Annotated in this window: 49 protein-coding genes (2 of these 49 only partly in view); 21 read left to right on the top strand and 28 right to left on the bottom strand. The window is 72.0% G+C overall.

The genetic code is table 11. The features are described 5' to 3' along the window. The 3 genes from ACF09C_RS14960 to ACF09C_RS14950 form a co-directional block, all read left to right on the top strand. Positions 1 to 430, top strand: the end of a protein-coding gene (locus tag ACF09C_RS14960; RefSeq protein WP_392091881.1) for an ABC transporter ATP-binding protein. The gene continues 509 nt to the left of window position 1, outside the view; the window shows 430 of its 939 coding nt (coding positions 510-939); its start codon lies off the left edge, out of view; the stop codon is at positions 428 to 430. A gap of 88 nt (positions 431 to 518) precedes the next feature. Continuing rightward, positions 519 to 1,286, top strand: coding sequence for an ABC transporter permease (locus tag ACF09C_RS14955; RefSeq protein ID WP_392091880.1), 768 nt, complete (start codon positions 519 to 521; stop codon positions 1,284 to 1,286). Positions 1,287 to 1,340: 54 nt separating this feature from the next. Beyond that, on the top strand, positions 1,341 to 2,330 hold the full coding sequence (locus tag ACF09C_RS14950; RefSeq protein ID WP_392091879.1) for a heme A synthase: 990 nt from the start codon (positions 1,341 to 1,343) through the stop codon (positions 2,328 to 2,330). 6 nt (positions 2,331 to 2,336) lie between these two features. Here the strand turns inward: ACF09C_RS14950 and ACF09C_RS14945 are convergent, their stop codons facing one another. The 3 genes from ACF09C_RS14945 to ACF09C_RS14935 form a co-directional block, all read right to left on the bottom strand. Further along, positions 2,337 to 3,416 (bottom strand): amidohydrolase family protein, encoded by a 1,080-nt coding sequence (locus tag ACF09C_RS14945; RefSeq protein WP_392091878.1) that lies wholly within the window; start codon positions 3,414 to 3,416, stop codon positions 2,337 to 2,339. Between the two features lie 102 nt (positions 3,417 to 3,518). Further along, positions 3,519 to 3,839 (bottom strand): hypothetical protein, encoded by a 321-nt coding sequence (locus tag ACF09C_RS14940; protein ID WP_392091877.1) that lies wholly within the window; start codon positions 3,837 to 3,839, stop codon positions 3,519 to 3,521. A gap of 94 nt (positions 3,840 to 3,933) precedes the next feature. After that, a complete protein-coding gene (locus tag ACF09C_RS14935) occupies positions 3,934 to 4,881 on the bottom strand; it encodes a heme o synthase (protein WP_392091876.1) in 948 nt (315 codons plus the stop codon). A 327-nt stretch (positions 4,882 to 5,208) separates the two neighbouring features. Here ACF09C_RS14935 and tkt point away from each other — a divergent pair, with 327 nt between their 5' ends. From tkt to pgl, 5 genes are read left to right on the top strand one after another with little or no spacing between them, the layout of a single operon-like run. Beyond that, a complete protein-coding gene (gene tkt, locus ACF09C_RS14930) occupies positions 5,209 to 7,296 on the top strand; it encodes a transketolase (RefSeq protein WP_392091875.1) in 2,088 nt (695 codons plus the stop codon). Between the two features lie 31 nt (positions 7,297 to 7,327). After that, positions 7,328 to 8,446 carry a transaldolase gene (gene tal / locus ACF09C_RS14925; RefSeq protein WP_392091874.1) on the top strand — a complete coding sequence of 373 codons (1,119 nt, stop codon included), beginning with the start codon at positions 7,328 to 7,330 and terminating at the stop codon, positions 8,444 to 8,446. 5 nt (positions 8,447 to 8,451) lie between these two features. Then, positions 8,452 to 9,984: a glucose-6-phosphate dehydrogenase gene (gene zwf, locus ACF09C_RS14920; RefSeq protein WP_392091873.1), complete on the top strand. Its 1,533-nt coding sequence runs from the start codon at positions 8,452 to 8,454 to the stop codon at positions 9,982 to 9,984. After that, positions 9,981 to 11,018: a glucose-6-phosphate dehydrogenase assembly protein OpcA gene (opcA, locus tag ACF09C_RS14915; RefSeq protein WP_392091872.1), complete on the top strand. Its 1,038-nt coding sequence runs from the start codon at positions 9,981 to 9,983 to the stop codon at positions 11,016 to 11,018. The genes zwf and opcA overlap by 4 nt, the downstream gene beginning before the upstream one ends. Beyond that, complete coding sequence (gene pgl / locus ACF09C_RS14910; RefSeq protein WP_392091871.1) at positions 11,015 to 11,797, top strand: 6-phosphogluconolactonase; 783 nt, start codon at positions 11,015 to 11,017, stop codon at positions 11,795 to 11,797. Before opcA ends, pgl begins: the two co-directional genes overlap by 4 nt. 24 nt (positions 11,798 to 11,821) lie before the next feature. On the opposite strand, the gene ACF09C_RS14905 is transcribed toward pgl, so the two are convergent. The 5 genes from ACF09C_RS14905 to ACF09C_RS14885 form a co-directional block, all read right to left on the bottom strand. After that, positions 11,822 to 13,372, bottom strand: coding sequence for a PH domain-containing protein (locus ACF09C_RS14905; RefSeq protein ID WP_392091870.1), 1,551 nt, complete (start codon positions 13,370 to 13,372; stop codon positions 11,822 to 11,824). Continuing rightward, positions 13,369 to 13,881, bottom strand: a complete 513-nt coding sequence (locus ACF09C_RS14900) for a PH domain-containing protein (protein ID WP_392091869.1) — start codon at positions 13,879 to 13,881, stop codon at positions 13,369 to 13,371. Before ACF09C_RS14900 ends, ACF09C_RS14905 begins: the two co-directional genes overlap by 4 nt. A gap of 5 nt (positions 13,882 to 13,886) precedes the next feature. Beyond that, on the bottom strand, positions 13,887 to 15,539 hold the full coding sequence (gene pgi, locus ACF09C_RS14895; protein WP_392092012.1) for a glucose-6-phosphate isomerase: 1,653 nt from the start codon (positions 15,537 to 15,539) through the stop codon (positions 13,887 to 13,889). Positions 15,540 to 15,630: 91 nt separating this feature from the next. Then, entirely contained in the window at positions 15,631 to 16,395 is a 765-nt protein-coding gene (locus ACF09C_RS14890) for a sugar isomerase domain-containing protein (protein WP_392091868.1), read from the bottom strand. Between the two features lie 345 nt (positions 16,396 to 16,740). Continuing rightward, on the bottom strand, positions 16,741 to 17,664 hold the full coding sequence (locus ACF09C_RS14885) for an N-acetylglucosamine kinase (protein ID WP_392091867.1): 924 nt from the start codon (positions 17,662 to 17,664) through the stop codon (positions 16,741 to 16,743). A gap of 78 nt (positions 17,665 to 17,742) precedes the next feature. Between ACF09C_RS14885 and ACF09C_RS14880 the strand changes: the two genes are divergently transcribed. Next, on the top strand, positions 17,743 to 18,591 hold the full coding sequence (locus tag ACF09C_RS14880) for a MurR/RpiR family transcriptional regulator (protein ID WP_392091866.1): 849 nt from the start codon (positions 17,743 to 17,745) through the stop codon (positions 18,589 to 18,591). Positions 18,592 to 18,695: 104 nt separating this feature from the next. Here ACF09C_RS14880 and ACF09C_RS14875 read toward each other — a convergent pair whose 3' ends face one another. The 10 genes from ACF09C_RS14875 to uvrC form a co-directional block, all read right to left on the bottom strand. Then, positions 18,696 to 19,031 carry an RNA polymerase-binding protein RbpA gene (locus tag ACF09C_RS14875; protein ID WP_003976875.1) on the bottom strand — a complete coding sequence of 112 codons (336 nt, stop codon included), beginning with the start codon at positions 19,029 to 19,031 and terminating at the stop codon, positions 18,696 to 18,698. 77 nt (positions 19,032 to 19,108) lie between these two features. Beyond that, positions 19,109 to 19,339, bottom strand: coding sequence for a preprotein translocase subunit SecG (gene secG, locus ACF09C_RS14870; protein ID WP_361958470.1), 231 nt, complete (start codon positions 19,337 to 19,339; stop codon positions 19,109 to 19,111). A 112-nt stretch (positions 19,340 to 19,451) separates the two neighbouring features. Then, on the bottom strand, positions 19,452 to 20,207 hold the full coding sequence (tpiA, locus tag ACF09C_RS14865; protein WP_392092011.1) for a triose-phosphate isomerase: 756 nt from the start codon (positions 20,205 to 20,207) through the stop codon (positions 19,452 to 19,454). Between the two features lie 30 nt (positions 20,208 to 20,237). After that, positions 20,238 to 21,449, bottom strand: coding sequence for a phosphoglycerate kinase (locus ACF09C_RS14860; protein WP_392091865.1), 1,212 nt, complete (start codon positions 21,447 to 21,449; stop codon positions 20,238 to 20,240). A gap of 111 nt (positions 21,450 to 21,560) precedes the next feature. After that, positions 21,561 to 22,571, bottom strand: coding sequence for a type I glyceraldehyde-3-phosphate dehydrogenase (gene gap, locus ACF09C_RS14855; protein WP_362420137.1), 1,011 nt, complete (start codon positions 22,569 to 22,571; stop codon positions 21,561 to 21,563). A 227-nt stretch (positions 22,572 to 22,798) separates the two neighbouring features. Beyond that, a complete protein-coding gene (locus ACF09C_RS14850; protein ID WP_392091864.1) occupies positions 22,799 to 25,753 on the bottom strand; it encodes a M14 family zinc carboxypeptidase in 2,955 nt (984 codons plus the stop codon). A 152-nt stretch (positions 25,754 to 25,905) separates the two neighbouring features. Continuing rightward, positions 25,906 to 26,895 carry a DNA-binding protein WhiA gene (gene whiA / locus ACF09C_RS14845; protein ID WP_392091863.1) on the bottom strand — a complete coding sequence of 330 codons (990 nt, stop codon included), beginning with the start codon at positions 26,893 to 26,895 and terminating at the stop codon, positions 25,906 to 25,908. Further along, positions 26,886 to 27,908 (bottom strand): uridine diphosphate-N-acetylglucosamine-binding protein YvcK, encoded by a 1,023-nt coding sequence (gene yvcK / locus ACF09C_RS14840; protein ID WP_392091862.1) that lies wholly within the window; start codon positions 27,906 to 27,908, stop codon positions 26,886 to 26,888. Before yvcK ends, whiA begins: the two co-directional genes overlap by 10 nt. Next, positions 27,905 to 28,879, bottom strand: coding sequence for an RNase adapter RapZ (rapZ, locus tag ACF09C_RS14835; RefSeq protein ID WP_392091861.1), 975 nt, complete (start codon positions 28,877 to 28,879; stop codon positions 27,905 to 27,907). Before rapZ ends, yvcK begins: the two co-directional genes overlap by 4 nt. After that, on the bottom strand, positions 28,876 to 30,951 hold the full coding sequence (uvrC, locus tag ACF09C_RS14830) for an excinuclease ABC subunit UvrC (protein ID WP_392091860.1): 2,076 nt from the start codon (positions 30,949 to 30,951) through the stop codon (positions 28,876 to 28,878). Before uvrC ends, rapZ begins: the two co-directional genes overlap by 4 nt. On the opposite strand from uvrC, the gene ACF09C_RS14825 reads away from it, so the two are divergent. Beyond that, a complete protein-coding gene (locus ACF09C_RS14825; protein WP_392091859.1) occupies positions 30,950 to 31,813 on the top strand; it encodes an SDR family NAD(P)-dependent oxidoreductase in 864 nt (287 codons plus the stop codon). The two genes, uvrC and ACF09C_RS14825, sit on opposite strands and share 2 nt — an antisense overlap. Before the next feature lie 148 nt (positions 31,814 to 31,961). Here ACF09C_RS14825 and ACF09C_RS14820 read toward each other — a convergent pair whose 3' ends face one another. Further along, complete coding sequence (locus tag ACF09C_RS14820) at positions 31,962 to 32,738, bottom strand: hypothetical protein (protein WP_392091858.1); 777 nt, start codon at positions 32,736 to 32,738, stop codon at positions 31,962 to 31,964. Positions 32,739 to 32,743: 5 nt separating this feature from the next. Beyond that, a complete protein-coding gene (locus tag ACF09C_RS14815) occupies positions 32,744 to 33,331 on the bottom strand; it encodes a papain-like cysteine protease family protein (RefSeq protein WP_392091857.1) in 588 nt (195 codons plus the stop codon). A 236-nt stretch (positions 33,332 to 33,567) separates the two neighbouring features. Here ACF09C_RS14815 and ACF09C_RS14810 point away from each other — a divergent pair, with 236 nt between their 5' ends. Continuing rightward, on the top strand, positions 33,568 to 34,497 hold the full coding sequence (locus ACF09C_RS14810; protein ID WP_392091856.1) for a hypothetical protein: 930 nt from the start codon (positions 33,568 to 33,570) through the stop codon (positions 34,495 to 34,497). 22 nt (positions 34,498 to 34,519) lie between these two features. Here the strand turns inward: ACF09C_RS14810 and ACF09C_RS14805 are convergent, their stop codons facing one another. After that, the gene (locus ACF09C_RS14805) at positions 34,520 to 34,945 is read right to left on the bottom strand and encodes a Rieske (2Fe-2S) protein (RefSeq protein ID WP_392091855.1); all 426 of its coding nucleotides are present in this window, start codon (positions 34,943 to 34,945) and stop codon (positions 34,520 to 34,522) included. A 115-nt stretch (positions 34,946 to 35,060) separates the two neighbouring features. Here ACF09C_RS14805 and ACF09C_RS14800 point away from each other — a divergent pair, with 115 nt between their 5' ends. Next, the gene (locus tag ACF09C_RS14800; RefSeq protein WP_392091854.1) at positions 35,061 to 35,951 is read left to right on the top strand and encodes a carbohydrate kinase; all 891 of its coding nucleotides are present in this window, start codon (positions 35,061 to 35,063) and stop codon (positions 35,949 to 35,951) included. A 385-nt stretch (positions 35,952 to 36,336) separates the two neighbouring features. Here the strand turns inward: ACF09C_RS14800 and uvrA are convergent, their stop codons facing one another. Continuing rightward, positions 36,337 to 39,321, bottom strand: coding sequence for an excinuclease ABC subunit UvrA (gene uvrA / locus ACF09C_RS14795; RefSeq protein ID WP_392091853.1), 2,985 nt, complete (start codon positions 39,319 to 39,321; stop codon positions 36,337 to 36,339). A gap of 199 nt (positions 39,322 to 39,520) precedes the next feature. On the opposite strand from uvrA, the gene ACF09C_RS14790 reads away from it, so the two are divergent. From ACF09C_RS14790 to ACF09C_RS14780, 3 genes are all read left to right on the top strand, one after another. Continuing rightward, positions 39,521 to 40,222, top strand: coding sequence for a maleylpyruvate isomerase family mycothiol-dependent enzyme (locus ACF09C_RS14790; protein WP_392091852.1), 702 nt, complete (start codon positions 39,521 to 39,523; stop codon positions 40,220 to 40,222). Positions 40,223 to 40,271: 49 nt separating this feature from the next. Next, a complete protein-coding gene (locus ACF09C_RS14785; RefSeq protein WP_392091851.1) occupies positions 40,272 to 40,928 on the top strand; it encodes an MBL fold metallo-hydrolase in 657 nt (218 codons plus the stop codon). A gap of 289 nt (positions 40,929 to 41,217) precedes the next feature. Next, positions 41,218 to 42,501, top strand: coding sequence for an MFS transporter (locus ACF09C_RS14780; RefSeq protein ID WP_392092010.1), 1,284 nt, complete (start codon positions 41,218 to 41,220; stop codon positions 42,499 to 42,501). An 82-nt stretch (positions 42,502 to 42,583) separates the two neighbouring features. On the opposite strand, the gene ACF09C_RS14775 is transcribed toward ACF09C_RS14780, so the two are convergent. From ACF09C_RS14775 to ACF09C_RS14755, 5 genes are all read right to left on the bottom strand, one after another. Continuing rightward, positions 42,584 to 43,621, bottom strand: coding sequence for a TerC family protein (locus ACF09C_RS14775; protein ID WP_392091850.1), 1,038 nt, complete (start codon positions 43,619 to 43,621; stop codon positions 42,584 to 42,586). A gap of 249 nt (positions 43,622 to 43,870) precedes the next feature. Further along, the gene (locus ACF09C_RS14770) at positions 43,871 to 45,811 is read right to left on the bottom strand and encodes a TerD family protein (RefSeq protein ID WP_392091849.1); all 1,941 of its coding nucleotides are present in this window, start codon (positions 45,809 to 45,811) and stop codon (positions 43,871 to 43,873) included. Positions 45,812 to 45,940: 129 nt separating this feature from the next. Further along, entirely contained in the window at positions 45,941 to 46,519 is a 579-nt protein-coding gene (locus ACF09C_RS14765; protein WP_361958413.1) for a TerD family protein, read from the bottom strand. Positions 46,520 to 46,670: 151 nt separating this feature from the next. Beyond that, the gene (uvrB, locus tag ACF09C_RS14760) at positions 46,671 to 48,809 is read right to left on the bottom strand and encodes an excinuclease ABC subunit UvrB (protein WP_392091848.1); all 2,139 of its coding nucleotides are present in this window, start codon (positions 48,807 to 48,809) and stop codon (positions 46,671 to 46,673) included. Between the two features lie 71 nt (positions 48,810 to 48,880). Next, positions 48,881 to 49,813: an MHYT domain-containing protein gene (locus tag ACF09C_RS14755; RefSeq protein WP_392091847.1), complete on the bottom strand. Its 933-nt coding sequence runs from the start codon at positions 49,811 to 49,813 to the stop codon at positions 48,881 to 48,883. Between the two features lie 208 nt (positions 49,814 to 50,021). Between ACF09C_RS14755 and ACF09C_RS14750 the strand changes: the two genes are divergently transcribed. Together ACF09C_RS14750 and ACF09C_RS14745 are read left to right on the top strand one after the other, a co-directional pair. Beyond that, positions 50,022 to 50,555, top strand: a complete 534-nt coding sequence (locus tag ACF09C_RS14750; protein WP_392091846.1) for a methylated-DNA--[protein]-cysteine S-methyltransferase — start codon at positions 50,022 to 50,024, stop codon at positions 50,553 to 50,555. A gap of 143 nt (positions 50,556 to 50,698) precedes the next feature. Continuing rightward, entirely contained in the window at positions 50,699 to 52,066 is a 1,368-nt protein-coding gene (locus ACF09C_RS14745; RefSeq protein ID WP_392091845.1) for an MFS transporter, read from the top strand. 150 nt (positions 52,067 to 52,216) lie between these two features. On the opposite strand, the gene ACF09C_RS14740 is transcribed toward ACF09C_RS14745, so the two are convergent. After that, a complete protein-coding gene (locus ACF09C_RS14740; protein WP_362422928.1) occupies positions 52,217 to 52,573 on the bottom strand; it encodes a cupin domain-containing protein in 357 nt (118 codons plus the stop codon). A gap of 558 nt (positions 52,574 to 53,131) precedes the next feature. Here ACF09C_RS14740 and ACF09C_RS14735 point away from each other — a divergent pair. The 4 genes in view from ACF09C_RS14735 to ACF09C_RS14720 are tightly spaced (at most 48 nt apart) and all read left to right on the top strand, a layout consistent with a single transcriptional unit that may run on beyond the window. Next, positions 53,132 to 54,049 (top strand): hypothetical protein, encoded by a 918-nt coding sequence (locus ACF09C_RS14735; protein ID WP_392091844.1) that lies wholly within the window; start codon positions 53,132 to 53,134, stop codon positions 54,047 to 54,049. Beyond that, on the top strand, positions 54,033 to 55,217 hold the full coding sequence (locus ACF09C_RS14730) for a hypothetical protein (protein WP_392091843.1): 1,185 nt from the start codon (positions 54,033 to 54,035) through the stop codon (positions 55,215 to 55,217). The genes ACF09C_RS14735 and ACF09C_RS14730 overlap by 17 nt, the downstream gene beginning before the upstream one ends. A gap of 48 nt (positions 55,218 to 55,265) precedes the next feature. Next, positions 55,266 to 56,180, top strand: a complete 915-nt coding sequence (locus ACF09C_RS14725) for a pseudouridine-5'-phosphate glycosidase (RefSeq protein WP_392091842.1) — start codon at positions 55,266 to 55,268, stop codon at positions 56,178 to 56,180. Next, positions 56,177 to 57,060, top strand: the 5' portion of a protein-coding gene (locus ACF09C_RS14720) for a carbohydrate kinase family protein (protein WP_392091841.1). Its footprint extends 13 nt past the window's final position; 884 of the gene's 897 nt are visible here — the first part of the coding sequence; it begins with the start codon at positions 56,177 to 56,179; its stop codon lies beyond the right edge, outside the window. The genes ACF09C_RS14725 and ACF09C_RS14720 overlap by 4 nt, the downstream gene beginning before the upstream one ends.

Here is a 57,060-nt window from a genome sequence, read left to right as displayed (position 1 = left end):
GGCCCGGCACGCCACCTGGGACCTCGTCCGCGAGCTGCGGACCGACGGCGCCACCGTCGTCCTCACCACGCACTTCATGCAGGAGGCCGAGGAGCTGGCGGACGACGTCGCCATCGTCGACGCCGGCCGGGTCGCCGCCCAGGGCAGCCCCGAGGCGCTCTGCCGCGGCGGCGCCGAGAACACCCTCCGCTTCACCGGCCGCCCCGGGCTCGACCTCGGCTCGCTGCTCAAGGCGCTGCCCGACGGCACCCAGGCCGCCGAGCCGCTCCCGGGGACGTACCGCATCACCGGCGAGGTCGGCCCGCAGCTGCTCGCCACCGTGACCACCTGGTGCGCGCAGCACGGCGTGATGCCGGACGGCATCTCGGTCGAGCGCCACACCCTCGAAGACGTCTTTCTCGAACTGACCGGCAAGGAGCTGCGCTCGTGATGCGCGTCGACACCAAGACCTGCCGGGGGTCCGGGGGTTGTCCCCCGGGACAGCACAGCCTCGAACTGACCGGCAAGGAGCTGCGCTCATGAGCACGGGAACGTACTCCCCGAAGCCCGGAGCCGCGCCCGTCGGGCGCATGATCGTGGCGCAGACGGCCCTGGAGACCAGGATGCTGCTGCGCAACGGCGAGCAGCTGCTGCTCACGGTGATCATCCCGTCCCTGCTGCTGGTGCTCTTCTCGACCGTCGACATCGTCGACACCGGCTCCGAGAAGGCCGTCGACTTCCTCGCCCCCGGCGTCCTCGCGCTCGCCGTGATGTCCACCGCCTTCACCGGCCAGGCCATCGCGACCGGCTTCGAGCGCCGCTACGGCGTCCTCAAGCGGCTCGGCGCCTCGCCGCTCCCCCGTTGGGCGCTGATGACCGCCAAGACGCTCTCCGTCCTGGTCACGGAGATCCTCCAGGTGGCGCTGCTCACTTCGATCGCGCTCGGGCTCGGCTGGTCGCCCGAGGGCGACCCCTTCTCGGTCGTGGTCCTGCTCGTCCTCGGTACGGCCGCCTTCTCCGGCCTCGGCCTGCTGATGGCCGGCACGTTGCGCGCCGAGGCGACGCTGGCCGCCGCGAACCTGGTCTTCCTGCTGCTCCTGGTGGGCGGCGGGGTGATCGTGCCGCTCGACCGGTTCCCCGCCGCCGCCCGCTCCGTCCTGGAGCTGCTGCCGATCTCGGCGCTCTCGGACGGGCTGCGGGACGTGCTCCAGGGCGGCGCCGCGCTCCCCTGGGGCCAGGCGCTGGTCCTGGCCGTCTGGGCGGTCCTCGGCCTCGGAGCGGCGGCAAAGTTCTTCCGCTGGGAGTAGCGGCAGGGTGACGTTCCGGGGTGACTTCACCCGTAACGCACCCCTCGTGAACGCATGCACAAGCCCCGCCCTACGATAGGGCCCGTGCTGACCCCCCTCGCCTACATCGCCAAGCGCTGGACGCCGTCCCCCGCGACGCTCCGGCGCGCCGCGCTCTCCGCCGTCGTGATGAGCGTCCTCATCATCGTCACGGGAGGCGCGGTCCGGCTGACCGGTTCCGGTCTCGGCTGCGACACCTGGCCCAAGTGCACGGACGACAGCCTGATCGTCACGCCCGAGCAGGGCTACCGCGGCATGATCGAGTTCGGCAACCGGATGCTGACGTACGTCCTGTCGGCCGCCGTCGGCTGGGCGATCATCGCGGCGCGCTCCACCAAGCCGTGGCGGCGCGGGCTGACCCGGCTCGGCTGGGCGCAGTTCTGGATCGTCGCCAGCAACGCGGTCATCGGCGGCATCACGGTGTGGATGGGCCTCAACCCGTGGACCGTCGCCGGTCACTTCCTCGCCGCGAACGCGCTCCTGACGGTCGCCGTGATCACCTGGCACCGCGCCGGCGAGGGCGACACGCCCCCCAGGCGCCGGGTGCCGGGACCGGTCCGCAAGCTCTCCTGGGCGATCGTCGCGGCCTCGGTCCTGCTGATCGTCCTCGGCACCGGCGTCACCGGCTCGGGCAAGCACGCGGGTGACAGCAGCGACGTCCCGCGCATGCCGTGGGACTGGACCGCCGCCGCCCATCTGCACGCCATCGCCGCCTGGGTCGTGTGCGCGCTCGCGCTCGCGATGTGGCTGGTGCTGCGGGTGGTCGACGCCCCGGACGACACCCGGGCGCGCGCCCGTGACCTGCTGATCGTGCTGCTCGCCCAGGGCGGGATCGGGTACGTCCAGTACTTCACCGGTGTCCCCGAGATCCTCGTCGGCGCCCATATGCTCGGCTCCGCGCTGATGTGGATCGCGGTCCTGCGCCTGGCCCTGAGCCTGCGCGAGCGCCCGCTCTCCGCCCCGGAGATCCCGGCCCCGTCGGACGCGGTCCTCACCAAGGCGTAGAGCCTGTCAGCGCAGGCCGTAGATCCTGCGTGCGTTGCCAGAGGCGATCATCGTGGCCACCCGCTGGGCGTCGGTGAAGGACCAGGAGCCGTCGGCGACCCATTCGCCGAGGACCCGGCCGAGCGCGCCCCGGAAGACGTTCGCCGCGACGACGTGCAGCTCGGGCAGTGCCTGGGCGCCGCTGGAGAAGAGCAGCTTGCCGAAGGGCGCCTGCTCCAGTAGCTCGGCGAGGACGGCCGCCGCCCGGGCCCCGGTCCTGGCGAGGACGGAGCCCAGGTCCGCGTAGACGTGCGGGAAGAGGGCGGTCAGCTCGGCCGCCTGACGGTGGTACGGGTATCCGTGCAGCAGCACGAGGTCCGCGCCCAGGCCGCCGGTGGCGGCGGCGAACTCCGCGAGCCCGGCCGGGTCCTCGTTCCCCACGTGCAGCTGGAGCGGCCGGCCCGCGCCGACGGCGACCCAGAGCAGATGGCGCAGCAGCACCGGGTCGGTGATCCGGCCACCGGCCGCGCGGCCGGCCAGCCAGCGCCCGGCCGCCCCCCGTACCTCGCCGGGCCCCGGCGGCTCGGCGGCCCGGGCGAGCCCCCGGCTCGCGCCGGCCACCGAGGTGAAGGCGACGGCCGTCGTGGCGGCGCCGTGGACGGCCTCGGCGAGGTTGGCGAGGAGCGACTCGACGGATCCCGAGGTGTCGGCGACCTGCTCGGCGAGGAGTTCGAGGCGGACGATCTCGTGCGCGTCGGCGGCCCCCGCGGAGGCGAGTTCGGCGGGATCGGTCAGATCGCCGGGCAGGCCCGTGTCGACCAGGTACGTGGAGATCCCGGAGGCGCGCAGCAGTCTGCGCCCGGACTCCAGGACGCCCAGCTCGCGGCGGCGGGCGAGGTAGCGGGCCGGTGGGCAGTGCGGCTCAAGGCCCAGCAGCGGCGGGCACCAGCGACGGACCGCGAATCCGGTCTGGGTGTCGAAGAAGGTGGTGCCGGGCGCGGCAGGGCCGCCGGTCCTGCCGAGGTGGGTCTCGAAGGTGCCGAGGCCGAGCTCCGTACGGAGCACCCCGTGGCAGTACTGGTCCACCAGGCTCGGGGTCTCGATCATTCGGGGGGCTCCCTGCGTGGACGTTCTTCCACACGTCCTAACGGGTGAGCCCCACCCGAGGTTGTCGCCTTCCGCGTCGAACGGATACGCGGGGGAGGCGGGTTACGCGTTCGACGGGCCACCGAGCTGGATCCCGGCCATCCGGGACCACTCGTACGGGCCGGTGACGACCTTCGCGGCGAACTCGCCGTCGAACTCGTCGTGGAGGGTGAGGCCGGCCTTCTCGGCCGCCTGCTCGGCGATCGCGTACGTGGGGGCCACCAGGTCGCCCCAGCCGCCGTCCTCGCCGACGAGGACGATCCGGGTGCCGGCCTGGCCGATGTGGGCGAGCTGCCCCTCGGCGCCGCCGTGCTCCTTGGAGAACGTCCCGATCTGCTTGGCGAGCCTGGCCGCCCTGCGCTCCGCCTGCTTCGTGTCTGCCATGACAAGGATGCTACCGACGGGTAGATCAATTGGCGACGGCCGGTGCACGTGGTCTTGCCCACGTGCACCGGCCGTAGCTGGGGGTCCTGCGGTCCTACCTCAGGAAGGGGTCGACCGCGACCGCCACGAAGAGCAGCGAGACATAGGTGATCGACCAGTGGAAGAGGCGCATCTCCTTGAGCTTCGCGCCGGTCGCGCCGTTCTTCGCGCGGTTCAGCAGCGCGTGCGCCTCCCAGAGCCACCAGCCGCCGGTGAGCAGCGCCACCGCCGTGTAGAACCAGCCGGTGTAGCCGAGCGGGGTGAGCAGCAGCGAGACCGCGACCATCACCCAGCTGTAGGCGACGATCTGCTTGGCCACGACCTTGTTGGAGGCGAGCACCGGGAGCATCGGGACGCCGGCGCGCGCGTAGTCGTCCTTCACCTTCATCGACAGCGGCCAGTAGTGCGGCGGCGTCCAGAAGAAGATGACGAGGAAGAGGATGATCGCGGCCCACGACATCGAGTTGGTCACGGCCGACCAGCCGATGAGCACCGGCAGGCAGCCGGCGATGCCGCCCCAGACGATGTTCTGGGAGGTGCGCCGCTTCAGGATCATCGTGTAGATCACGACGTAGAACAGCAGCGCGCCGAGCGAGAGCGCGGCCGAGAGCCAGTTGACCAGGAGGCCGAACCAGAGCGTGGAGACCACCGCGAGGGTCAGGCCGAAGACGAGGCCCTCCCGCGGGGTCAGGACGCCGGTGACCAGCGGGCGCTGCGAGGTGCGGTCCATCAACGCGTCGATGTCGCGGTCGATGTACATGTTCAGCGCGTTGGCGCCGCCCGCCGACAGATAGCCGCCGAAACAGGTGGCCAGGACCAGCCACAGGTTCGGCACGCCCTGCTCGGCGAGGAACATCACCGGAACGGTCGTGATGAGCAGCAGCTCGATGATCCGCGGCTTGGTCAGCGCCACGTATGCCTTGACGCGGGCCCCGAACGGCCGATGGCCCCCCGGGCTGGGAGTCAAGACGACCCCTGCGGGTCGGGACTCGACGGCCGTCACGCACACCCCTGACAGAGAATTCCCAGCAAGCTCCCCGGATGAAGACGGGGTGAAGACTTGCGCGTACCACGCCACTCTAGACGTTGCCCATACGCCGATCTTCGCGGGGGTGGGGTCGTGTTGAGGGGGCTCGTCCCAAGGGGTGGACAGCGCTGCGCCCGGCGCCCGGGAGGCGAAGTGACGGAGTCGCCCGCAGTCTTGACGTGTCTGCTCATCTGAGGGCCCCAGACCCGAAATGATGGCGTTCTGACGGGGGTAGGCTCGGCAGCGCCGGTACACCCTCAGTCACCGGTTTCCCGTACATGTGGAGAGGAGCCCTGACTCAGGGTGAGCACTCAGCCGACCACCTCAGAGCTCGACTGGACCGAGCTGGATCAGCGGGCCGTGGACACCGCCCGCATCCTGGCAGCGGACGCCGTACAGAAGGTCGGCAACGGCCATCCCGGTACGGCCATGAGCCTGGCGCCCGCCGCGTACACCCTCTTCCAGAAGGTGATGCGGCACGACCCGGCGGACCCGGAGTGGGTGGGGCGCGACCGTTTCGTGCTCTCCGCCGGCCACTCGTCCCTGACCCTCTACACCCAGCTGTACCTGGGTGGCTTCGGTCTCGAGCTGGACGACCTGAAGGCGTTCCGCACCTGGGGCTCGAAGACCCCGGGCCACCCGGAGTACGGGCACACCGCGGGCGTCGAGACGACGACGGGCCCGCTGGGCCAGGGTGTCGCCAACGCCGTGGGCATGGCGATGGCCGCCCGCTTCGAGCGCGGCCTGTTCGACCCGGAGGCGGCCCCCGGCACCTCCCCGTTCGACCACCGGATCTACGCGATCGCCGGTGACGGCTGCCTCCAGGAGGGCATCTCCGCCGAGGCGTCCTCGCTGGCCGGTCACCAGAAGCTCGGCAACCTGATCCTGCTGTGGGACGACAACCACATCTCGATCGAGGGCGACACCGAGACGGCCGTGTCCGAGGACACGATGAAGCGGTACGAGGCGTACGGCTGGCACGTCCAGCGCGTCGAGCCGCAGGCCAACGGCGACCTGGACCCGGCCGCGCTGTTCGCGGCGATCAGGGCCGCCGAGGCCGAGACCGAGCGTCCGTCGTTCATCGCGATGCGCTCGATCATCGCCTGGCCCGCCCCGAACGCGCAGAACACCGAGGCCGCGCACGGCTCGGCGCTCGGCGACGAGGAGATCGCGGCCACCAAGCGGATCCTCGGCTTCGACCCGGAGCAGACCTTCGAGGTCGCCGACGAGGTCATCACCCACACCCGCTCGCTGGGCGACCGCGGCCGTGAGGCCCGCGCCGCGTGGGAGAAGTCCCTCGCCGAGTGGCGTACGGCCAACCCGGAGCACGCGGCCACGTTCGACCGGATCCAGGCCAACGAGCTGCCGGAGGGCTGGGAGGAGAAGCTCCCCGTCTTCGAGGCGGGCAAGGGCATCGCGACCCGCGCCGCGTCCGGCAAGGTCCTGCAGTCGCTCGGCGCGGTCATCCCGGAGCTGTGGGGCGGCTCGGCCGACCTGGCCGGCTCGAACAACACGACGATCGACAAGACCTCGTCGTTCCTGCCCGAGGGCAACCCGCTGCCCGAGGCGCACCCTTACGGCCGCACGATCCACTTCGGCATCCGCGAGCACTCCATGGCCGCGGAGATGAACGGCATCGCGCTGCACGGCAACACCCGCATCTACGGCGGCACCTTCCTGGTGTTCTCCGACTACATGCGCAACGCGGTGCGGCTCTCCGCGCTGATGCACCTGCCGGTGACGTACGTCTGGACCCACGACTCGATCGGTCTGGGCGAGGACGGCCCGACGCACCAGCCGGTGGAGCACCTGGCCTCGCTGCGCGCGATCCCCGGTCTGAACGTCGTCCGCCCGGCGGACGCCAACGAGACCGCCATCGCCTGGCGCGAGATCACCAAGCGCCACACCCGCGTGTTCGGCAAGGGCGCCCCGCACGGCCTCGCGCTGACCCGCCAGGGCGTTCCGACGTACGACTGGAACGACGCCGCGGCCAAGGGCGGATACGTCCTGTTCGAGGCCGAAGGCGGCGACGCGCAGGTCGTGCTGATCGGCACCGGCTCCGAGGTGCACGTGGCCGTCGAGGCCCGCGAGCAGCTCCAGGCCGCCGGCGTCCCGACCCGCGTGGTCTCGATGCCGTCCGTCGAGTGGTTCGAGGAGCAGGACCAGGCGTACAAGGACTCCGTCCTGCCGCCGTCGGTGAAGGCGCGCGTGGCCGTCGAGGCCGGTATCGGTCTCACCTGGCACAAGTACGTCGGCGACGCCGGCCGGATCGTCTCGCTGGAGCACTTCGGCGCCTCCGCCGACGCGAAGGTCCTCTTCCGCGAGTTCGGCTTCACGCCGGAGGCCGTGGCCGCCGCCGCCCGGGAATCCCTGGCCGCCGCGGCGCGCTGACGTCCATAGAAACGAATTTGGAGAACCTCTCATGACAGACGCTCTCAAGCGCCTCTCCGACGAAGGCGTCGCGATCTGGCTGGACGACCTCTCGCGCCAGCGGATCACGTCCGGGAACCTGGCCGAGCTGATCGACCAGCAGCACGTGGTGGGTGTCACCACCAACCCGTCCATCTTCCAGAAGGCGATCTCGGAGGGCCACGGTTACGACCAGCAGCTCGCCGACCTCGCCGCGCGCAAGGTGACCGTGGACGAGGCCATCCGCATGATCACGACGGCTGACGTGAGGGACGCCGCCGACATCCTGCGCCCGGTGTTCGACTCCACGGACGGCCAGGACGGCCGGGTCTCGATCGAGGTCGACCCCCGCCTCGCGCACAACACGGCGGCGACCATCGCCGAGGCCAAGCAGCTGGCCTGGCTGGTGGACCGCCCCAACACGCTCATCAAGATCCCGGCCACCAAGGCGGGTCTGCCGGCGATCACCGAGGTCATCGGCCTCGGCATCAGTGTCAACGTGACGCTGATCTTCTCGCTGGAGCGCTACCGCGCGGTCATGGACGCCTACCTGGCCGGTCTGGAGAAGGCCCGCGAGCGCGGCCTCGACCTCTCCAAGATCCACTCCGTGGCCTCCTTCTTCGTCTCCCGTGTGGACTCGGAGATCGACAAGCGCCTCACCGCCCTCGGCACCGACGAGGCCCTCGCCCTCAAGGGCAAGGCCGCCCTCGCCAACGCCCGTCTGGCCTACGAGGCGTACGAAGAGGTGTTCTCCTCCGAGCGCTGGGCCGCCCTGGACAAGGCGCAGGCCAACAAGCAGCGTCCGCTGTGGGCCTCGACCGGCGTCAAGGACCCGGCGTACAAGGACACGCTGTACGTCGTCGACCTGGTCGCGCCCGGCACGGTGAACACCATGCCGGAGGCGACCCTGGAGGCCACCGCCGACCACGGCGAGGTCACCGGCGACACCGTGCGCGGCACCTACGCGCAGGCCCGCGCGGAGCTGGACGCCGTCGAGAAGCTCGGCATCAGCTACGACGACGTGGTACAGCTGCTGGAGGACGAGGGCGTCGAGAAGTTCGAGGCGTCCTGGAACGACCTTCTCAAGTCGACCGAGGCGGAGCTGCAGCGCCTCGCACCTTCGGAGGCGTAAGCACTTTGAGCGCAGTCCACGGAGCCAACCCGCTCCGTGACGCCGCAGACCGACGGCTCCCGCGTATCGCGGGGCCGTCGGGTCTGGTGATCTTCGGCGTCACGGGCGATTTGTCCCGTAAGAAGCTGATGCCCGCCGTCTACGACCTCGCGAACCGCGGCCTGCTGCCGCCGGGCTTCTCGCTGATCGGCTTCGCCCGTCGCGAGTGGCAGAACGAGGACTTCGCGCAGGAGGTCCACGACGCCGTCGAGCAGCACGCGCGCACGCCGTTCCGCGAGGAGGTGTGGCAGCAGCTGATCCAGGGGATGCGTTTCGTCCAGGGCGACTTCGACGACGACGACGCCTTCGACCAGCTGAAGTCCACCATCGAGGAGCTGGACAAGGCGCAGGGCACCGGAGGCAACTTCGCCTTCTACCTGTCCGTGCCGCCGAAGTTCTTCCCGCTCGTCGTCCAGCAGCTGAAGAAGCACGGCCTGGCCGACCAGAAGGACGGTTCCTGGCGCCGCGCGGTCATCGAGAAGCCCTTCGGCCACGACCTGGTCTCCGCCAAGGAGCTCAACGAGGTCGTCCACGAGGTCTTCCCGCCCGAGGCGGTCTTCCGGATCGACCACTACCTGGGCAAGGAGACCGTCCAGAACATCCTGGCGCTCCGCTTCGCCAACACCCTCTTCGAGCCGATCTGGAACCGGTCGTACGTCGACCACGTGCAGATCACCATGGCCGAGGACATCGGCATCGGCGGCCGTGCCGGCTACTACGACGGCATCGGCGCCGCCCGTGACGTCATCCAGAACCACCTCCTCCAGCTGCTCGCGCTCACCGCGATGGAGGAGCCCGCCTCCTTCGACGCGGACGCGCTCGCGGCCGAGAAGACCAAGGTGCTCGGCGCGGTGAAGCTGCCGAAGGACCTGGGCGCCTCGACCGTGCGCGGCCAGTACGCGCCGGGATGGCAGGGCGGCGCCAAGGCCGTCGGCTATCTGCAGGAGGACGGGATCGACCCCAAGTCGAAGACCGACACCTTCGCGGCCATCAAGGTGGAGATCGACAACCGCCGCTGGGCGGGCGTCCCCTTCTACCTCCGTACCGGCAAGCGGCTCGGCCGCCGCGTCACCGAGATCGCGGTCGTCTTCCAGCGGGCTCCGCACTCCCCCTTCGACAAGACGGCGACGGAGGAGCTGGGCCAGAACGCCCTGGTCATCCGCGTCCAGCCGGACGAGGGCGTGACCATGCGGTTCGGCTCCAAGGTGCCGGGCACCTCGATGGAGGTCCGGGACGTGTCGATGGACTTCGCCTACGGCGAGTCCTTCACGGAGTCCAGCCCCGAGGCGTACGAGCGGCTCATCCTCGATGTGCTCCTCGGCGACTCGAACCTCTTCCCGCGCGTCGAGGAGGTCGAGCTCTCCTGGAAGATCCTCGACCCGATCGAGCAGTACTGGGACGCGCACGGCAAGCCGGCGCAGTACCCGTCCGGGACCTGGGGTCCGGTCGAGGCGGACGAAATGCTCGCACGAGACGGACGGAGCTGGCGCCGGCCATGAAGACCGACCTCACGGACACCACGTCCAGCAAGATCAACAAGGCGCTGGTGCTCGGACGGCGTGCCATCGGCACGCCCGCCGTCGGGATGGTGCTCACCCTCGTCATCGTCACCGACGAGGAGAACGCCTACGACGCGCTGAAGGCGGCCAACGACGCGTCCCGTGAACACCCTTCGCGCACCCTCGTGGTCATCAAGCGGGCCTCCCGCTCGCCGCGGGACCGCGCGAAGGCCCGGCTCGACGCCGAGGTCCGCCTCGGCGCCGACGCCAGCACCGGCGAAACGGTTGTCCTCCGGCTGTACGGCGAGGTCGCGGACCACGCCCAGTCGGTGGTCCTGCCGCTCCTGCTTCCGGACGCGCCCGTCGTCGTCTGGTGGGCGGTCAACGCCCCGGCCGACCCGGCGAACGACCCGCTGGGCTCGCTCGCCCAGCGCCGGGTGACCGACACCTACGCCGCCGAGCAGCCCATCCAGGAGCTGACCGGCCGCGCGGACACCTACACCCCGGGCGACACGGACCTGGCCTGGACCCGGATCACCCCGTGGCGCTCGATGCTGGCCGCCGCGCTCGACCAGGTCGTGTGCGAGGTCACCTCGGCCGAGGTCGAGGGCGAGGAGTTCAACCCGAGCGTCGAGCTGCTCGCCATGTGGCTGGCGGACCGGCTGAAGGTGCCGGTGCGCCGGTCCACCTCGCAGGGGCCCGGACTCACCTCCGTACGGATGCAGTCCTCCTCAGGGCCGATCATCCTCGACCGGCCGGACGGCTCGCTCGCGACGCTCTCCATCCAGGGGCAGCCGGACCGTGCCGTGGCGCTCAAGCGCCGCGACACCGCCGAGCTGATCGCGGAGGAGCTGCGCCGGCTCGACCCGGACGACACCTACGCCTCGGCGCTGCGGTTCGGGCTCGACCGGCTGGACGAGGAGGCGAAGGTGACGGCTCCCAAGGAGCAGGTCACGGACGCGGCCGACCCGGCACCCGAGCCGGCCAAGGCGCCCGCGAAGAAGGCCCCGGCCAAGAAGGCGGCGGCCAAGTGAGCACTCCGCAGCTCGTCGTCCACCGCGACAAGGAGCTGATGGCGCAGGCCGCGGCGGCCCGGCTGATCACCCGGATCGTGGACGCGCAGGCGGCCCGCGGCTCGGCCTCCGTGGTCCTCACGGGCGGCCGGAACGGCAACGGGCTGCTCGCGGCGCTCAGTTCGGCCCCCGCTCGGGACGCGATCGACTGGTCGCGGCTCGACCTGTGGTGGGGCGACGAGCGGTTCCTGCCCGAGGGCGACCCGGAGCGGAACGTCACCCAGGCCCGAGGGGCGCTGCTCGACAGCGTCCCGCTGGACCCGGCGCGCGTGCACGCCATGCCGGCCTCGGACGGGCCGTACGGCAACGACGTCGAGGCCGCGGCCGAGGCGTACGCGGCCGAACTGGCCGCTGCCGCCGGTCCCGAGGACCATGCGTCGGTGCCGTCCTTCGACGTGCTGATGCTGGGCGTCGGCCCGGACACGCACGTGGCCTCGCTCTTCCCCGAGCTGCCGGCGGTCCGCGAGACGGAGCGCACGGTGGTGGGTGTGCACGGCGCGCCGAAGCCGCCACCGGTCCGGATCTCGCTGACGCTGCCCGCCATCCGGGCCGCGCGTGAGGTCTGGCTGCTCGCGGCCGGTGACGACAAGGCGAAGGCGGCGGCCATCGCGCTCTCCGGGGCGGGCGAGATCCAGGCCCCGGCGGCGGGCGCCCGCGGCCGCTCGCGGACGCTCTGGCTGCTCGACGCGGCGGCCGCGTCGGAGCTGCCGCGCGATCTGTACCCGCCGGCCTCGGCCTGACGGACGCTCATCGGGAGGCCCGGTTCACCGCACGGTGGACCGGGCCTTCTGCGTTTCCGCCACGGGCTCCAGGAAGGGCGCGAGCAGCTCGGGGACCGCGTCGGCGGCGAACGCCAGGCCCTCGCTCTGCCCGGCGTCGTACACGTCGTACCCGCCGCTGCCCGCCGCCGTCGTCGCGGTCAGGGTGACCAGGCCCGCGCGACGCTGGAAGTACGACTGCTTGACCGTCCAGCCGATGACGCCGCCGCGCTCCAGGGCGACCGTGGTCCGGCGGACCGTACCGGAACGGGCCACCAGGAATAGGCCGCTGACGCCGTGTCCGAGACTGCGGTACGCGTCGAGGGCGGCCACCACGGCGAGGGCGCCGCCCACCAGGGCGCAGCCGGCGGCGACGTACAGCAGGACGGGGGTGAGGAGGAGGCCGAGGACGACGAGGACGGCGACCGGGACGGACACGCTCCACAGCGCCCAGCGCAGCCGTCGGGTGCGGGCGGCGCGCGGATGGGCGGTGAGCGGCGCGTCCGTCGGGGACTCGGCCAGGCGGAGCACCTGGGCGGCGACCCGGTCGGCGACGGCACGGGGCGCCGCGGGCAGCAGGGTCTTGTTGTCGGTGTGCTCGTCCTCGTCGCGCTCGGTGAGCCCGGTGGCGACGGCGTCGACACGGGCCGCCCGGCACATCCGGACGCCGAGCGGCTCGACCAGCTCGATCCCGCGCAGGCGCCGCTCCTCGATGGAGACCGAGCGGGCGGTGAACAGACCGCGGCGGACCCGCAGGGTGCCGCCGGGCTCGCGCTCCAGGCGGTAGTTCCACCACATCTCGACCCAGAGCCCCAGGGCGCCGACGGTGCCGCAGAGGACGGCGAGGAGGATCAGGACGAGGATCATCGACACGACCGAGGTGTCCTGGAAGCGGTCCCCTATCCAGTCGATGACCTCCTCCTGGGCGCCGAACCACTCGCTGACCTGCATCACGGCACCGGCCGCCGCGCCGCCGAGGAGGACGGAGACGAAGGAGACCGGGGCGTAGCGGATCCAGCGCGGGTCGAGTGCGGCGAGGGCGCCGTCGTGGTGGGTGTCCTCGGCGGCGGGGGCCACGCGGTCGAGCAGTTCGCGGCGGAGCCGTTCGCCCTCGGCCCGGGCCACGGGGTCGAGTTCGAGGGTGGACTCGCCGCCACCGTGGTGCTCGCCGGTGCCGATGCGGACCTTGACCAGACCGAGGACCCGCTGCAGCGGGTTGGCGGTCAGGTCGACGCTGCGGATCCGCTCGCGGGCCAGCGAGCGGCGCTTGACCAGCAGGAGCCCGGTGTGGAGTTCGGCCCGCTCGGCGCCGATGCGGTAGCGGGTACGGCGCCAGCGGACGTAGTCGCCGGCCGAGCCGAGACCGACGAGGAGGAGCGCCCCGGCGAGGATCAGGGCGATGGTCGCCCCGGCGGACAGCGTGTTGGTCAGGCCGAAGTACGTGGGCAGGGCGGCGCCGGCGGCGACGCCCGCGAGGACGACCGCGGTGACCAGGACCGTACGCCGGTCGAGGCGCCGCCAGTCGTCCTCTCCTCGCCCTTCCTCCGCGCCGCTCATGTCGCGTCCCCAGGGGTGGCCTGGGTGATGCGGGTGAGCTTCTCGGCGAGGTCGGCCGCCAGTTCGTGGTCGAGGCCCTCGATCCGGAGCGCGCCCTTGGCGGAGGCCGTGGTCACGGTGACCGTGGCGAGCCGGTAGAGCTGCTCCAGCGGACCGCGGACGGTGTCGACGGTCTGGATCCTGGACATGGGGGCGATCCGCCACTCCTGCCAGAAGGCCCCGGTGCGGACGTAGACGGCGTCCTCGGTGACCTCCCAGCGGTGGACCCGGAACCACCAGGAGGGGAAGAACGCGGCGCAGGCGAGGCCGCCGACCGCGAGGAGGGCGGCGGGCAGCCACAGCCAGAACCGGGCCGGTTCGATGAGCTCCCCGAGCACGGCGAGCGGGACCACCGGGACGGCGGTGGTGACCAGCCACTGGGTGCGCCACCAGCCGACGGCCCGTTCGTTCAGTGTGTTGCGCGGCGGCCGCAGCCGCAGCTCGCTCCGCACCGCGTTCTCCCCCCTCATCGCTGCTACCTCCCGCGCAGCGACCGGTACTGGGCGACGAGCCCGGCGGTCGACCCGTCGAGGTGTGCCCCGCCCTCGCCCTCGGTGAGCACGGGCTCGATCTTCTTGGCGAGGACCTTGCCCAGCTCGACGCCCCACTGGTCGAAGGAGTCGATGTTCCAGATCGCGCCCTGGACGAAGACCTTGTGCTCGTAGAGCGCGACGAGCTGGCCGAGGACGAAGGGGGTGAGCTGCTTCGCCAGGATCGTCGTCGTCGGGTGGTTGCCCTGGAAGGTCTTGTGCGGGACGAGTTCCTCCGCGACGCCCTCGGCGCGTACCTCGTCGGCGGTCTTGCCGAAGGCGAGCGCCTGGGTCTGGGCGAAGAAGTTGGCCATCAGCAGGTCGTGCTGGGCGACGAGGCGGGGTGCCAGGTCGGCGACGGGCTCGGCGAAGCCGATGAAGTCGGCCGGGATCAGCTTCGTGCCCTGGTGGATCAACTGGTAGTACGCGTGCTGCCCGTTGGTGCCGGGCGTCCCCCAGACGACGGGGCCGGTCTGCCAGTCGACGGGGTTGCCGTCGCGGTCGACGGACTTGCCGTTGGACTCCATGTCGAGCTGCTGGAGGTAGGCCGTGAACTTCGACAGGTAGTGCGAGTACGGCAGGACCGCGTGCGACTGGGCGTCGAAGAAGCCGCCGTACCAGACGCCGAGGAGGCCGAGCAGGAGCGGGGCGTTCTCGGCGGGCGGGGCGGTGCGGAAGTGCTCGTCGACGAGGTGGAAGCCGTCGAGCATCTCGCGGAACCGCTCCGGGCCGATGGCGATCATCAGGGAGAGGCCGATGGCGGAGTCGTACGAGTACCGGCCGCCGACCCAGTCCCAGAACTCGAACATGTTGCCGGTGTCGATGCCGAACTCCCGCACCTTCTCGGCATTGGTCGACAGGGCGACGAAGTGCTTGGCGACGGCGTCCTGACCGGCCCCGAGGACGGTGAGCAGCCAGTCGCGGGCGGAGGTGGCGTTGGTGACGGTCTCGATGGTGGTGAAGGTCTTGGAGGCGACGATGAAGAGCGTCTCGGCCGGGTCGAGGTCGTGCACGGCCTCGTGGAGGTCGGCGCCGTCGACGTTGGAGACGAAACGGAACGTCAGGTCCCGCTGGGTGAAGGAGCGCAGGACCTCGTACGCCATGGCGGGGCCGAGGTCGGAGCCGCCGATGCCGATGTTCACGATGTTCTTGATGGGCTTGCCGGTGTGACCGGTCCACGCGCCGGCGCGGACCTTGTCCGCGAAGGCCGCCATCTTGTCGAGGACGGCGTGGACGGCCGGGACGACGTTCTCGCCGTCGACCTCGACGACGGCGTCGCGCGGCGCGCGCAGCGCGGTGTGCAGGACCGCGCGGTTCTCGGTGGTGTTGATCTTCTCGCCGCGGAACATGGCGTCGCGCAGCTCGGCCACGCCGGTGGCTGCGGCCAGTTCGCGCAGCAGCGCGAGGGTCTCGTCGGTGACGAGGTGCTTGGAGTAGTCCAGATACAGATCGCCGACGCGCAGCGTGTACGCGGTGCCGCGGTCCGGGTCGGTGGCGAACAGCTCGCGCAGATGGGTGTCTCCCAGCTGCTCGCGGTGCTTGCCGAGGGCGGCCCACTCCGGCGTCCGGTTGAGCCTCGTACGTCCTTCTGCGTTCATCTCGGACATCGCCTACTTCTTCTCTTCCTGCCTGCTTGCCCCGCTGCGACTCCAACCTAGTTGATCGCGGGGGCGGAAGGCGCGGCGCGACTCAGTGACCGCCGCGATGCAGCCGCCCTGCGTAGCGGGCCTCCAGAACCGCGTTGCGCTCATGCCCGCCGGGGATGTTGGCGGAGACGTACACGGGCGGCTCGTGGCCCTCGGCGAGGAGCAGGGCGACGGCTTCGGCGACCACCATCTGCACGAGGAGGGAGGAGGTGAGGGTCGAGACCCCGCAGAGCGCGGCGCCGTCCGGGAGGGGGAGCACGGCGTCGCCGGTGGGGGCGCCGTTGTCGAGGACGGCGTCCGCGAGGTCGGCGAGGCGCTTGCCGCTCGGGTGCAGGGCCGGGACGGCGTGGGTGTGTTCGAGCGAGGTGAGCGCGACGAGCGGGTGGCCCGCGCCGGTCACCTTGAGGGCCAGCTCCACGATGGAATTGTTGACCCCGGAGTTGGAGATGACGACGAAGAGATCCTGCGGGCGGGGCGTAGCGAGGTCATAGAGCCGGTCGGCGAGTCCGGGGGACCGTTCCAGCAGGGGATCGGCGAGTACGGACGGGTCCTCGCCGCCACGCAGCACGAGGTCGGCGAGCGCGATCCGACTGGTCGGCACGAGCCCGCCGGCCCGTCCGGCGACCTCCAGGGCGGCGGCCTGCGAGTGTCCGGTGCCGAAGGCGTGGATCACCCCGTCCGCGGCGACGCAGTCGGCGAAGAGCCGCGCGGCGACACCGACCGCCTCCTTGTTCCCCGCGACGACCCGCTCGACGGCCTGACGCGCGGTATCGACGAACAGCTCGGCACCGAGGGCGGTTTGGGGCATGACAAGACCTCCATTGAATGACAGAACCGATTCCGAACAAGACCGTCGGCTCAATGAACCAGCCCCCTCCGCCACCGTCAAGAGCCAGGCCCGCCCAGGACGGAACGCGGTCGGGAATGGGGGGCGGCGCGGGAACCGGGGCGGTGCGGGAACGAGGCGACACGGGGGCGGCGGGTAGGCCGCAGCGCCGCCTCGCGGCGGCTCGCCGCACCCACCACCGCCACTGCCACCGCGGCGCGAAGCGCCCGCGGTGCGGGGCGCGGGGCGCGGCCCCGCACTGCCCGCACGCACCACCAGCCCCCGGCAGGGTTTCGGGAAGGGGTGGGGTGGGGGGGAATCCCGCCGTCACGCCAGGAGCCGCGCCAGCGCCACCGCACCCCCCACCCCGTCCCGCACCGCCGCCGGCGTGAGCCCCCACGCACCGACCCGGTCCGCGAGCCGGGCAAGCAGCGGGCCGTCGGGGCCGGTCAGGCCGCCCGTGACGACCAGCGGCTCCCCCGGTCGCGGCCCCAGCGCCCGCACCGTCGCGGCCAGCTCGTCCGCCGCCCGGTCCAGGAGCGTGCGGGCCACGTCGTCCCCGCCCCGGGCCGCGTCCACCACCAGCGGGCTGAGCGCCGCCAGCCGGACGGGGTGGCCGCCGAACCCGTACCCGACGACGGCCTCCTTGCTCAGGCCCCCGCACACCTCCGCCACGGGCCCCGCGAGGGCCGTGCGCGGGCCCCGCCCGTCGAGGGCACGCAGCACCGCCCGCAGCGCCTCCCGCCCCAGCCAGAAGCCGCTGCCCCCGTCGCCGAGCAGCCAGCCGTCACCGTCCACGGCCCGGACCACCCTGCGCCGGGCGACCCGCGCGGCGGTGGCGCCCGTGCCCGCGATCAGCACGAGCCCGTGCTCCGGGGCACCGGGCCCGGCGGCGAAGGCGATGTCCGCGTCCCCGAGAACCTCGACCCGGACGCCCCCGGGGACGCCCGCCCCGCCCAGCGCCTCCAGCAGGCCGGCCCGGGCGTTCGCCACACCGCCGCCCGGGCCGCCGCCCGCGAAGCCGGCCACCACGGAGACGACCGCGCCCGCTCGTTCCGGCGGCACGGCGCCGGCCAGGGCGCGCGCCAGGTTCTCCACCAGAGCGGCGGCGGGGACGCTCAGCGCGTTCCCGGGGCCGCCCGCACCCTCCGCCAGCACCGCACCCGTCGCCGCGTCCGCGAGCCGTGCCCTGATCCGCGTACCCCCGGCGTCGACACCGAGCACGCACTCCTGAATCCTGGATTCGTTCATCAGCCCGCATGGTGGTTGATAGATTCACCGCTCGACAAGCCCCCCGCACCGGGCGGCCGGTCAGGAGGGAACACCGCCGTGATCACCGCTCTCATCCGCTCCGAACTGCCCCGTATGTCCGGGTCCTTGCGCAGGGTCGGCAGCTGGGTCCTCGACGACCCGGGCCGGGTGACCGGCGTCTCGGCCGCCGAGCTGGGCCGTCGTACCGGTACCTCCCAGGCCACGGTGACGCGCTTCTGCCAGGCCCTGGGCCTCGGCTCGTACCAAGAACTCCTGCTGGCCCTCGCACAGGAGCGGGGCGAGAGCGAACGTCCTGGCGAGGCCCGCCCCCTCGGCCCCGACATCGGCCCCGACGACCCGCTCGACCAGGTCGTCGCCGCCGTCGCCCAAGCCGATCTGCTGGCTCTGCGCCGCACGGCCGAGCACCTGGACCTCGACGCCCTGGAGGGCGCCGCGCGCACCCTCGCCAAGGCCCGCCGGATCGACGTCTACGGCGTCGGCGCCTCCGGCATGGTCGCCCAGGAGACCCAGGCCCGGCTCTTCAGCATCGGCTGCGACGCCCGCGGCTGGACGGAGGTGCACGCGGCGGAGACCTCGGCTGCGCTGCTCACGCCCGCGGACGCGGTGGTGGCGCTCTCCCACTCCGGCGCCACCCGCGAGGTCCTCTCCCCGCTGCGGCTGGCCGCCGAACGGGGCGCGCGCACGGTCGCGGTGACCGGCGACCCCCGCTCCCCCGTCGCCCGGGCCGCCTCGATCCATCTGACGTCGACCTCGGCCGAGACCAGCTTCCGGCGCGGCGGTTTCGGGACGCGCCACTCGGTGCTGCTGATCCTGGACTGCCTCTACGCGCGCGTGGCGCAGCTGACGTACGAGCGGGCGACCGCCGCGATGGCGCTCACCGCACACATTCCGGGCAACCACCGCTAGAACAGACGTACATGCGGACACAGTCGCCCATAAATACACGAACGGGCCCTGCCCGCGAACCTGGTTCGCGGGCAGGGCCCGTTCCTCACACTGTCACACCACGCTCAGATCTCGCCGCGCAACTTGGCGAGCGCCTCCGCGAGGATCGCCTCGCCGTCCGCGTCGCTGCGCCGCTCGCGGACGTACGCGAGGTGCGTCTTGTACGGCTCGGTGCGCGGCGGGTCCGGGGGGTTGTCCCGGTCCTGACCTGCCGGGAAACCGCAACGCGGGCAGTCCCACGTCTCCGGAACCTGCGCGTCACTGGCGAAGCTCGGCTGCGTCTCGTGCCCGTTCGAGCACCAGAAGGAGATGCGGAGGCGCGGTGCCGACTCGCCCCGCTCGGCCTCCCCCATCGGCCCCGCTCCGACCCGGCTTCCCCGGATCGCGTTGCCACTTGCCACGGTCGTAACTCCCTGCGTGATGGTGCTCGAAGATGCCCCAGTCTACGTAAGGCCCAACGCGCGTCCAGTGATTGGAGTTACACGTCCAACTTCATCAGAAGCGCAAGCACGACAATGCAGGCGAACCACATCAGGCCGACAACGACCGTGATCCGGTCCAGGTTGCGCTCGGCGACCGAGGAGCCGCCGACGGACGACTGCATGCCACCGCCGAACATGTCGGAGAGGCCGCCGCCCTTCCCCTTGTGCATCAGCACGAGCAGCATCAGCAGCGCGCTGAAGACGATCAGGGCGATCGAGAACCCCATAACCACGGCTGGACCAACTTCCTCGGACTTATACGGACGGGGGTCGGGCAGGTCCTGCCCGACCCCCGCAAGGGTACGACGGATCGTCGCTACCGCCTACTCACCGATCAGGTCACTGATCGCGGAAGCGGACGATCTTGACGAACTCCTCGGAGTCCAGCGCCGCGCCGCCCACCAGGGCGCCGTCGACATCGGGCTGCGCCATGATCGCGGCCACGTTGCCGGCCTTGACCGAGCCGCCGTACTGGATGCGGACCTTGTCGGCCAGCTCCTGCGAGTACAGCTCCGCGAGACGGCCGCGAATCGCTCCGCAGACCTCCTGCGCGTCCTCGGGGGTGGCGACCTCGCCGGTGCCGATGGCCCACACCGGCTCGTACGCGATCACGATCGACTCGGCCTGCTCGGCCGGCAGGTCCTTCAGACCGCCGTCGAGCTGGGCGAGGGTGTACGCGACCTGGTTGCCCGCCTTGCGGACGTCCAGGCCCTCGCCGACGCAGAGGATCGGGGTGATCCCGTGCTTGTACGCGGCCTTGACCTTGGCGTTGCAGATCTCGTCCGTCTCGGCGTGGTACTGCCGGCGCTCGGAGTGGCCCACGGCGACGTAGGCGCACTTCAGCTTGGACAGCATGACGCCCGAGATCTCGCCGGTGTACGCACCGGAGTCGTGCGCCGAGATGTCCTGGGCGCCGTACTTGATCTTGAGCTTGTCGCCGTCGACCAGGGTCTGGACGGACCGGAGGTCCGTGAAGGGCGGCAGGACCGCGACCTCGACGGCGTCGTAGTCCTTGTCGGTCAGCGCGAAGGCGAGCTTCTGGACGTGGGCGATGGCCTCGAGGTGGTTGAGGTTCATCTTCCAGTTGCCCGCCATCAGCGGGGTGCGGGTGCTGCTCACAGGTGTTCAGTCCTCCAGTGCGGCGAGGCCGGGGAGCGTCTTGCCCTCGAGGTATTCGAGGGAGGCGCCGCCGCCGGTCGAGATGTGGCCGAAGGCATTCTCGTCGAAGCCCAGCGTGCGCACGGCAGCGGCCGAGTCGCCACCGCCGACGACGGTGAACGCGCTGCTGTCGACGAGGGCCTGTGCGACGGCGCGGGTGCCTTCGGCGTAGTCGGGGTGCTCGAAGACACCGACCGGACCGTTCCAGAAGACGGTCTCGGCGTCGGCGATCTTCGAGGCGTACAGCTCACGGGTCTTCGGGCCGATGTCGAGGCCCTCCTTGTCGGAGGGGATCGCGTCGGCGCCGACGGTCTCGAAGTCGGCCGGGGCCTTGGTCTTCAGGTCCGGGAAGTCCGTGGAGACGAGCACGTCGACGGGGAGGACGAGCTCGACGCCGTTCTTCTCGGCGCGCTCCATGTACTCGGTCACCGTCGGGATCTGGTCCTCCTGGAGGAGGGAGATGCCGACCTCGTGGCCCTTGGCCTTGAGGAAGGTGTAGGCCATGCCGCCGCCGATGAGGAGGCGGTCGGCCTTGCCGAGCAGCTCGTCGATGACGGCCAGCTTGTCCGAGACCTTGGCGCCGCCGAGCACGACCACGTAGGGGCGCTTGACGTCGGCGGTCAGCTTCTTCAGGACGCCGACCTCGGTGGCGATGAGGTAGCCGGCGGCGTGCGGCAGCAGCGCCGGGAGGTCGAAGACCGAGGCGTGCTTGCGGTGCACGGCGCCGAAGCCGTCGCCGACGTAGAGGTCGGCCAGCTCGGCGAGCTGCTGGGCGAACGCCTTGCGCTCGGCGTCGTCCTTGGCCGTCTCGCCCGCGTTGAAGCGCAGGTTCTCGATCACGGCCACCTGGCCGTCGGCGAGGCCCGCGACGGTCGCCTTGGCGGACTCGCCGACGGTGTCGGTCGCGAACGCCACGTCGGCGCCGAGGAGTTCACCGAGGCGCGCGGCGGCCGGGGCGAGGGAGAACGCCGGGTCCGGGGCGCCCTTGGGGCGGCCCAGGTGCGAGGCGACCACGACGCGGGCACCGGCCTCGGCGAGCGCCTTGACCGTGGGGAGGACGGCGCGGATCCGGCCGTCGTCGGTGATGGTCGTGCCGGCCAGCGGCACGTTGAGGTCGGCGCGGACGAATACCCGCTTGCCGGCGACGCCTTCGGCGAGAAGCTCGTCGATCGTCTTCATCTTCTACTGGACTCCTTGGAACGCGGTGAAGCACACGGCACAGGGCTCGGACAGCGCATCCTTGCGCTGTCCGAGCCCTGTGCTCACATCGAGGTGCCTACGTCTGGAATATCAGAGCTGGTTTCCGACGAAGACGGTGAGGTCGACGAGACGGTTGGAGTAGCCCCACTCGTTGTCGTACCAGCCGAGGATCTTGACCGACTTGCCCTCCTGGACCATGGTCAGGGAGGAGTCGAAGGTGCAGGACGCCGGGTCGCTGACGATGTCCGAGGACACGATCGGGTCCTCGGTGTAGTACAGGATGCCCTTGAGGTCGCCGTCCTCGGAGGCCTTCTTGAACGCGGCGTTGACCTCGTCCTTGGTGACCTCGCGCTGCAGCTCCACGACCAGGTCGGTGGCCGAGCCGGTCGGGACCGGGACGCGCATGGCGATGCCGTCCAGCTTGCCCTTGAGCTGCGGCAGGACCAGGGCGGTGGCCTTGGCGGCACCGGTCGTGGTCGGGATGATGTTCTCCGCGGCGGCGCGGGCGCGGCGCAGGTCGGAGTGCGGGAAGTCCAGGATGCGCTGGTCGTTGGTGTAGGCGTGGACCGTCGTCATCAGACCCTTGACGATGCCGAAGTTCTCGTCGAGGACCTTGGCCATCGGCGCCACGCAGTTGGTGGTGCAGGAGGCGTTGGAGATGACGTGGTGCGTCGCCGGGTCGTACTTCTCCTGGTTGACGCCCATGACGATGGTGATGTCCTCGTCCTTGGCCGGGGCCGAGATGAGGACCTTCTTCGCGCCACCGGCGATGTGCTTCTCGGCGTCGGCCTTCTTGGTGAAGATGCCGGTCGACTCGATGACGATGTCGACGCCCAGCTCGCCCCAGGGGATGTCGGCCGGGTTGCGCTCGGAGAGCACCTTGATGGTGTGCCCGTCGACGGTGATGGTGTCCGCCGTGTGGGTGACCTCGGCCTTGAGGCGTCCCAGGATCGTGTCGTACTTGAGCAGATGCGCGGTGGTCGCGGTGTCACCCAGGTCGTTGACAGCCACGATCTCGATGTCGGCACCCTGCTCGAGCAGCGCGCGGAAGTAGTTGCGACCGATGCGGCCAAAGCCGTTGATGCCTACGCGGATCGTCACGAACCGATCTCCTCGTGAGAGTACGCCGGGTTTCGACGCCGGCGAGATTCTTTTTTAGGGATGTCCCCGACCGCTTACGACCCTACCTCTCCCATCGGCTCAGAGTGACATCGCGTGCGGGCGAAAACCCCCGGGATCGCACTGTGGCCCGTTATTACCGACGGGTTCGGGCCACAGTGCGGTTTTCGTCCCGATCACTGACTGTGATCAAAGGTGCGGGCTGCCGCTCAGCCGTGCACCGCTCCGAGCGCCTTGCGGATCAACCTGCTGCGGTCCGTCGCACTCGGCACGTGTTCGAGCCCGAATCCGAGCAGCGCGGTGTCACGGGTGGTGACGGCGGCCTGGGAGTGGAAGAGCCCCGCGGAGCGGTTCCAGTCGCTCGCGTTCCCGGGGCTGCCGGCCGGCGGACCCGGTACGGACCACGCGCCGAGCGCGGTCTCGAAGCCCTCGCTCTGGCCCGGGGTGCCACGGACGACGAGCGCGGTGTCGTCGACGAAGGCGCCCATCTCCCCGGTGCCGGGGTCCGCGATGTACGAGATCGACAGCTCGACCTGCTTGCCCGCGTAGGCGCTCAGGTCGATCGAGGCCTGCCGCCAGCCGTTGGAGGGGCCGGTGAAGGCGTTCCAGGAGCCGGTGGTGCCGGTGGTGGCGCAGCCGTCCTCGCCGACGGTCAGGTAGCGGGCGAGGAAGGGGTGGCCCTGGACGTAGTAGCCCTCGCCGCAGTCGGCCGGGGCGGCGGTGGAGGTGCCGCCGTTGGCGTCGGGCAGCGTGGTCCAGTCGTCCTGGCCGACGGTGTGCGCCTCGACGACGAGGTTGTCGTAGCCCGGTTCGGTGTCGTAACTGACCTGGAAGCGCAGGCTCGGGCTGTCGGCCGCCGTGACGGCGGTGAGGTCGACCGTGCGGCTGAGCCGGGCCCAGGTGTCGTCGGCGTGCCGGACGGCGGCGAAGTGGGCGCCCTCGTACGGCTCGAAGGGGGTGCGGACGCCCGGGTAGTCGCCGGCCGCGCGGCTGCTGCCGAACTGCGGGAACTGGCGGGGCGCCAGGGTGTCGGAGGTGACGGTGAACGCGCCGGCGTTGTCGAGCGGGTTGCCCGCCGCGCCGCCGAGTCCCGCGGTGAGACCGCCGAAGCCGCCGAGCCCGGCGAAGGACGTCGGGCCGTTCAGCCCGGCCCGGTGGTAGGCGCCGAGGTAGTACTGGGCGAAGTCGTTGGAGGTGGCCCGCCCGATGTCGACGAGTCCGCCGGACTTCTCACCGGCGTTGACCAGCTTGCCGCCCTCGTTGAGGTACTCGCGCACGGCCAGCGTGACGGGCCCGGAGGGGGCTTCGGCGCCGGTGTACCAGACGACCGTACGGAAGTGACTCAGGACGCCCAGCGGGTCGGGGACGCCCTGGGTGGCGACGTCCCAGACGGCGGCCCCGCGGCCGTTGTCGGCGAGCGCCTTCACATAGGCGGCGGTGTACTGCGCGGCGGCCGTGCCGCCCTCCTCGGCGAGCACGAGCACGTCCCCGCGCGGCCGCTCCGCCACGGTGTACGTGAACGGGGTGGAGGCGGTCGCCCTGCCCTCGGCGGTGCGCGCGGTGAACCAGACCTGGACGGTGTCGCCGGGGTCGGCGTCCTCGACCTCGGCGCGGTACTGGTCGAAGTAGAGGTTGTCCTCGCCGCCGTAGGTCTCACCGCCCCGCCAGGCCTCGAGGCGTTCGCCGTGCGTACGGCCGCCGTTGATCCGGTACTTCAGCTCCTTGCCGCGCAGCGACTTGCGCGCGGTCACGGAGACCTCCTGGTCGCCGCCGCGGGCGTAGGAGGTGGTGAAGGCGGCCGGGGTGAAGTCGGGGGCCTCGAGACCGGTGACCGAGACGGGCCGGTCCGGGTGGGCGGAGGTCTCGGCGACGGCGAGCGCGAACGGCACGTTCTTGGCGAACTCGGCCTGGATCAGCTTCTCGTCGTCGGGGAAGGTGAAGACGGAGGCGCAGTCGGCGGGCTCCCAGGCGTCGTTCGGGTCGATGCGGGAGACGGTGGCGCAGGTCGACATCTCCGGGGTGAACATCTGCATGCCGTTGACGTTGGCCGCGTGTCCGTCGGCCTCGCCGTTGGTGGTGTACAGCTCGGAGGAGACCTGCGGACGGTAGCCGGGGACCGCGGACTTCTGCGGGGTGCCGGCGAGCGACTTGAGCGCCACGTCGTCGGGGGTGTCGGTGGCGACCTGCCAGCCGACCCCGTAGAGCAGGAGCTGGGCGGCCGAGTGGTAGTTGATGCCGTACTGGAAGCCGATCCGCTTCTGGAAGGCGTCGAGGGCCTTGGTCTCCGGCTCGGACATCGGGCCGGTGCCGCGGAAGGTCTCGTCGGCCGGGTCGGGGGACGAACCCTCGTTGTCGTAGCCCCACTTGTAGGCGAAGTTGCGGTTGAGGTCGACGCCGTCGCCGGGCTCGACGCGACCGTCCCCGTTGTTGTCGCGGAGGTTCTTGCGCCACTGGCGGTTGGCGGGGTCGGCGTGGGTGAAGTCGTAGCCGTCCGGGTTGGCGGAGAGCACGAACCACAGCTCGGTGGAGTCGACGATCTTCGTGATGCGCGGGTCCGTGCCGTAGCCGTCGAGGTAGTGGTGCATCAGCCGCCGGGTCATCTCGGGGGTGATCCACTCACGGGCGTGCTGGTTGGACAGGTAGAGGGTCGCGGGCTTCGAGCCGTCCCTGACCTTCTTGGCGCCCTTGGAGAGCTTCAGGGCGAGGATGTCCTGGCCGCGCACGGACTTGCCGATGGAGACGACCTTGGTGACGTCCGGGTGTGCCTGGGCGGCGGCGAGGATCTCCTCCTTGAGGCCGCCCTTCCCGCCGTACGGACGGAACACGCCGTCCCCTGCGGCGGCGACCCGCTTCTCGGCCGAGGCGGAGAGGGTGTGCTCGGTGAGCTCGACGCCCTTGCCGCGCAGCTGCCCTGCCTGCTTCTCGGTGAGGTGGAGCTCGACGGTGGCCGAGCCCTTCTCCGGCACCTGTTCGGTCAGCTCGTGGCCGTCGGTGCCCGCTTCGAGGATGAGCGGCACCTGTTCCTTGCTGACCTTCGCCCGCCATACGGAGAGGGCGTCGCCGCCGCCCGCGTCCTGAGGTTCCGCTCCGGCGACGGGTGCCGCCACGAGCCCCGCGATCAGCAGTGAACCCGCCGCGAGGACCGCTCTCGCTCTGCGCCTCATAAGCCCCCCTTGCTGTTGTCTGCCACGAAAGAGAACAGACGCCAGGCTGATCACCATTCATGATCATGTCAAGGGTGCCGCGCGCGCCGAACGGGTACTGCCGGTGCCTCAGAAAGGCACCGGCAGCGAGGAGTTGGGAAGTCGATACGGCGTCAGCCCACCAGGCTGTCGTCCAGCTCCTCCGACAGGCTCGACTCCGTCCCGGGGATGCCGAGGTCCTGCGCCCGCTTGTCGGCCATCGCGAGGAGGCGGCGGATCCGGCCCGCGACCGCGTCCTTGGTCAGCGGCGGCTCGGCGAGCGCGCCCAGCTCCTCCAGGGAGGCCTGCTTGTGCTCCATGCGCAGCCGGCCCGCGGCCGCGAGGTGCTCGGGCACCTCCTCGCCGAGGATCTCAAGCGCGCGCTGCACCCGGGCGCCCGCGGCGACCGCCGCGCGCGCCGAGCGGCGCAGGTTGGCGTCGTCGAAGTTGGCCAGCCGGTTCGCCGTGGCCCGGACCTCGCGGCGCATCCGCCGCTCCTCCCAGGCGAGCACCGACTCGTGCGCCCCGAGACGGGTCAGCAGCGCGCCGATCGCGTCGCCGTCGCGGACGACCACCCGGTCCACGCCCCGCACCTCACGGGCCTTCGCGGCGATGCTCAGCCGGCGCGCCGCGCCCACCAGGGCGAGGGCCGCCTCCGGACCGGGACAGGTCACCTCAAGGGAGGAGGACCGCCCGGGCTCGGTCAGCGAGCCGTGCGCCAGGAAGGCACCGCGCCAGGCCGCCTCGGCGTCGCAGGTGGCCCCGGAGACGACCTGCGGGGGCAGGCCGCGGATCGGGCGGCCCCGGCCGTCGACGAGGCCGGTCTGCCGCGCCAGCTGGTCGCCGCCCGCCACCACACGTACGACGAAGCGGGAGCCGCGCCGCAGACCGCCGGGGGCCATCACGATCAGCTCCGAGCTGTGCCCGAAGATCTCCAGGATGTCCCGCTTGAGGCGCCGGGCCGCCATCGCGGTGTCCAGCTCCGCCTCGATCACGATCCGCCCGCTCACCAGGTGCAGACCGCCCGCGAACCGCAGGATCGACGAGACCTCTGCCTTCCTGCAGCAGGTCCGGGTGACGGGAAGCCGGGAGATCTCGTCCTTCACCGCTGCCGTCATCGCCATGGGCCGATCCTTCCATGCATCCGAAAAATACGGTCGTACGCGGCGGCCAACAGCTCCGGATCATGCTTCGGGAGACCGTCGGCACGGGCCACCGGCGCCAGCTCGACCGCGGCGCCGAGCCGCTTGGCGGCATCGGCGAGGGACTCGCGATCGGGCACGGCGGCCTCGTCGGCCAGCACCACGTCCAGGGCGAGTTTAGGGGCGTGTCGTCCCAAAACCTCCAAATGACGCTGCGGAGAGAACCCCTCGGTTTCTCCCGGCTGCGGTGCGAGGTTCAGCGAGAGGACCTTGCGGGCCTTGGTCTCGGTCAGCGCGTCCAGCAGTTCGGGCACCAGCAGGTGCGGGATCACCGAGGAGAACCAGGAGCCGGGGCCCAGCACCACCCAGTCCGCGTCCCGGACGGCCCCGACGGCCTCCGGCACGGCGGGCGGGTCGTGCGGGACGAGGTGCACCGACTGCACGTCCCCGGGCGTGAGGGCCACGGTGGCCTGACCGCGGACCGTGTCCACGTCGTCCGGGCGCGCCGGGTCGTGCCCCCTGACCAGGGCCTGGAGCTCCAGCGGCACGGCGGACATGGGCAGCACCCGGCCCTGCGCCCCGAGGAGCTTGCCGACCAGGTCCAGGGCGAGCACATGGTCGCCGAGCTGCTCCCAGAGCGCGACGATCAGCAGATTGCCGACCGCGTGCTCGTGCAGGTCGCCCTTGGACTGGAAGCGGTGCTGGATGACCCGGGCCCAGGTCTGCCCCCAGTCGTCGTCCCCGCACAGCGCGGCGAGCGCCTTGCGCAGGTCACCGGGGGGCAGCACGCCCAGCTCCTCCCGGAGCCGGCCGCTGGAGCCGCCGTCGTCGGCGACGGTGACCACGGCGGTCAGGTCGCCGGTGATCCGGCGCAGCGCGGCGAGGGAGGCCGAGAGGCCCATGCCCCCGCCCAGCGCGACGACCTTGGGCTGGGCGGCGCGCCTGCGGAGCGCACGGACCGGGAGGGTGGACGTACGCCGGCGGTACGGCTTCACTCGCGCCCCATGTCCCGGTGGACGACGACGGTCTCGACCCCTTCCGCGGCGAGACGGGCGGCGAGCTTCTCGGACGTGGCGACGGAGCGGTGCTTGCCGCCCGTGCAGCCGACGGCGATGGTCACGTACCGCTTGCCCTCGCGGCGGTAGCCCGCGGCGATCAGCTGGAGCAGCTCGGTGTAGCGGTCGAGGAACTCCTTGGCGCCCGGCTGGTTGAAGACATAGGCCGAGACCTCCTCGTTGAGCCCGGTGAAGGGGCGCAGCTCGGGGACCCAGTGCGGGTTGGGCAGGAAGCGCATGTCGACGACGAGGTCGGCGTCGACGGGCAGCCCGTACTTGAAGCCGAAGGACATGACGGTGGCCCGCAGCTCCGGCTCCTCCTCGCCGGCGAACTGGGCGTCCATCTTGGCGCGCAGCTCGTGGACGTTGAGGCTGGAGGTGTCGATCACCAGGTCGGCGTCGCCCCGCAGCTCGCGCAGCAGGTCCCGCTCGGCGGCGATGCCGTCGGTGATACGGCCGTCGCCCTGGAGCGGGTGCGGCCTGCGGACCGACTCGAACCGTCGGACCAGGGCCTCGTCGGAGGACTCCAGGAAGACGATCCGCCGGGTCACCTGCTGGGCGTCGAGGGCGGCGAGGGACTCCCGCAGGGCGTCGAAGAACTGCCGGCCGCGGACGTCGACGACGACGGCGATCCGGGCCACATTGCCCTGGGAACGGGCGCCGAGCTCCACCATGGTGGGGATCAGCGCGGGCGGCAGGTTGTCGACGACGAACCAGCCGAGGTCCTCGAGGCACTTCGCCGCGGTGGACCGGCCGGCGCCGGACATGCCGGAGATGATGACCAGCTCGGGGATGGCCGCCGCGTCGGCGGCCTCGCCGGCCTCCTTCGTGCCCGTACTCACGTGTCCTGCTCCGTCTTCTCGCGGCTCTTCTTGCGTTTCTTGCTCTGTCTGGCGGTCGTGCTCGGTCATGCGGTGGTGCCCCCGTCGTCTTCCATGATCTCTCCTGTGGCCGTGTTCACGGCGGGTGCGGCCGGGGCCGCCTGGGCGAGAGCCACGGCCACGGCTTCGGCCGTCTTCCTGCCCATGCCGGGCACCTCGCAGATCTGCTCGATTGTCGCCTGCCGGAGCCGCTTCACCGAGCCGAAATGCTTGATCAACGCCTGTTTGCGGGTATCGCCGAGGCCCGGCACCGCGTCCAGGGGGCTGCTCCTGACCCGCTTGTTCCGCTTCGAGCGCTGGTAGCGGATGGCGAAGTCGTGAGCCGTGTCACGTACCCGCTGGAGGAGGTAGAGGCCCTCGCTGGAACGCGGCAGCACGACCGGGTCGTCGTCGCCGGGCAGCCAGACCTCCTCCAGGCGCTTGGCAAGGCCGCAGACGGCGATGTCGTCGATGCCCAGCTCGTCCAGGGCGCGCCGGGCCGCGGCGACCTGCGGCTGCCCGCCGTCCACGACGACGAGCTGCGGCGGGTACGCGAAGCGCTTGGGGCGACCGTCGTCGACGGGCACCTCGCCGGAGGCGGCTCCGGAGCCGTTCACGGGCCGGTCCGGGGCCTCCAGCGGCCGGTCCGGGGTCTCGGCCGCGTCCACGGCGTCGCCGTCGGAGTCGACGGCGACGCCGTCGGGGCCCCACTCCCCCGTCTTCTCCTTCTCGGCGAGGTAGCGCTTGAAGCGGCGGCTGATCACCTCGTGCATCGAGCGGACGTCGTCCTGGCCCTCGAAGCCCTTGATCTGGAAGCGGCGGTACTCGCTCTTGCGCGGCAGCCCGTCCTCGAAGACGACCATGGACGCCACGACGTCCTGCCCCTGGAGGTGCGAGATGTCGAAGCACTCGATCCGCAGCGGCGCCGAGTCCAGGTCCAGGGCCTCGGCGATCTCCTCCAGGGCCCGGGAGCGGGTGGTCAGGTCGCTGGCACGCTTGGTCTTGTGCAGCACCAGCGCCTGCTGGGCGTTGCGCGCGACCGTCTCCATCAGGTCCTTCTTGTCCCCGCGCTGCGGGACGCGCAGGGAGACCTGGGACCCCCGGCGGCCGCTCAGCCACTGGGCGACGGCCTCGGCGTCCTCCGGCACGGCCGGGACGAGGACCTCCTTGGGGACCGCGTCGCCGCTCTCCTCGCCGTAGAGCTGCTGGAGCGCGTGCTCGACCAGGCCGGCCGTCGAGACGGCCTCGACCTTGTCCGTGACCCAGCCGCGCTGGCCGCGCACCCGCCCGCCCCTGACGTGGAAGATCTGGACGGCGGCCTCCAGCTCGTCCTCGGCGAGCGCGATCAGGTCGGCGTCGGTGGCGTCGGCGAGGACGACGGCGTTCTTCTCCATGGCGCGCCGCAGCGCCCCTATGTCGTCGCGGAGCCTGGCCGCCTTCTCGTACTCCATCTCCTCGGCCGCGGCCATCATCTGCTGCTCCAGGCGGCGGATGTACGTACCGGTGCGGCCGGCCATGAAGTCGCAGAACTCATCGGCCAGTTCGCGGTGCTCCTCGGGGGTGACCCGGCCGACGCAGGGGGCCGAGCACTTGCCGATGTAGCCCAGGAGGCAGGGGCGTCCGGCGGAGGCCGCGTTGCGGAAGACGCCCGCGGAACACGTACGGACGGGGAAGACGCGGAGCATCAGGTCGACGGTCTCGCGGATGGCCCACGCGTGGGCGTACGGGCCGAAGTAGCGCACGCCCTTCTTCTTGTGGCCGCGCATGACCTGGACGCGCGGGAACTCCTCGTTCAGGGTCACCGCGAGGTAGGGGTAGCTCTTGTCGTCCCGGTACTTGACGTTGAACCGGGGGTCGAACTCCTTGATCCAGGAGTACTCCAGCTGGAGCGCCTCGACCTCGGTCGAGACCACCGTCCACTCGACGGAGGCGGCCGTCGTGACCATCGTGGCCGTGCGCGGGTGCAGGCTCACGAGCGGCTGGAAGTAGTTCGCCAGCCGCTGACGCAGGGACTTCGCCTTCCCGACGTAGATCACCCGGCGGTGCTCGTCGCGGAATTTGTAGACCCCCGGCGAGTCGGGGATCTGCCCCGGCTTGGGGCGGTAGCTGGAGGGGTCGGCCATGCTCCCCACCCTACTGGCGGGCGCCGACACTCCGGCCGCGCGCGCTCGTTGGCCGGTCATGACGACACGAGCGCCGGGACAGGCGACGGAACGGGCCGCGGCACAGGCGACGGGGACGGCGGGGAGGCTCGCGGGCCGGGTGTGTGTGATCACGGGGGCGGCCAGCGGGATCGGGCGGGCGACGGCGCTGCTCTTCGCCCGGGAGGGCGCGCACGTGGTCGCCGCCGATCTGGACGAGGAACGGCTCGCGACACTGGACGCGGCCGCGGTACGGGTGGTCGGCGACGTCTCCCGGGAGGGGGACGCCCGGCGCATGATCACGGCGGCGGTGGAACGGTTCGGCCGCCTCGACGTCCTGGTGGCGAACGCCGGTCTGATCCCGCTCTCGGACGTCCTGGAGGCGACCGGGGAGCAGTGGGACCGGGTCATGGCCGTGGACGGCAAGGGCACGTTCCTGACCTGCAAGTACGCGATCGAGGTGATGGCCGGGCAGGAGGGCGGCGGCGCGATCGTCTGTACGTCGTCGATCTCCGGCGTGGCCGGACAGGCCCGCCAGGCGGTCTACGGCCCGGCCAAGTTCGTGGCCTCGGGGCTGACCATGCACCTGGCGGTCGAGTGGGCGGACCGCGGGATCCGGGTCAACGCGGTGGCCCCGGGCACGATCGACACGGAACGCGTCGCGGCGGGCTGGAAGGAGCCGGGCGGCCCGGAGTACCTGACCGAGATCCGGGACCTCCACCCGATGCGGCGCTTCGGCACTCCGGAGGAGGTGGCGGCGGCCATCCTCTTCCTCTCCTCGGACGAGGCGTCCTTCATCACGGGCGTCGTGCTGCCGGTGGACGGCGGGTACCTGGCGCGCTGAGCGGGGACGGGGAGCGGGAGGCCGGGATTCGGCTCCCGGTGGCCGCCGGGCCGGGCACGCGCGCGTGGGGGTGTCCGCTCACGGCGGCCCGGCGCGGGCCGGCGGGTGCCCGGAGGTGGGGACTCCGGGCACCCGCCTGCCCCGCGTGTCAGGCCGTCGGCCTGCGGCGGCGCCACGCGCGCGTGGCGATGAGGGCGAGGGCCACGGCCGCCCCGGCGCCCGCCGTCCCGGACGCGACCGTGACGAGGGGCTCGTCGTGGCCGCCGGCCGGGGTGTCGTAGCCGCCGGCCGTGCCCTTGCGGGCGTACGCGGAGCCCGGCAGCTTGTCCCCGTAGGCGCGGGCGACCCGGTCCCGGTAGGCGCTCAGGCTCGTGCCGTTCTTCCCGACCGCCCGCACCGCGTCCTCGTCCAGGGGCAGCACCTTCGCGCCCTTCTGGACGTACCACGCGTCGATCTGCGGCTCGCGGAAGACGATCCCGCCCGGCAGCGCCTTGGCGCCCTGGGCCGCGTAGCGGGTCTCGTCGTCGCCGGTGGCGATGTTCACCACCTGCCAGCCCCCGTCCGCCTGCCGCGCGGTCCACAGGGAGGCCGTCTGTCCGTCCGAGGCGACCGCCCTGCTCGCGTGGAACTCGACCCGGGCGACCGGCGCGCCCGCCTTCCCGGCCACGAAGTCCGGGGAGAGCACCCGCACCGGGACGGACGCGCCCTCGATCCGGGGCTGCGCCGCCGAGCGGGCGACGGCTCCGTCGCGGGCGAAGAACCGGGAGAGCGTCTCCAGGGTCTCGGGGGCGGAGGCGGCCTTCTCCGGGGTCGCCGCGGGCGGCGGCGCATCGGCGGCGGCCGGCACCGCTCCGAGGGCGAGGAGGGCGGCGGCGGCCAGGAGGCCTGCGCCGACGGCGCGAACGTGCGTGTTCCGTGCGTTCATGGCCGTCACGCCCCTATCCGGTAGAGCGAGTGCGTCCAGGAGAAGGAGCTGTTGTCCACGTACCAGGCGTGCGAGGCCCAGTTGTAGCGGTCGCTGGAGGGCCAGGGGTCGCCCCAGTAGACCCAGCTGTCGGTGTCGTCGTAGCCGTAGATCACGTGCATGTGTCCGCCGCCGCTCGACCACTGGATCCGCGTCTCGATCGGGCGGTCCGCGTTGATCTCGGTCTGCACGGTCGAGTAGCGCAGCCAGCCGGTCACGTACGAGCCGGGGTTGACGCCCGCCCAGCGCAGGCCGGTCTGCACATTGCCGAGGGTGGCCTGATTGTTGAGGCAGTCGTAGCCCTGCTGGCGGTTGAAGGCGGCGTTGCAGAACTGGTTCTGGCTGTAGTTCCGGCCGAACCAGGTGGCGATGGTGTTGCCGGCGGCGGCCCAGCACCAGTTGGTCTTCTGCTGCGCCTGCATGGTGATGTTCAGCCGCTTGTACCCGAGGGCTGAGACATCTTCGGTGGTCGGCGCGGCGGTCGCCGACGACATGGGGAGCAGGAAGAGGGCGGCAGCGGCGAGTGCCGCCAGGGACAGCTTTCTACTGCGCATCGCGTTCCTCCCGAGGCGGGGGGTGGGGATGTGGGGAGTCGGAGGAGCGCGTCCGGACGCTGCTGAGGAGCATCGAACGTTGTCCGGATCCGGTCAACACGCTTCAATGCGGGATGACGGCGAGCTGTGAACGGTGTGACCCGGGTGTGAACACGCGCCCGCGCGCCAACTGCGGGCCCGTCCCCGGCGGCGCGAGGGCCCGCCGGCGCGGTCGTGAACGTTCACTGAGGAGTCCCGTGGGACACACCGAGGCCGATCTGGTGCAGTTGCTGCACACCGGACCGTTCCATCTGGCGCTGCGCACGGCCCTCGCGGTGCGCGGTCTGCCGCTGCAGCGGGTGCAGCACCATCTGGCCCACCGGGGTGTCAAGGTCGGGGTGACCAGCCTCAGTTACTGGCAGCAGGGCGCCCGCCGCCCGCAGCGGCCGGAGTCGATGAAGGCGGTCCGCGCCCTGGAGGAGGTCCTGCAGCTGCCGGACAACTCGTTGATCCGGCTGCTCACCGAGGACACGGCGGCGCGCGGTGACGTGGAGCGTCCCGCGGCCCGTTCGTACCGCTCCCTTGTAGAGGCCTCGGGGGCGGTGGAGGCGCTGCTCGCCGAGCTGGAGTCGCCGGTGGACGGCGGGCTGCACACGGTCGGGCACCACGAGCGGGTCAGGATCGGGGCCGGGCGGGAGCTGGTGGGGCGGGAGTCGCAGCACGTGGTGCGGGCGCACCGGGACGGCGTCGACCGCTATCTGGCCATCCACCACGGCGACCCGGGCTGCGATCCCGCGCGGGTGGAGGTCCTGGCGACGGAGAACTGCCGTACGGGGCGGGTGCGCTGGCACGCGGAGACCGGGGTGGTCGTCGCGGAGCTGCTGTTCGACGCGCGACTGCGGGCCGGGGAGACGTACCTCTTCGGCTACGGCTTCGAGGACGGCACCGGCGGACCGAGCGGCGAGTACGTGCGCGGCTTCAGCTTCGCGGGCGGGCAGTACGTGCTGCAGGTGCGGTTCGACGAGGCGGCGCTGCCGGTACGGTGCCGGCGCTTTGCCCAGGCCTCGGCGGGGGCACCGCGCGGTGGCCGCGCGGACCTCACGCTGAGCGGTCGACACCGCACGGTGCACCTGCTGGAGCAGGGGGTCAGGCCGGGGATCCTGGGGATCGACTGGGACTGGGCGTAGGCGCTCCGCCGCTTACGCGGTGTTACGCCTCCGGTCCGGCGACGAGCTTTCCGCCCTCGACGCGGACGGGGACCTCGGGCAGCGGGACGGTCGCCGGGCCCTGGAGGGCCTTGCCGGTGGTGACGTCGAAGCGGCTGCCGTGGCAGGGGCAGTTGCCCTCGTTGTTCTCGATCTTGTCGAGGACGCAGCCGGCGTGGGTGCACTGGGCGCTGAAGGCCTTGTACTGGCCCTCGGCCGGGCAGCTCACCAGGACCCGCTGCTCGCGGTAGAGCCTGGCCCCGCCGACGGGCACGTCCTCGGGGGCGCCGAGGGTCACCGGCGCGGTCGGGGTCGGGACCTGGGCGTGCCCGAGCTTGGAGTCCGTGGAGCAGGCGGCGACGCCGAGCCCGGCGGCGCCGACGAGTGCGGCACCCTTCAGAACGGTGCGGCGGGCGGACTGGCCGGGCATGAGCGCTCCACGGTGGGATCGGGGCAAGGGGTGACCGAACCGACGATACCGGCGCCTTCCCGGAGGCCTGCGCGGGGGCTGTCGCGGCCGGTGGGGCATGGGTTACGTTCACGGCGTGATCGTCGTCGCCGGTGAGTCCTTGATCGATCTGGTCCCGGACGGGGCCGCCGCCGGGCCGCTGCCCCCGCTGGTGCCCCGGCGGGGCGGGGGGCCGTACAACACGGCCGTGGCCCTCGGTCGTCTCGGCGCCGAGGTCGCCTTCTGCTCCCGGGTCTCCACGGACGCGTTCGGCGAGGCCCTGATGGACGGGCTGCGGGACGCCGGGGTGGGGACGGACCTGGTCCAGCGCGGCCCGGAGCCGACGACGCTGGCGGTCGCCTCGGTGGGCGCGGACGGCTCGGCGGAGTACGGCTTCTACGTCGAGGGCACCGCCGACCGTCTCTTCGCCCTGCCGGAGCGGCTGCCGGACGGGGTGCGGGCGATCGCCTTCGGCACGTGCTCGCTGGCGCTCGAGCCGGGGGCGAGCGCGTACGAGGCGCTGCTGCGGCGGGAGTCGGAGCGGGGCGTCCTGACCCTTCTCGACCCCAACATCCGGCCGGGCCTGATCCCGGACGCGGCCGCCTACCGCGAGCGCTTCGCCTCCTGGCTGCCGTACGTCTCGCTCCTGAAGCTCTCGGAGGAGGACGCGGCGTGGCTGGGCGGCACCCCGGCGGAGTGGCTGGAGCGGGGCCCGTCGGCGGTCGTGGTGACGCGCGGCGGGGCGGGCCTGACGGTGCACACGCGATCCTTCGAGGTGTCGGTACCCGCGGTACGCGTCGAGGTCGCGGACACGATCGGCGCGGGCGACACCGTGAACGCGGCGCTCCTGCACGCCCTGCCCGACCACCCTCTCGCGACCCTGCCCCCGCGGTCCTGGTCCGCCCTCCTCACCTATGCGGCCAGAGCCGCGGCCCTCACCTGCACCCGCCCGGGCGCCGAACCCCCGTACGCGCGCGAGCTGGGGTAGGGAGGCCGAGGCTGGGGCCTCCCTCGCGGCGTTCAGCGGCACGGCGAAGCCTCTGAAGGGCGCTCGGGCGCGAGGCCCCGCACGCCGCGCACCGGACCGGGGACCTCCCCAGTTCCACGACACGGCGAAGCCGGTGTCGTGGGCTCGGGTGCCAACCCCGCACGCCGCGTACCGGACCCGGCCCGCCCCGGTTTCACGACACGGCGAAGCCCGTGTCGGTGAGGGGGGCTCGGGGGCTCCCCCCGTCGCACGGGCCGGGGGTCCGGGGGCTTGCCCCCGGTTTCGGGAAGGGGCGGGGTGGGGGAAGGCCCGCCGCAGGCGCCGCCCACCCCCACCCACCTCGTCACACCCGCCCCGTCACCCCGGCACCGTCACACCCACCCCGTCACGCCTTGCGCGCCCGCGCCGCCGTCTTCCTGGCGGGCGCGGCCTTCTTCGTGGGCGCGGCCACCTTCTTGGCGGCGGCCTTCTTCGCGGGCGCCTTCGTCCCGCTCCGCGCCGCCGGCACGCTCGCGTCGCTGATCCGGTCCGCGCCCAGGATCTCGCGGAGGAACTTGCCGGTGTGGCTCGCCGGGACGGAGGCGACCTCCTCCGGCGTGCCCTCGGCGATCACCAGACCGCCGCCGCTGCCGCCCTCCGGGCCCATGTCGACGACCCAGTCCGCGGTCTTGATGACATCGAGGTTGTGCTCGATGACGATCACCGAGTTCCCCTTGTCGACCAGACCCGAGAGGACCTTGATCAGCTTCGAGATGTCCTCGAAGTGCAGACCCGTCGTCGGCTCGTCCAGGACGTAGACCGTGCGGCCCGTCGACCGCTTCTGCAGCTCGGACGCGAGCTTCACGCGCTGCGCCTCGCCGCCGGAGAGCGTCGGCGCGGACTGACCGAGCCTGACGTACCCGAGGCCGACCTCGTTGAGCGTGCGCAGATGGCGCGCGATCGTCGGGACCGCCTCGAAGAAGTCCAGGGCCTCCTCGATCGGCATGTCCAGGACCTCGGCGATGGACTTGCCCTTGTAGTGGACCTCCAGGGTCTCCCGGTTGTACCGCGCGCCGTGGCAGACCTCGCACGGGACGTAGACGTCCGGGAGGAAGTTCATCTCGATCTTGATCGTGCCGTCGCCGGAGCAGTTCTCGCAGCGGCCGCCCTTGACGTTGAAGGAGAACCGGCCCGGCAGATAGCCGCGCACCTTCGCCTCCATCGTCTCGGCGAAGAGCTTGCGGACGTGGTCGAAGACTCCGGTGTAGGTCGCCGGGTTCGACCGCGGGGTGCGGCCGATCGGCGACTGGTCGACGTGCACGACCTTGTCGACGAGGTCGTCACCGTCCACGCGCGTGTGCCGCCCGGGCACCGACTTCGCGCCGTTCAGCTCGCGCGCCAGGTGGGTGTAGAGGATGTCGTTGACCAGCGTCGACTTGCCCGACCCCGAGACGCCGGTGACGGCCGTGAGGACGCCCAGCGGGAACGACACGTCGATGTCCCGAAGGTTGTTCTCCCGGGCGCCGTGCACGGTGAGCCGGCGCGAGGGGTCCACGGGACGGCGGATGTCCGGCGTCCCGATGGCCTTGCGCCCGGACAGGTACTGCCCGGTCATCGACTCCTTGTTGGCGAGCAGTTCCTTCAAGGGGCCGGAGTGGACGACCTTGCCACCGTGCTCGCCGGCGCCGGGGCCGATGTCCACGACCCAGTCGGCGACCTTGATGGTGTCCTCGTCGTGCTCGACCACGATGAGCGTGTTGCCCATGTCCCGCAGCCGGACCAGGGTCTCGATGAGCCGGTGGTTGTCGCGCTGGTGGAGGCCGATGGAGGGCTCGTCGAGGACGTAGAGCACGCCGACCAGGCCGGAGCCGATCTGGGTGGCGAGCCGGATGCGCTGGGCCTCGCCGCCGGAGAGCGTGCCGGCCGCGCGGTTGAGGGAGAGGTAGTCCAGGCCGACGTCGACCAGGAAGCGCAGCCGCTCGTTGACCTCCTTCAGGACCCGCTCGGCGATCTTCTTGTCGCGGGCGTTCAGCTTCAGGCGGCCGAGGAAGTCGGCGCACTCGCTGATCGACATCGCGGCGACCTCGGCGATCGACCGCTCCATGACCGTCACGGCCAGGACGATCGGCTTGAGGCGCGTGCCCTCACAGGTGGGGCAGGGCACCTCGCGCATATAGCCCTCGAAGCGCTCGCGGCTGGAGTCGCTCTCGGCCTCGCTGTGCCGCCGCTTGACGAAGGAGACGGCGCCCTCGAAGGCGGGGGTGGTGTATGCCCGCTCGCGTCCGTACCGGTTGCGGTAGCGGACCTCGACCTGGGTCTTGTGGCCGTACATCAGGGCCTTCTTGGCCCGGGCGGGGAGCGCGGCGTACGGCAGGTCCGTGCGGAAGCCGAGCGCCTGGGAGAGGCCGCCGATGAGCCGGCCGAAGTACTCCTTGGTGTGGCCGTGGGACCAGGGGTGGATGGCGCCCTCGTCCAGGGAGCGGTCCTCGTCGGGGACGATCAGCTCGGGGTCGACCTCCATGCGGGTGCCGATGCCGGTGCAGTCCGGGCAGGCGCCGAAGGGCGAGTTGAAGGAGAAGGAGCGCGGCTCCAGCTCCTCGAAGGAGAGGTCGTCGTACGGGCAGTAGAGGTGCTCCGAGTACATCCGCTCGCGCTCGGGGTCGTCCTCGGCGAGGTCGACGAAGTCCAGGACGACCATGCCGCCGGAGAGCCCGAGGGCCGTCTCGACGGAGTCGGTGAGCCGGCGCTTGGCGCTGTCCTTGACGGTGAGGCGGTCGACGACCACCTCGATCGTGTGCTTCTCCTGCTTCTTCAGCGTCGGCGGCTCGGTGAGCTGGATGGTCTGCCCGTCGACCCGCGCCCGGCTGTAGCCCTTGGTCTGGAGGTCGGCGAAGAGGTCGACGAACTCGCCCTTGCGCTCGCGCACCAGCGGCGAGAGGACCTGGAAGCGGCTGCCCTCGGGCAGCTCCAGGACCTTGTCGACGATGGCCTGCGGCGACTGGCGGGAGATCGGGCGGCGGCACTCGGGACAGTGCGGCTTGCCGATGCGCGCGAAGAGCAGGCGGAGGTAGTCGTAGACCTCGGTGATCGTGCCGACCGTCGAGCGCGGGTTGCGCGAGGTCGACTTCTGGTCGATGGAGACGGCGGGCGAGAGACCCTCGATGAAGTCGACGTCCGGCTTGTCCATCTGGCCGAGGAACTGCCGGGCGTACGACGAGAGCGACTCGACGTACCGGCGCTGCCCTTCGGCGAAGATCGTGTCGAACGCGAGGGAGGACTTGCCCGACCCCGACAGCCCGGTGAAGACGATGAGGGAGTCGCGGGGGAGGTCGAGCGAGACGTTCTTGAGGTTGTGCTCGCGAGCGCCACGAACGATGAGACGGTCGGCCACGCCGGTCCGCACCTTTCTTGAGAGAAGCGGAGGCACAGGAGTGCGGGTCGCAGATATGCCTGGAAGTACCTGGATGTGCGTGAGTACCCAACAACCAAGGATGCCGGATGCTTCCACCGAGCCTATAGCACGCACATTCGATTTCCGGCCGAACTCCGACCGCTTCACCCGAACGAGTGGCAGCGCTAGGGTCGGCCCCATGATCGACCACGTGCGTGACCTGGCCTCTGTACACGAAGCGACCGAACGACTCCTCGACGCGGCCGCCTCCCTGGACAACGCGGCGCTCGCCGAGCCGTCACGGCTTCCCGGCTGGACCCGTGGCCATGTCCTGGCCCACATCGCCCGCAACGCCGACGCCCTGGTGAACGTCCTCCAGGGCCGCCCCATGTACGCGGACGCCGCGACCCGCGACGCCGACATCGAGCGGGACGCCCCGCGCCCCCTGGCCGAGCAGCTCGCCGACGTCCGCGCGACCGCCGAGCGCTTCCAGGCCGTGGGCGCGGAGCCCGCCGACTGGGAGCGGACCGTCGAGCTCCGCAACGGCGTCACGGACCGGGCCGCCCGCATCCCCTTCCGCCGCTGGGTGGAGGTGGACCTGCACCACGTCGACCTCGGCATCGGCTACGAGCTGGCGGACCTGCCGGAGGAGTTCGTCCTGCGGGAGATCGACTTCCTCGCCGACCGCTGGTCGGGCCGCCCGGACGTCCCGCCCGTGACGCTCCGCCTCGGGTACGAGGAGAACAGCCCCAGCTGGCACACCGGCGGCGACAAGGGAGACCCCGTCGTCCTCGGCGGCACCCGCGCCGACCTGCTCGGCTGGCTCTCCGGCCGCGGCGAGAAGGGCGCCCACCTCGCCGTCCTCACGGGCGACCACCTCCCGGAGCTCCCGCCGCTGTAGTCCCACCGTCGGCCCCCCGCCTGTCGGTGCCCGGCGATAGGCTGAGCCCATGACGTACAGCGGAGCTGTGAAGGTCGGCGGGCCCGCCGATGTGCACGAGTTGACGGACCTGATGATCTCCAAGGTCGCCGTCGGCCCGATGGACAACAACGCGTACCTGCTGCGGTGTCGGGCGACCGGCGAGCAGCTCCTGATCGACGCGGCGAACGACGCCGACACGCTCCTCACGCTGATCGGTGACGACGGCATCGCCTCCGTCGTCACCACGCACCAGCACGGCGACCACTGGCAGGCGCTCGCCGAGGTGGTCGCGGCGACCGGGGCGCGGACGTACGCCGGGGCGCACGACGCGGAGGGCATCCCCGTCCCGACGGACGTCCTGGTCGAGGACGGCGACACGATCGCGGTCGGCCGGGTCACGCTGACCGCCCGCCATCTCGTCGGGCACACGCCCGGCTCGATCGCGCTCGTCTACGACGACCCGCACGGCCACCCGCACGTCTTCACCGGCGACTGCCTGTTCCCCGGCGGCGTCGGCAACACGTGGAAGGACCCGAAGGCCTTCGCGCGCCTGATCGAGGACGTGGAGACCAAGCTCTTCGCGGTCCTGCCGGACGAGAGCTGGGTGTATCCCGGCCACGGCAAGGACACCACGCTCGGTGACGAGCGGCCGAGCCTGCCCGCGTGGCACGCGCGCGGTTGGTGAAGGCCACCGGGCGGCTCTGACCGGCGGAGGCGCACGGTCGCGCACCGCGTGCCTCCGCGCGCCCCCGTAACCCCGGCGAACGCCGGGTAGTTGGCGCGACATGCGCCAAAGTCACTCTCCGCGTCCGTCCCCGGATCCGGACTCCCTCACCGATCCGCACGCTCAGGGTGCTCGGGGCGACGCCCCCGACGGCCCGGACGGCCAGGACGCTCCGGGCGGGCCGGACGCCCTGGGCGGCTCGGGCACCTCGGGCGGCAAGGGCTCCCCGTCCTCCCCCGCCGCGCCGTCCATGGCGCGTCTCGCCGCCGCCTCGCTCGTCGGGACGGCCATCGAGTTCTTCGACTTCTTCGTCTACGGGACCGCCGCCGCGCTCGTCCTCGGGCCGCTCTTCTTCCCGACGTTCTCCCCCGTCGCCGGGACCCTGCTGGCCTTCGGTACCTTCGCCGTCGGTTTCGTGGCCCGCCCGCTCGGCTCGGTGGTCTTCGGGCACATCGGCGACCGGTACGGACGGCGCCCGGTCATGTTCGCCTCGCTGGTGCTCACCGGGTGCGCCACGGTGGCGGTCGGCCTCGTCCCCACGTACGCGGCGATCGGCATCGCCGCCCCCGTCCTGCTGCTCGTCCTGCGCTTCCTGCAGGGGCTCGGCCTCGGCGGCGAGTGGGGCGGAGCCGTCCTGCTCACCGCCGAGCACGCGCCGGAGCGGCGCCGGGGACTCTGGGCGAGCTTCCCGCAGGTCGGTCCGCCGGTCGGTTTCCTGCTCGCCAACGGCGTGATGCTGCTGCTGTCGGCCACGCTCACCGATGCCCAGTTCCGGGAGTGGGGCTGGCGGGTGCCGTTCTGGGCGGCCGGCGTCCTCGCGGCGGCAGGGCTGCTGCTGCGCTCCTCGCTCGCCGAGACCCCGCAGTTCGAGGAGATGAACGCGACCGGGCGGAAGGCGAACGCGCCGCTCACCGAGGTGGCGCGCGAGCACTGGCGGCTCGTCCTGCTCACCGCCGGGGCGCTCGCCGTCGGCTACGCGGTCTTCTACACGGTCTCCACCTGGGCCCTGGCCTACGGCACCGAGCGGCTCGGGGTCGGCCGTACGACCATGCTGGTCTGCATCATGGCGGCGGTGGCCATCTCGGGGATCGTGACGCCGCCGGCGGCGATGCTCGGCGACCGCTACGGCCGCCGCCCGCTCTGTCTGTTCGGCTGCGCGGCCTCGGCGGTGTGGATGTTCCCGATGATCGGTCTGCTGCACACGGGACGGCCGACGCTGATGTTCCTCGGGTTCACGGGCGCGCTGCTGGCCTTCATCACGATGTTCGCGGTGGTCGCGGCGTACCTCCCCGAGCTCTACCAGCCGAGGGTGCGGTGCACGGGCGCGGCCGTCGGCTACAACCTGGCGGGCGTCCTCGGCGGGGCGCTGACGCCGATCGTGGCGACGGCGCTGTCCGAGGGAGCGGGGCCGCCGTGGGGCGTGGCGGCGTATCTGACGGCGGTGGCCCTGGTGAGCCTCGGGTGTTTCGCGCTCCTGCCGGAGACCGTGCCACAGCGGTCACAGGGGATGGAGCGGGTGCCCGCCCAGGGTTAGTCCCGAAACGCGGCGCGGCCGGTGCGGGCGGTGGTGAGCCGCCCGCACCGGCCACGGTGCGTTGCTACGGTGCCGTACGCCGTCAGGCGCCGACGCTGTCCTTCTCGGTCTCGCCGGCCTCCGCCGCGGGCTGCTCGCCCTTCTCGGCGGAGTCCGCGGCCTCGAGGGCCTCTCGCTCCGCCTGCTTCTTGGAGGCGATGAGGCTGGTGATCGTGGTGACGACGAGGACACCGCCGATGACCGTGAGCGAGAACGGGATGGAGATCTCGGGGACGTGGACCCCGGACTCGTGCAGGGCGTGCAGCACCAGCTTCACACCGATGAAGCCGAGGATCACCGACAGGCCGTAGCTGAGGTGGACCAGCTTCTTGAGCAGTCCGCCGATCAGGAAGTACAGCTGCCGCAGACCCATCAGCGCGAAGGCGTTGGCGGTGAAGACGATGTACGGGTCCTGGGTCAGGCCGAAGATCGCCGGGATCGAGTCGAGGGCGAAGAGGACGTCCGTCGTGCCGATGGCGAGCATGACGACCATCAGCGGGGTCAGCACCCGCTTGCCGTTGACCTTGATGAAGAGCTTCGTGCCGTGGTACTTGTCCGCGACGCCGAACCGCTTCTCGACGGACTTGAGGAGGCGGTTCTCCTCCCACTCGTCCTCGTCCTCGCCGGCGCGCGCCTCCTTGATGAGCTTCCACGCGGTGTAGATCAGGAACGCGCCGAAGATGTAGAAGACCCAGGAGAAGCTGGCGATGATCGTGGCACCGGCGGCGATGAAGATCGCGCGCAGGACCAGGGCGATCAGCACACCGATCAGCAGCACGCGCTGCTGGAGGTGGGACGGCACCGAGAACTTCGCCATGATCAGGACGAAGACGAAGAGGTTGTCGACACTCAGCGACTTCTCGGTGATGAATCCGGCGAAGAACTCGCCGGACGCCTGACTGTTGCCGAAGACCGCAAGCCCGATGCCGAAGAGGACGGCCAGGACGATCCAGACGATCGTCCAGATTCCGGCTTCCTTGACCGACACGTCGTGGGGCTTGCGCCCGATGAAGAAGTCGATCGCGATGAGGGCGCTCAGACCGAGAATGGTCAGCACCCAGAGAGTCGTCGAAACGTCCACTGCGCCTCCGGCGTCGTACGGCTACTTGATCAGCGTCGTCGCTGCCGGAGGTCTCTTCCACCCGGGCCGTGCGGGGACGGGCCGGGCCGACGCCCCGGGATCGCCCCCGCTCGGGGTACGTCCGTATTGACGGGAACGCCGCGCATGGGGAGTACTCCCCTCCGCGCCAAGAACACTACCCGAAGAACCAAGAAAAGGTAAAGGCAAGGGTAAAGGCGACCCAAAGAACCAGGTCAGGGCCGTCTCAGGTCAGCTCCCCCACTGGCGCCTCGACTCGGCCACCCGCGCGAGCACATCGGACAGCACCCGGCTGCCGGACGGGGCGAGCGGCGGCTCGTACGTCCAGGCGTGGCCGACCCACGGATCGGCGAGGTGGTCGTCCGGTACGGGAGTGATCCGCAGCAAGGAACGCCACAGCGGGTCGAGCACCGGGCCGTACGCCGAGGCGTCCGCGCGGTCGGCGACCATCATGAGGTGGACCCCGACCGCCGGCCCCTCGTCCGCGAGGTACCGCAGCCGGGTGACCGCCCGGTCGTCGAAGCCGTGCGGGAAGTCATGGACGATCAGGAGCTGCTCGGCGGTGTCCAGGCCCGGCGGCAGCGCGTCGGGCGCGCCCGCCCGCAGCGCCATCTGCACCAGGTCCACCCGCTCGGTGAGCCGGCCGAGGACGTCCTGGACGCCGGCGGCGCCGGCGGCCGGCGGGCCCGCGAGCACGCCCGCCCCGACCAGCGGCGCGAGCGCGGGGGCCGCCGTGCCCGCCGGGTCGATGACATGGACCGTGAACTCGCCGGGCGGGTACACCGCCAGCAGGCGGGCCGCGTGCGCGACGGCGGTGTCCATCGCGAGGCGGCGCAGCTCGGCCTCGTCGAGCAGCCCGGCCGCCTCGGAGTGCTCGCGTCCCATGTCGACCCAGAGCCCGCGCTCCAGCGGGAGCCTGACCAGCATCGGGATGCGCAGTTCGGTCCGCTCGGGGAGGTGGAGGTCGCCCAGGCGGACGGCCATCGGCGCCTCCATGGGGACGCGGTAGGCATGCCAGACCGGGTTGTCCCAGCGGGCGTAGGCGGCCGGCAGGGCCGGTTCGACGACCTCGGACTCGGCGGCGAGCTGGTCCAGGTCCCGGTCGAGGGCCTCCTGCGCGCGGGCGGTGAGCTCGTCGTGCTTGGCGCGGGCCGCCGCGCGGGCGGCGTCCCCGGCACCGCCGATCCGGCTCCTGGGGTCCGAGAGCAGACCGTCGAGTTCCTTGTCGAGCCGGGACTCCGCGAACTCGCAGGCACTGCGGTACGCGGCGGTGGTGCGGGCGAGGTCCTCGAACATGCCCCACACCTGGTTGTAGAGCCGCTCGTCCATGGACCAGCCGCTGGCGTCCCCCGCGACGGGAACGGGCGGGGCCTGCCGGGGCGGCTCGGGGGCCTTCGCGCGGCGGCGCGGGTGGGCGTAGTCGATCGGGCCGCCTCCCCCGGAGGCCGGGGTGGGCGCCGGCGTCCCCGGCAGCGTGGGCGCCGTGGGCGTCGGTGTCGTGGGCGTCGGCGTCGTGGGCGGCTCGGCCGCGGCCGTGATCGGCTCGGGTGCCGTCGGCGCCGACTGGCGTACGCGCTCGGTCTCGGGGACGCGCGGCGGCGGGGCGGAGACGGAACGGGCCAGGCCCCGGGAGACGGCCTCCAGGATCGTCGCGGCGAGTTCGGCGGGGCGCTGGAGCCCCTGGTCGCCGAGCATGGCGGCGAGACCGCCCTCGTACCCCTGGCCCATGGCGCGCACCTTCCAGGCGCCCTGGCGGCGGTACAACTCCAGGGCGACGACGGCGGATTCGCGGTCGAGGCCGGTGATCGTGTACGTGGCGATCGGGGCGCCGTCGAGGCCGGTGACGGCGACGAAGGGGGCCGCGGCCACACCGAAGCGGGTCGGCCCGCCGACGCCGACGGGCAGCGCGAGGAGGACCGAGAGGCGGTGCACGGCCGCCGGGACGGCGTCCAGGTCGACGGCGAGCCGGTGGTCGGCGGCGGCCTGCTGGGAGACCTCGACGCCGGGCAGCGAGGGCGAGCCGGGGTGCGCGATCCACTCGACGCCCGCGACCCGGCCTTCCTCGTCGCCGAGGGTGGCCCCGGCGACGACCGGATGGCCGGCCGAGACCCGGATCTCCAGGCGGGTGTCGGGCAGCGGATGGTTCTGTCCCCGGACCAGCTCGGCCGTCATCGACTCTGTCCCCTCGGATCCGATGGTGATGCGGGACAGCTCCCGGCGGCCTGCTGCCTCCGGGAGCTGACGGTGTGTGTGGTGCTGTGCCTGCGCCTGGGCCGGACTTCGCGGTTCCGACGTGCCGGACTAGAGGTGCGGCAGGATCGCGGGCATGAGGTCCTGGAACGTCCGGCCGTTGGCCGGGTTGCCCAGGGCCGTCATCTGCCATCCGGAGCCGGCCCGGTGCACCTTCGCCATGATCTGCGCGGTGTACTGGCCGCCGCCGTCCAGGGTGTAGCGCGCCAGCTCCTGGCCGTTGGTCTCGTCGACGATCCGGCAGAAGGCGTTCTGCACCTCCTGGAAGGTCTGTCCGGTGAAGGAGTTCACCGTGAAGACGATCTGGTCGATGTGGACGGGGACGCGCTGGAGGTCGACCAGGATCGACTCGTCGTCGCCGCCCGAGCCCGCGCCGCCCACCAGGTTGTCGCCGGTGTGCCGGACCGAGCCGTCGTCGCTGACCAGGTGCCGGAAGAAGACCACGTCGACCGGCTGCTTGTCGGCGAAGAGCACCGCGGAGGCGTCCAGGTCGACCTCGCGCGTCCGCGAACCGAACAGGCCGCGACGGGGCGCCGCCTGCCAGCCGAGACCCATCCGTACGGACGTCAGGCTGCCGCCGCCCTGCTTCTCCAGGCTGATGGCCTGACCCTTGGTCATGTTGACCGTCACGCGCTGTCCCCTCTCTAGCGATCCCCGCCGCCGCCTCCGCTGTGCGCGCGGTTGGTCAGCACCCTACGCAGGGGCACTGACAGCGCAGCAGAGCGGGAGCGGTTTTGTGTCGGTCTTGCAACACACCGGGCACTCCGGGCCACCCGCCGTGTCAGGCGAGTCCGGCCTCCTTCATCTGGCGCAACTCCTTCTTCAGTTCCCCGACCTCGTCCCGCAGCCGGGCGGCCACCTCGAACTGCAGTTCCGCCGCGGCGGCGCGCATCCGGTCGGTCATCTCCTCGATGATCGCCGCGAGTTCGGTCGCCGGACGGTCGCCGAGCTCGACCGTGGAGCCCGCCTTGCCGCCCTTGGCCTTGCTCTTGGGCGTGTGCGCCGCGAGCGAGGGGACCGGGGCCTTGGCGGCCCTTCCGTCCTTGCCCTGGCGGTAGCCGGTGCCGAGGAGCTGTTCGGTGTCGACCTCCTCGCGGGCGATGGTGGCGACGATGTCGTTGATCTTCTTGCGGAGCGGCTGCGGGTCGATGCCGTTGGCCTTGTTGTACGCGACCTGCTTCTCACGGCGGCGGTTGGTCTCGTCGATCGCCTTCTCCATGGCGGGCGTCACGGTGTCCGCGTACATGTGGACCTGTCCGGAGACGTTGCGCGCCGCGCGGCCGATGGTCTGGATCAGCGAGGTGCCGGAGCGCAGGAATCCCTGCTTGTCGGCGTCGAGGATGGCGACGAGGGAGACCTCGGGCAGGTCGAGTCCCTCACGGAGCAGGTTGATGCCGACCAGGACGTCGTACTCGCCGGCGCGCAGCTCGCGGAGCAGCTCGATCCGGCGCAGGGTGTCGACGTCGCTGTGCAGATAGCGGACCTGGATGCCCAGTTCCAGGAAGTAGTCGGTGAGGTCCTCGGCCATCTTCTTGGTGAGCGTGGTGACGAGGACCCGCTCGTCCTTCTCGGTGCGCAGCCGGATCTCGTGGACCAGGTCGTCGATCTGGCCCTCGGTGGGCTTGACGACGACCTCCGGGTCGACGAGGCCGGTGGGGCGGATGATCTGCTCCACGAAGCCGTCGCCGCGGGACAGCTCGTACGTGCCGGGGGTGGCCGAGAGGTAGACCGTCTGACCGATCCGCTCCTGGAACTCCTCCCACTTCAGCGGGCGGTTGTCGAGCGCGGAGGGCAGCCGGAAGCCGTGGTCGACGAGGGTCCGCTTCCGGGAGGCGTCGCCCTCGTACATGGCGCCGATCTGCGGGACCGTGACGTGCGACTCGTCGATGACGAGGAGGAAGTCCTCGGGGAAGTAGTCGAGGAGCGTGTTGGGGGCGGAGCCGGGCTCGCGGTCGTCGAAGTGCATCGAGTAGTTCTCGATGCCGGAGCAGGAGCCGATCTGGCGCATCATCTCGATGTCGTACGTGGTGCGCATGCGCAGGCGCTGCGCCTCCAGCATCTTGCCCTGCTTCTCCAGCTCGGCGAGCCGGCTCTCCAGCTCGCGCTCGATGCCGTCGACCGCCTTCTCCATGCGCTCCGGTCCCGCCACGTAGTGGCTGGCGGGGAAGACGTACAGCTCGCGGTCCTCGCTGATGACCTCGCCGGTGAGGGGGTGGAGGGTGGAGAGCGCCTCGATCTCGTCACCGAACATCTCGATGCGGACGGCGAGCTCCTCGTAGACCGGGAAGATCTCGATGGTGTCGCCGCGCACCCGGAAGGTGCCCCGGGTGAACGCCAGGTCGTTGCGGGTGTACTGGATGTCGACGAAGCGGCGCAGCAGCTGGTCCCGGTCGATCTCCTCGCCGACCTTGAGCGGGACCATCCGGTCCACGTACTCCTGGGGCGTGCCGAGACCGTAGATGCAGGAGACGGAGGCGACCACGACGACGTCCCTGCGGGTCAGCAGCGAGTTCGTCGCGGAGTGGCGCAGCCGCTCGACCTCCTCGTTGATCGAGGAGTCCTTCTCGATGTAGGTGTCCGACTGCGGGACGTATGCCTCGGGCTGGTAGTAGTCGTAGTACGAGACGAAGTACTCCACCGCGTTGTTCGGCAGGAGCTCGCGGAACTCGTTGGCCAGCTGGGCGGCCAGCGTCTTGTTCGGCGCCATCACGAGCGTCGGGCGCTGCAGCTTCTCGATCATCCACGCGGTGGTCGCGGACTTTCCGGTGCCGGTCGCGCCGAGGAGGACGACGTCCTTCTCGCCCGCGCGGATGCGCCGGTCGAGCTCGGCGATCGCCGTGGGCTGGTCACCGCTGGGCTGGTAGGGACTGACGACCTCGAAGGGCGCCACCGTACGTTCGATCTGGGAAACGGGCCGCATGGGACCACCGTACGACCCCCCACTGACAGCCGGGCCGTCCCCGGCTCACCGGGCGCTCGGAAACCCCGCCCTCACCACTCCTGGGAGCGGTGCGCGCCCCGGCCGGCGGTCCGACCGGCACTCTTGCGGCCGCCCCGTGCGCCGCGCGCGCCGCGTCCGGGGGCCTGCCGGGCGGCCCAGTTCGTGGGCTCGCCGTAGGCGGGCGCACGGCGCTGGGCGGGCACGCCGGGGCGGTACGGGCCGTGGGCTGTGGGGCGCTGCCAGTCCGGGTCGCCCATCACGAGCAGCGGGTCGAACATGACGACCACGGCGGCGAGGAGCAGGAAGACCGCCGGGCCGATCAGCATCGGCAGGAGGAGCGAGGTGGCGGAGTCGCCCCCGACCGCGGCGCCGCCCCTGCCGTGCACATGGACGTTGACGGCCGCCATGGCCGTGTAGTGCATGCCGCTGACGGCGAGCCCCATCACCATGCTGGCGCCGACGCTGGCCATGAAGCCGCGGACCGAGACGGCCGCCCAGAGGGCGGTGGTGGCCGCGACGACGGCGATCACGACGGAGAGGGCCACGGTGAGGGTGTCGTAGTCGACGGTCCCCTGGAGCCTGAGGCCGGCCATGCCGAGGTAGTGCATGGTCGCGATGCCCAGACCGGTGATGGTGCCGCCGGTGACCAGGGTGAGGGCCGTGGCGCCGCGGTAGCCGACGATGAAGATGCCGATGCCCACCATCAGGATGGCGACGCCCAGGCTGGCGAAGGTGATCGGGCGGTCGTAGCTGATGGGCGCCTGGTCGACGGAGAAGCCGATCATCGCGATGAAGTGCATCGTCCAGATGCCGGTGCCTATCGACGTCGCGCCGAGGGCGAGCCAGCCCGCCTTGAAGGTGTCGCGGTGCCGCAGGGATCGCGTGGTGCAGCGCAGGCCCAGGGCGCCGCCGAGGCAGGCCATGAGAAAGGCGGCGACCGGTGTGACGAGGCCGTAGCTGAAACCGTCGACCGTGCCCTGCATGAGCGCCTGCCCTCCACTCCGTGGTGCCCCACGTCGTCCGAAATCAGTCGGTACCGCTGAGTAGTCCTACCGGGGCGAGATTATGGCGCGCCGACGGCCGCGCGACCACGAGGTCCGGGAATTGCCGCCGGCGAGACCGAGACGAGACCGGGCCGTGACAGTGGCGATGTCGGTCACGATGTCAGTGGCCGGTCGTACGGTGAGGGGCATGGACACCACGGTGGAATGGGCGGTCGTGCCGAGCGACATCGGCCCTCTGATGCTCGCGGCGACCGATCGCGGTCTGGTGAGCGTGGTCTTCCACGCCGACGAGGCGGTGCGGGAGGCGGCGGTCGGCCGGCTGGCGGGGCAGCTCGGCGCGGAGCCGGTGGAGAGCGCCTCGGGCAGGCTCGCCGAGCCGATACGGCAGCTCGCCGAGTACTTCGCGGGCGGGCGGCGCTCCTTCGAGCTGCCGCTCGACTGGACACTGACGACCGGCTTCAACCGCCAGGTGCTGCGCGAGCTGGCGGAGGGTGTGCCCTTCGGGGCGGTGGTCGGCTACGGGGACCTCGCGAAGCGGGTCGGGCAGCCGGGCGCCGCCCAGGCCGTGGGGGCGGCCATGGGCGCCAATCCGCTGCCCGTGGTCGTGCCGTGTCACCGGGTGGTGGAGAGCGACGGCGGCATCGGCGGCTTCGGGGGCGGCCTGGAGACCAAGCGGATCCTCCTCGCCCTGGAGGGAGTGCTGCCGCAGCCGCTGTTCTGAGAGCGCGGACGCCCCAGGGTGGGGCGGTGGGGGGGCTGGGCTGGTGGCGTGGGTTGTACGGGGCGTCCAGGCGGCGGGGTCGTGGCCGAGCGCACGCGCCGGGGGCGTTCTCAGGCGCGGGAGCGGCTGGCACACTCACGTCAGTGACCAACAGCCCCGATGCCCCTGACGCCCCCGACGACGCTCCTGGCGCACCCCGTACTCCCGTGGACGCGCTCGCGACGAAGACGGCCGACGCCGTCGGCGCGGCCGCCGCCGGCTCGGCCGACCCGGTCGAGGCCGGCCGGGTACCGGCGCTGCGGCGGCGTATACAGGCCGTCCTCATCGCGGGACAGATACTCGGCGGACTCGGCATAGCCACCGGTATCGCCCTCGCCGCCGTCCTGGCCAAGGAGGTCAGCGGTTCGGAGGCACTGTCGGGCCTCGCCTCGACCGCGTCGGTGGCCGGACCCGCGCTGCTCGCCATGCCGCTGGCCGCCCTGATGGGCGCGCGCGGGCGGCGGCCCGGGCTCGTCCTCGCCTATCTGATCGGGGCCCTGGGCGCCGGAGTCGTCGTCCTCGGGGCCGTCGTCGACAGCTTCCCGCTGCTCCTGGCCGGTCTGGTCGGCTTCGGCGCCGCGTCCTCCGCGAACCTCGCGGCCCGGTTCGCCGCCGCCGACCTGGCCGAGCCGGACCGCCGCGGCCGGGCCATCTCCACCGTCGTCTGGGCCACGACCATCGGTGCGGTCCTCGGGCCCAACATCGCCGCGCCCGCCGGTGAGAGCGTGGCCGGCCTGGGCATTCCGGCGGCGGCCGGCCCCTTCGTCTGGGCGGCCGGCGTCTTCCTCGTCGCCGCGCTCGTCGTGGCGCTGCTGCTGCGCCCCGACCCGCTGCTGACGGCCCGCGCCCTGGCGACGTCCGAGGAGGGCCAGGAGGCCGACGCCCGCTCGCTGCGGGCGGGGATCCGGGCCGTACGGCAGTCCGCCGGCGCCCGCCTCGCGCTGGTGACCGTGGCCGCCTCGCACACCGCCATGGTTTCGATCATGTCGATGACCCCGGTGGCACTGAGCCACCACGGCGCCGGGATCCAGCTGATCGGCCTCGTCATCAGCGGCCACATCGCCGGCATGTACGCCTTCTCGCCCGTCATGGGCTGGCTGTCGGACCGGCTCGGCCGGCTCTCCGTCATCGGGCTCGCGGTCGGGCTGCTCTCCGTGGCCGCGCTGCTGGCCGGCACGGCGGGGCCGAGCCACGGCCAGACCGCCGCGGGGCTCTTCGTCCTCGGCCTGGGCTGGTCGGCGGGCCTGGTGTCCGGCTCCGCGCTGCTCACCGACTCCGTACCGCAGGCCGCGCGGGCGGCGGTCCAGGGCCTGTCGGACTTCATCATGAACACGGCCGCCGGACTCGGCGGCCTGATGGCGGGGCTGATCGTGGCCGAGGCAGGCTACGGCTGGCTGAACCTGGTGGGCGCGTGCCTGCTGCTGCCGATGGCGGCGCTGGCAGTACGCGGCGTGGTGCGCCGCGCGGCCTGAGGAGCCGACGGGCTCAGGGGCTCACGGGCCCACGGCGCGCGCACCCGGGGCCATCGGATATCGGATATCGGATATCGGATATCGGATCCAAGATCCTGGATCCTGGATCCTGGATCCTGGATCTTGGATCCGATATCCGACCCGGGCCGCTCAGAGGCTGATGTGGTACGCCTTGCGCAGCGTCTCGTGGACCGTCCAGGTGGTCCGGTCGCCCTCGCGCAGTACGCACGCGTCGCCCGGGCCGATCTCGAGCGTGGCCCCGCCCTCGACGGCGACCGTCGCCTTCCCGCTGACGACGACGAAGAGTTCGTTGGCCTCCGTGTCGGTCACCACGCCGGGGGTGATCTGCCAGATGCCGCGCACCTGCTTGCCGTCGGCGGACTCCCAGAGGACCTTGCCGGTCACTTCGGGCGTGCCGGAGACGATCTGGGCGGGGTCGAGCGGCTCGGGCTCGAGCTCCGCGTCGGGGATGTGGACGGCGAAGGAGGGCTGGTCATGTGTCGTCATGGCCGGTGACTGTAGCGGGGTCTCGAGGGTGCTCCACGGCCGGGAGTGGCCGGAGGGAGCGCCTCCGATTCCCTCCTGACCAGGAGACATCGCCCGACCGCCGACGGGCGACGGAATCCGAAGGAGGCCCTGGGGCCGGCGCCCCGGGGGCCGAGCTGGGCGGCTGCGGCGGAAGAGGGACCCGCGCCCGCCGACGGGGTCCGCCGCGGCGGGGGCCGGCCACTGATTTCGTACGGAGTGCCGTACACGCCCAGTTGGCGTACCTCGGGTCGAAGTCGGCCGGTCCCGCGTCGTATAGGTGGCAGATGGACACCTCGGCCCCTCCTGGGGCGGAATCGCTCATACGCGTACGCCGGCGAGGGCGGCATCGCGGCGCCGCACCGCCGGAAACCGGGGGCGGCGGAGCAGGTTGCGGACGGATGTCCCCGCTGGTCACGTCTGGCGCCTTTGGTGCGCCCAATGTTGGTCGGGCGGAATCCGCCGAGCTCCCTGTCCAGGTTGGCGCGTGCGCGTCAAACTCCCTCGTGACCTCCTCCCCCCCTCCGACAGGAGAGCGTGATGCCCGCGATATCCGTCGCCCCCCGCACCGTCTCCCGTGCCACCTCCCGCACCCCCTCCCGCACCGTCTCCCGCACCGCCGCACTGACCGCCGCCGCACTCCTCTCGGCCGTCGCGGCCCTCGCGGCCGCCCCCGCGTCCCAGGCCGCCACCGGACCGGCCGCCACCGGACCCGGCGCCTCCGAGCCGCAGGCGCCCGGCGCCTCCTACAAGGCCGCGCACGACACCCTCGGCCCGCAGCGCCTCACCCCCGCCCAGAAGAGACTGAGCGCCGCGAAGGAGGCCGAGGCGACCAGAGGCCTCGACGGCGTCCGCACCCGAGCCGCGCTCGCGGGCTACAAGCTCTCCGGCGGGCTGCACCAGTCGCAGAAGACCTCGTACTGGTGCGGGCCCGCCACCCTCGTGATCACCCAGTCCGCGCGCGACGGGGTCGCCGGCCGTTCGCAGCAGGACGCGGCGACGCTCCTCAGGACCAACAGCAGCGGAACGGCCTGGTACGGCGTCAACATCAACGTGCCCAACCCGACCGGCTATCCGATGGCCGACGCCCTGAACAGCCGCCTGCCCGGTGCCGGTTACGTGCCCCGGGCGTTGCCGTACACCCCGACCGCCACCGACAAGGCCAACTTCAAGCAGCACATCACCCACAACACCGACAACGACTACGCGATCGCGGGCAACGCCTGGGAGGTGCCCGGCGGCCCCCACCTGGTCGGCCACCCGAATGTCGAGATATTCCACTGGGTCGCGATCGACGGCTACAACACGGACACCGCCGCCGACCAGGTCAACTACCTCGACCCGGTGGGCGGGGTGAGCACGAGCGTGATCTCGTGGGCGGGCTCCGTCCCCAAGTCGGCGCACATCTCGTCCGACACCATCACCACCATCATGGGTGGCCGTGGCTACGTCTGGTAGGACACACCGGCCGCCGCGCGCACCGTCGTCCGCCGGGGCCCGCGGTCTCGCCCTGCTGCTGACGGGCATCCTGTTCGCGGGATGCTCGTCGGCGCGGTCGGGCCCCGAGCCCACGCCGGACCGGCCCAGCGAACCGGCCCCCCGGCCGAGCGCCCTGGCGGTCGCGTGCGAGGTCGGGCTCCCGGCCGACTGGCGCTCCGCACTGGACGCGGGCGAGCTGCGGACCCCGGCCGGGCAGCGGGCGGTGCTGACCGACACCGGTCCTGGCTGGACAGTCGTCCAGCTCACCGGCGGCGACGGCCGCCGTGCCGCCCTGGTCCGCGCGGGCGGCGCGCCCCGCACCCTGCTCGACCTCGCCGACCCCGTCGAGCACCAACTGCTCGCGGCCGACTTCGACGGTCGCCGGTGGGCCGCCTTCGCCGTCCTGGAAGGACGGACCCTGGACAGCCCGTGGAGCCTGTACGTCTTCGACGCCGAGACCGGCTCGTCCCGCAGGATCGCCCGGGCCGACCGGCCGGGTCCCCTCCCCCAGCCCGTCGTCCGCGACGGCACCGTCCACTGGGCGCAGGGCGTCGGCGGCGGGAAGGCCACGGTGTACGCGGCGCCGGCGGCCGGCGGCGCCCCTCGAGCGCTGCGGACGGGCGTGATGGACACGCCGTTCGCCGCGGGCGGGCTGCTCGTGTGGCGCGAATCGGCGGGTTCCGGCACCCGGCTCGCCGCGGTCTCCCTCGCCGACGGCCGCCCCGCCGCGCTGCCGGCCCCGCTGGCCGCGCTCCGTGACATCAGGTCCGTCGCCTCCGACGGCGGCAAGGGCGGGGGCGGCACCTGGGCCTGGGTGGAGGGCGAGTCCGCGCCCCGGCTGATGGTGTGGCGCACGGGCGACGCGCGGGCGACGGCGGTCGTGACCGCCTCCCCGGCCGTCGACGGCATGGACCAGGTGCGGATCAGCGGCCGTCTGGTCACCTGGCGCACGCCCGAGACCGCGTACGCCCTGGACCTGGGCTCGGGCTCGTACGCGCGGATCACCCCGGCGTACGGCTACGCACAGGCCAGGGACGGCGCCTTGGCGGTCGCGTACAGCGTGGGAAACGCCAAGAGCGCCGACTCGCGCCCGGTCATCCAGATCGTCGACGCGGTCCGGTTGCCGGGGCTGCCGCGCTGTGGCTGAAGCACGCCACCGAGGTTTGAGGGGCGCGTGGTCGGCCAGGAATGGGACATGTCCACACAGGTGTCCGAAGAGGTGCGGGAGGCGCTCCACCAGGGCCGGCCCGTCGTCGCCCTTGAGTCCACGATCATCGCCCACGGCCTGCCGCGCCCGCGCAATCTGACGGTGGCCCGGGAGTTGGAGGAGCTGGTACGGAGCGAGGGCGCGGTGCCCGCGACGATCGCGGTGATCGACGGGGTGGCCCATGTCGGCCTCGACGAGGCCGGGTTGACGCGGGTCGCCGAGGACCCGACGGTCCGGAAGCTGGGCCACCGCGACCTCGCGCCCGCTCTCGCGACCGGGGCGACCGGAGCGACGACCGTCTCCGCGACCGCGTGGCTGGCGGACGCGGCGGGCATCCGGGTCTTCGCGACCGGCGGACTGGGCGGGGTGCACCGGGAGTGGACCGAGACACAGGACGAGTCGGCCGATCTGCGGCTGCTCTCCCGGGTCGGGATCACGGTGGTGTGCGCGGGCGTGAAGTCGATCCTCGACGTCCCCGCGACGCTGCAACGCCTGGAGACCCTGGGCGTGACGGTGACCGGGTACGGGACGGAGCACTTCCCCGGGTTCTATCTGGCCTCCTCCGGGGAGCCGGTCGACTGGACGCTCCGGACCCCCGAGGAGGTGGCGGGCGTGATGCGGGCGAAGGACGGCCTGGGCGGGCCGCACGCGGCGCTGGTCGTCGCCAACCCGGTCCCGGTGGCCGAGCAGTTGGATCCCGCGCTGCACGACCGGGTCCTCGCGCAGGGCCTCGCGGCGGCGAAGGACAAGGGGATCGGAGGCCAGGCCGTGACCCCGTTCCTGCTGGAGTATCTGATGGTGCACACCGAAGGGGCGTCCCTGGAGGCGAACCTGGCGGCGGTGCGCGGCAATGTGCGGCTCGGGGCCCGGATCGCCGCCGCGTACGCGGGCGTCGGCGCATGAGCGGTCTCCTGGTCGTCGGTGACGTGGTCACGGACATCGTGGCCCGGCACCGGACGCCCCTCGCTCCGGCGACCGACACGGGCGCCGAGATCCGGCGGCTACCGGGCGGGGCGGGGGCCAACGCCGCCTGCTGGGCGGCGCGTTCGGGCTGCCCTTCGGTGACCCTGCTCGGCCGGGTCGGCACGGACGAGGCCGTGTGGCACGACGGGCAGCTGCGCCGGGCGGGCGTGCGGCCGCTGCTCGTCCCGGACTGCTCGGCCGGTACGGCGACGGTGATATCCCTGGTCGACGCCGACGCCGAGCGGACGTTCCTGACCGACAGCGGCGCGGCGCTGCGCCTCTCCCCCGCCGACTGGTCCGACGCCTTCCTCGACGGCATGGCCCGCCTCCATCTGTCGGGGTACCTCTTCTTCGCCGAGTCGAGCCGTGCCGCCGCGCTGCGGGCGATGCGCGGGGCGCGGGAGGCGGGCATCCCGGTGAGCGTGGACCCGGCCTCGGCGGGGTTCCTGAAGCAGTGGGGCGCGGAGAGGTTCCTCGCGGCGGCGCACGGGGTGGAGGCGCTGTTCCCGAACGCCGACGAGGCCCTGCTGCTCACGGGGTGCGCCGATCCCACCGAGGCCGCGCGGACCCTGAGCCGTACGTTCCCGCTCGTCGCCGTCACCCTCGGCGCCGGTGGGGCGCTGGTCGCCGAAGCGGGCACGGTGACCGGACACCTTCCGGCCCCGGACGTGACGCCGGTGGACTCCACGGGCGCGGGCGACGCGTTCGCCGGGGCGTTCCTCGCGGCCCTGCTGGCGGGCGCGGCGCCCCTGGAGGCGGCCGAGGCGGGCTGCCTGGCGGGCGGGGAGGCCGTGACGATGGTGGGCGGGCGCCCACCGTC

It is taken from the genome of Streptomyces sp. NPDC014870 (assembly GCF_043081505.1).
Classification (GTDB): domain Bacteria; phylum Actinomycetota; class Actinomycetes; order Streptomycetales; family Streptomycetaceae; genus Streptomyces.
The sequence above is the reverse complement of the archived record's forward strand: the minus strand, read 5'-3'. Positions and strand labels throughout refer to the sequence as shown.

Coding starts and splice junctions, on each gene's coding strand:
- ACF09C_RS14955 (WP_392091880.1), top strand. CDS start 519: ATGAGCACGGGAACGTACTCCCCGAAGCCCGGAGCCGCGCCCGTCGGG.
- ACF09C_RS14950 (WP_392091879.1), top strand. CDS start 1,341: ATGCACAAGCCCCGCCCTACGATAGGGCCCGTGCTGACCCCCCTCGCC.
- ACF09C_RS14945 (WP_392091878.1), bottom strand. CDS start 3,416: ATGATCGAGACCCCGAGCCTGGTGGACCAGTACTGCCACGGGGTGCTC.
- ACF09C_RS14940 (WP_392091877.1), bottom strand. CDS start 3,839: ATGGCAGACACGAAGCAGGCGGAGCGCAGGGCGGCCAGGCTCGCCAAG.
- tal (WP_392091874.1), top strand. CDS start 7,328: ATGACAGACGCTCTCAAGCGCCTCTCCGACGAAGGCGTCGCGATCTGG.
- opcA (WP_392091872.1), top strand. CDS start 9,981: ATGAAGACCGACCTCACGGACACCACGTCCAGCAAGATCAACAAGGCG.
- ACF09C_RS14905 (WP_392091870.1), bottom strand. CDS start 13,372: ATGAGCGGCGCGGAGGAAGGGCGAGGAGAGGACGACTGGCGGCGCCTC.
- ACF09C_RS14900 (WP_392091869.1), bottom strand. CDS start 13,881: ATGAGGGGGGAGAACGCGGTGCGGAGCGAGCTGCGGCTGCGGCCGCCG.
- pgi (WP_392092012.1), bottom strand. CDS start 15,539: ATGAACGCAGAAGGACGTACGAGGCTCAACCGGACGCCGGAGTGGGCC.
- ACF09C_RS14890 (WP_392091868.1), bottom strand. CDS start 16,395: ATGCCCCAAACCGCCCTCGGTGCCGAGCTGTTCGTCGATACCGCGCGT.
- ACF09C_RS14885 (WP_392091867.1), bottom strand. CDS start 17,664: ATGAACGAATCCAGGATTCAGGAGTGCGTGCTCGGTGTCGACGCCGGG.
- secG (WP_361958470.1), bottom strand. CDS start 19,339: ATGGGGTTCTCGATCGCCCTGATCGTCTTCAGCGCGCTGCTGATGCTG.
- tpiA (WP_392092011.1), bottom strand. CDS start 20,207: ATGGCGGGCAACTGGAAGATGAACCTCAACCACCTCGAGGCCATCGCC.
- ACF09C_RS14860 (WP_392091865.1), bottom strand. CDS start 21,449: ATGAAGACGATCGACGAGCTTCTCGCCGAAGGCGTCGCCGGCAAGCGG.
- ACF09C_RS14850 (WP_392091864.1), bottom strand. CDS start 25,753: ATGAGGCGCAGAGCGAGAGCGGTCCTCGCGGCGGGTTCACTGCTGATC.
- whiA (WP_392091863.1), bottom strand. CDS start 26,895: ATGGCGATGACGGCAGCGGTGAAGGACGAGATCTCCCGGCTTCCCGTC.
- rapZ (WP_392091861.1), bottom strand. CDS start 28,879: ATGACCGAGCACGACCGCCAGACAGAGCAAGAAACGCAAGAAGAGCCG.
- ACF09C_RS14825 (WP_392091859.1), top strand. CDS start 30,950: ATGCTCCCCACCCTACTGGCGGGCGCCGACACTCCGGCCGCGCGCGCT.
- uvrC (WP_392091860.1), bottom strand. CDS start 30,951: ATGGCCGACCCCTCCAGCTACCGCCCCAAGCCGGGGCAGATCCCCGAC.
- ACF09C_RS14820 (WP_392091858.1), bottom strand. CDS start 32,738: ATGAACGCACGGAACACGCACGTTCGCGCCGTCGGCGCAGGCCTCCTG.
- ACF09C_RS14815 (WP_392091857.1), bottom strand. CDS start 33,331: ATGCGCAGTAGAAAGCTGTCCCTGGCGGCACTCGCCGCTGCCGCCCTC.
- ACF09C_RS14805 (WP_392091855.1), bottom strand. CDS start 34,945: ATGCCCGGCCAGTCCGCCCGCCGCACCGTTCTGAAGGGTGCCGCACTC.
- ACF09C_RS14790 (WP_392091852.1), top strand. CDS start 39,521: ATGATCGACCACGTGCGTGACCTGGCCTCTGTACACGAAGCGACCGAA.
- ACF09C_RS14785 (WP_392091851.1), top strand. CDS start 40,272: ATGACGTACAGCGGAGCTGTGAAGGTCGGCGGGCCCGCCGATGTGCAC.
- ACF09C_RS14780 (WP_392092010.1), top strand. CDS start 41,218: ATGGCGCGTCTCGCCGCCGCCTCGCTCGTCGGGACGGCCATCGAGTTC.
- ACF09C_RS14770 (WP_392091849.1), bottom strand. CDS start 45,811: ATGACGGCCGAGCTGGTCCGGGGACAGAACCATCCGCTGCCCGACACC.
- uvrB (WP_392091848.1), bottom strand. CDS start 48,809: ATGCGGCCCGTTTCCCAGATCGAACGTACGGTGGCGCCCTTCGAGGTC.
- ACF09C_RS14755 (WP_392091847.1), bottom strand. CDS start 49,813: ATGCAGGGCACGGTCGACGGTTTCAGCTACGGCCTCGTCACACCGGTC.
- ACF09C_RS14750 (WP_392091846.1), top strand. CDS start 50,022: ATGGACACCACGGTGGAATGGGCGGTCGTGCCGAGCGACATCGGCCCT.
- ACF09C_RS14740 (WP_362422928.1), bottom strand. CDS start 52,573: ATGACGACACATGACCAGCCCTCCTTCGCCGTCCACATCCCCGACGCG.
- ACF09C_RS14735 (WP_392091844.1), top strand. CDS start 53,132: ATGCCCGCGATATCCGTCGCCCCCCGCACCGTCTCCCGTGCCACCTCC.
- ACF09C_RS14725 (WP_392091842.1), top strand. CDS start 55,266: ATGTCCACACAGGTGTCCGAAGAGGTGCGGGAGGCGCTCCACCAGGGC.